At 73.6% G+C, this 55,744-nt stretch carries 55 protein-coding genes and 1 pseudogene (2 of these 56 running past the window's edge); 24 read left to right on the top strand and 32 right to left on the bottom strand.

The window, feature by feature from the left end; all coding sequences use genetic code 11:
* Together Sya03_RS10735 and Sya03_RS10730 are read left to right on the top strand one after the other, a co-directional pair.
* Nucleotides 1–434, top strand: the 3' end of a protein-coding gene (locus Sya03_RS10735) for a hypothetical protein (RefSeq protein WP_203938075.1). Its footprint begins 514 nt before the window's first position; the window shows 434 of its 948 coding nt (coding positions 515–948); its start codon lies beyond the left edge, outside the window; the stop codon is at nucleotides 432–434.
* A gap of 151 nt (nucleotides 435–585) precedes the next feature.
* Nucleotides 586–1,506, top strand: a complete 921-nt coding sequence (locus Sya03_RS10730; protein ID WP_203938074.1) for an SGNH/GDSL hydrolase family protein — start codon at nucleotides 586–588, stop codon at nucleotides 1,504–1,506.
* Here Sya03_RS10730 and Sya03_RS10725 read toward each other — a convergent pair whose 3' ends face one another.
* Nucleotides 1,507–3,132, bottom strand: a complete 1,626-nt coding sequence (locus Sya03_RS10725; protein WP_306890179.1) for a serine/threonine protein kinase — start codon at nucleotides 3,130–3,132, stop codon at nucleotides 1,507–1,509.
* Nucleotides 3,133–3,322: 190 nt separating this feature from the next.
* On the opposite strand from Sya03_RS10725, the gene Sya03_RS10720 reads away from it, so the two are divergent.
* From Sya03_RS10720 to Sya03_RS10710, 3 genes are all read left to right on the top strand, one after another.
* Nucleotides 3,323–4,762, top strand: a complete 1,440-nt coding sequence (locus tag Sya03_RS10720) for a cellulose binding domain-containing protein (protein WP_203938073.1) — start codon at nucleotides 3,323–3,325, stop codon at nucleotides 4,760–4,762.
* 114 nt (nucleotides 4,763–4,876) lie between these two features.
* Complete coding sequence (locus Sya03_RS10715) at nucleotides 4,877–5,176, top strand: hypothetical protein (RefSeq protein ID WP_239107312.1); 300 nt, start codon at nucleotides 4,877–4,879, stop codon at nucleotides 5,174–5,176.
* Between the two features lie 81 nt (nucleotides 5,177–5,257).
* On the top strand, nucleotides 5,258–5,728 hold the full coding sequence (locus Sya03_RS10710) for an SRPBCC family protein (protein ID WP_370871931.1): 471 nt from the start codon (nucleotides 5,258–5,260) through the stop codon (nucleotides 5,726–5,728).
* Between the two features lie 4 nt (nucleotides 5,729–5,732).
* Here Sya03_RS10710 and Sya03_RS10705 read toward each other — a convergent pair whose 3' ends face one another.
* Nucleotides 5,733–6,125, bottom strand: a complete 393-nt coding sequence (locus Sya03_RS10705) for a hypothetical protein (RefSeq protein WP_203938070.1) — start codon at nucleotides 6,123–6,125, stop codon at nucleotides 5,733–5,735.
* Nucleotides 6,126–6,167: 42 nt separating this feature from the next.
* Nucleotides 6,168–6,578 (bottom strand): PaaI family thioesterase, encoded by a 411-nt coding sequence (locus tag Sya03_RS10700; RefSeq protein WP_203938069.1) that lies wholly within the window; start codon nucleotides 6,576–6,578, stop codon nucleotides 6,168–6,170.
* 103 nt (nucleotides 6,579–6,681) lie between these two features.
* Between Sya03_RS10700 and Sya03_RS10695 the strand changes: the two genes are divergently transcribed.
* Together Sya03_RS10695 and Sya03_RS10690 are read left to right on the top strand one after the other, a co-directional pair.
* Nucleotides 6,682–7,335 carry a hypothetical protein gene (locus Sya03_RS10695; protein WP_203938068.1) on the top strand — a complete coding sequence of 218 codons (654 nt, stop codon included), beginning with the start codon at nucleotides 6,682–6,684 and terminating at the stop codon, nucleotides 7,333–7,335.
* An 85-nt stretch (nucleotides 7,336–7,420) separates the two neighbouring features.
* Nucleotides 7,421–7,669 (top strand): hypothetical protein, encoded by a 249-nt coding sequence (locus Sya03_RS10690; RefSeq protein ID WP_203938067.1) that lies wholly within the window; start codon nucleotides 7,421–7,423, stop codon nucleotides 7,667–7,669.
* Nucleotides 7,670–7,676: 7 nt separating this feature from the next.
* Here Sya03_RS10690 and Sya03_RS10685 read toward each other — a convergent pair whose 3' ends face one another.
* The 4 genes from Sya03_RS10685 to Sya03_RS10670 all read right to left on the bottom strand — a co-directional run bounded on the left by Sya03_RS10685 (nucleotide 7,677) and on the right by Sya03_RS10670 (nucleotide 11,032).
* Nucleotides 7,677–9,056 (bottom strand): PrsW family intramembrane metalloprotease, encoded by a 1,380-nt coding sequence (locus Sya03_RS10685; protein WP_239107310.1) that lies wholly within the window; start codon nucleotides 9,054–9,056, stop codon nucleotides 7,677–7,679.
* Nucleotides 9,053–9,610, bottom strand: a complete 558-nt coding sequence (locus Sya03_RS10680) for a hypothetical protein (protein WP_203938066.1) — start codon at nucleotides 9,608–9,610, stop codon at nucleotides 9,053–9,055. Before Sya03_RS10680 ends, Sya03_RS10685 begins: the two co-directional genes overlap by 4 nt.
* A 115-nt stretch (nucleotides 9,611–9,725) precedes the next feature.
* On the bottom strand, nucleotides 9,726–10,265 hold the full coding sequence (locus Sya03_RS10675; RefSeq protein ID WP_239107308.1) for an RNA 2'-phosphotransferase: 540 nt from the start codon (nucleotides 10,263–10,265) through the stop codon (nucleotides 9,726–9,728).
* Nucleotides 10,262–11,032, bottom strand: a complete 771-nt coding sequence (locus Sya03_RS10670; protein ID WP_203938065.1) for a class I SAM-dependent methyltransferase — start codon at nucleotides 11,030–11,032, stop codon at nucleotides 10,262–10,264. Before Sya03_RS10670 ends, Sya03_RS10675 begins: the two co-directional genes overlap by 4 nt.
* A 26-nt stretch (nucleotides 11,033–11,058) precedes the next feature.
* On the opposite strand from Sya03_RS10670, the gene Sya03_RS10665 reads away from it, so the two are divergent.
* Entirely contained in the window at nucleotides 11,059–11,448 is a 390-nt protein-coding gene (locus Sya03_RS10665; protein WP_203938064.1) for a PPOX class F420-dependent oxidoreductase, read from the top strand.
* Nucleotides 11,449–11,507: 59 nt separating this feature from the next.
* On the opposite strand, the gene Sya03_RS10660 is transcribed toward Sya03_RS10665, so the two are convergent.
* Both Sya03_RS10660 and Sya03_RS10655 read right to left on the bottom strand, forming a co-directional pair.
* Nucleotides 11,508–11,717: a BldC family transcriptional regulator gene (locus Sya03_RS10660; RefSeq protein WP_203938063.1), complete on the bottom strand. Its 210-nt coding sequence runs from the start codon at nucleotides 11,715–11,717 to the stop codon at nucleotides 11,508–11,510.
* A gap of 271 nt (nucleotides 11,718–11,988) precedes the next feature.
* Nucleotides 11,989–12,828 (bottom strand): DUF8083 family protein, encoded by an 840-nt coding sequence (locus tag Sya03_RS10655; protein ID WP_203938062.1) that lies wholly within the window; start codon nucleotides 12,826–12,828, stop codon nucleotides 11,989–11,991.
* A 140-nt stretch (nucleotides 12,829–12,968) separates the two neighbouring features.
* On the opposite strand from Sya03_RS10655, the gene Sya03_RS10650 reads away from it, so the two are divergent.
* Nucleotides 12,969–14,048 carry a Glu/Leu/Phe/Val family dehydrogenase gene (locus tag Sya03_RS10650; RefSeq protein ID WP_203938061.1) on the top strand — a complete coding sequence of 360 codons (1,080 nt, stop codon included), beginning with the start codon at nucleotides 12,969–12,971 and terminating at the stop codon, nucleotides 14,046–14,048.
* Between the two features lie 142 nt (nucleotides 14,049–14,190).
* The gene (locus tag Sya03_RS10645; protein WP_203938060.1) at nucleotides 14,191–14,403 is read left to right on the top strand and encodes a DUF3073 domain-containing protein; all 213 of its coding nucleotides are present in this window, start codon (nucleotides 14,191–14,193) and stop codon (nucleotides 14,401–14,403) included.
* Nucleotides 14,404–14,528: 125 nt separating this feature from the next.
* Here the strand turns inward: Sya03_RS10645 and amcA are convergent, their stop codons facing one another.
* The 5 genes from amcA to Sya03_RS30945 form a co-directional block, all read right to left on the bottom strand.
* A complete protein-coding gene (gene amcA / locus Sya03_RS10640) occupies nucleotides 14,529–14,762 on the bottom strand; it encodes a multiple cyclophane-containing RiPP AmcA (RefSeq protein ID WP_203938059.1) in 234 nt (77 codons plus the stop codon).
* Nucleotides 14,731–15,834: a cyclophane-forming radical SAM peptide maturase AmcB gene (amcB, locus tag Sya03_RS10635; RefSeq protein WP_203938101.1), complete on the bottom strand. Its 1,104-nt coding sequence runs from the start codon at nucleotides 15,832–15,834 to the stop codon at nucleotides 14,731–14,733. Before amcB ends, amcA begins: the two co-directional genes overlap by 32 nt.
* Nucleotides 15,835–16,058: 224 nt before the next feature.
* A complete protein-coding gene (gene purM / locus Sya03_RS10630) occupies nucleotides 16,059–17,210 on the bottom strand; it encodes a phosphoribosylformylglycinamidine cyclo-ligase (RefSeq protein ID WP_203938058.1) in 1,152 nt (383 codons plus the stop codon).
* Between the two features lie 66 nt (nucleotides 17,211–17,276).
* On the bottom strand, nucleotides 17,277–18,836 hold the full coding sequence (gene purF / locus Sya03_RS10625; protein ID WP_203938057.1) for an amidophosphoribosyltransferase: 1,560 nt from the start codon (nucleotides 18,834–18,836) through the stop codon (nucleotides 17,277–17,279).
* A gap of 168 nt (nucleotides 18,837–19,004) precedes the next feature.
* Nucleotides 19,005–19,334, bottom strand: a complete 330-nt coding sequence (locus Sya03_RS30945) for a sterol carrier family protein (protein WP_239107319.1) — start codon at nucleotides 19,332–19,334, stop codon at nucleotides 19,005–19,007.
* 210 nt (nucleotides 19,335–19,544) lie between these two features.
* On the opposite strand from Sya03_RS30945, the gene Sya03_RS31515 reads away from it, so the two are divergent.
* Complete coding sequence (locus tag Sya03_RS31515) at nucleotides 19,545–21,320, top strand: carboxypeptidase-like regulatory domain-containing protein (RefSeq protein WP_275411442.1); 1,776 nt, start codon at nucleotides 19,545–19,547, stop codon at nucleotides 21,318–21,320.
* 135 nt (nucleotides 21,321–21,455) lie between these two features.
* Here Sya03_RS31515 and purL read toward each other — a convergent pair whose 3' ends face one another.
* Genes purL through purS form a run of 3 tightly spaced genes read right to left on the bottom strand, consistent with a single transcriptional unit; the run spans nucleotide 21,456 to nucleotide 25,128 of the window.
* On the bottom strand, nucleotides 21,456–24,179 hold the full coding sequence (gene purL / locus Sya03_RS10610; RefSeq protein WP_203938054.1) for a phosphoribosylformylglycinamidine synthase subunit PurL: 2,724 nt from the start codon (nucleotides 24,177–24,179) through the stop codon (nucleotides 21,456–21,458).
* Complete coding sequence (gene purQ / locus Sya03_RS10605) at nucleotides 24,176–24,865, bottom strand: phosphoribosylformylglycinamidine synthase subunit PurQ (RefSeq protein WP_203938100.1); 690 nt, start codon at nucleotides 24,863–24,865, stop codon at nucleotides 24,176–24,178. The genes purL and purQ overlap by 4 nt, the downstream gene beginning before the upstream one ends.
* Nucleotides 24,862–25,128, bottom strand: coding sequence for a phosphoribosylformylglycinamidine synthase subunit PurS (gene purS / locus Sya03_RS10600; RefSeq protein WP_203938099.1), 267 nt, complete (start codon nucleotides 25,126–25,128; stop codon nucleotides 24,862–24,864). The genes purQ and purS overlap by 4 nt, the downstream gene beginning before the upstream one ends.
* A 398-nt stretch (nucleotides 25,129–25,526) precedes the next feature.
* Here purS and Sya03_RS10595 point away from each other — a divergent pair, with 398 nt between their 5' ends.
* Nucleotides 25,527–26,246 (top strand): S1 family peptidase, encoded by a 720-nt coding sequence (locus Sya03_RS10595; protein WP_203938053.1) that lies wholly within the window; start codon nucleotides 25,527–25,529, stop codon nucleotides 26,244–26,246.
* A gap of 32 nt (nucleotides 26,247–26,278) precedes the next feature.
* Here the strand turns inward: Sya03_RS10595 and purB are convergent, their stop codons facing one another.
* Nucleotides 26,279–27,706, bottom strand: coding sequence for an adenylosuccinate lyase (gene purB, locus Sya03_RS10590; RefSeq protein WP_203938052.1), 1,428 nt, complete (start codon nucleotides 27,704–27,706; stop codon nucleotides 26,279–26,281).
* 294 nt (nucleotides 27,707–28,000) lie between these two features.
* Between purB and Sya03_RS10585 the strand changes: the two genes are divergently transcribed.
* Nucleotides 28,001–28,453: an SCP2 sterol-binding domain-containing protein gene (locus tag Sya03_RS10585; RefSeq protein WP_203938051.1), complete on the top strand. Its 453-nt coding sequence runs from the start codon at nucleotides 28,001–28,003 to the stop codon at nucleotides 28,451–28,453.
* 185 nt (nucleotides 28,454–28,638) lie between these two features.
* Here Sya03_RS10585 and purD read toward each other — a convergent pair whose 3' ends face one another.
* The 3 genes from purD to Sya03_RS10570 all read right to left on the bottom strand — a co-directional run bounded on the left by purD (nucleotide 28,639) and on the right by Sya03_RS10570 (nucleotide 32,382).
* Complete coding sequence (gene purD, locus Sya03_RS10580; RefSeq protein ID WP_203938050.1) at nucleotides 28,639–29,880, bottom strand: phosphoribosylamine--glycine ligase; 1,242 nt, start codon at nucleotides 29,878–29,880, stop codon at nucleotides 28,639–28,641.
* 11 nt (nucleotides 29,881–29,891) lie between these two features.
* Complete coding sequence (locus Sya03_RS10575; protein ID WP_203938049.1) at nucleotides 29,892–31,013, bottom strand: endonuclease domain-containing protein; 1,122 nt, start codon at nucleotides 31,011–31,013, stop codon at nucleotides 29,892–29,894.
* 82 nt (nucleotides 31,014–31,095) lie between these two features.
* A complete protein-coding gene (locus tag Sya03_RS10570) occupies nucleotides 31,096–32,382 on the bottom strand; it encodes an adenylosuccinate synthase (protein ID WP_203938048.1) in 1,287 nt (428 codons plus the stop codon).
* Nucleotides 32,383–32,481: 99 nt separating this feature from the next.
* On the opposite strand from Sya03_RS10570, the gene Sya03_RS10565 reads away from it, so the two are divergent.
* Together Sya03_RS10565 and Sya03_RS31955 are read left to right on the top strand one after the other, a co-directional pair.
* A complete protein-coding gene (locus tag Sya03_RS10565; protein WP_203938047.1) occupies nucleotides 32,482–33,450 on the top strand; it encodes a hypothetical protein in 969 nt (322 codons plus the stop codon).
* Nucleotides 33,451–35,766: 2,316 nt separating this feature from the next.
* Nucleotides 35,767–36,687, top strand: a pseudogene (locus Sya03_RS31955) (MinD/ParA family ATP-binding protein); the annotation flags it as partial.
* A gap of 163 nt (nucleotides 36,688–36,850) precedes the next feature.
* Here the strand turns inward: Sya03_RS31955 and Sya03_RS10555 are convergent.
* Nucleotides 36,851–37,267 (bottom strand): DUF3151 domain-containing protein, encoded by a 417-nt coding sequence (locus Sya03_RS10555; protein ID WP_203938046.1) that lies wholly within the window; start codon nucleotides 37,265–37,267, stop codon nucleotides 36,851–36,853.
* 393 nt (nucleotides 37,268–37,660) lie between these two features.
* Between Sya03_RS10555 and Sya03_RS10550 the strand changes: the two genes are divergently transcribed.
* The gene (locus Sya03_RS10550; protein ID WP_203938045.1) at nucleotides 37,661–38,839 is read left to right on the top strand and encodes an LOG family protein; all 1,179 of its coding nucleotides are present in this window, start codon (nucleotides 37,661–37,663) and stop codon (nucleotides 38,837–38,839) included.
* Between the two features lie 119 nt (nucleotides 38,840–38,958).
* On the opposite strand, the gene Sya03_RS10545 is transcribed toward Sya03_RS10550, so the two are convergent.
* On the bottom strand, nucleotides 38,959–39,717 hold the full coding sequence (locus tag Sya03_RS10545; RefSeq protein ID WP_239107305.1) for an RNA ligase family protein: 759 nt from the start codon (nucleotides 39,715–39,717) through the stop codon (nucleotides 38,959–38,961).
* 91 nt (nucleotides 39,718–39,808) lie between these two features.
* Here Sya03_RS10545 and Sya03_RS10540 point away from each other — a divergent pair, with 91 nt between their 5' ends.
* Nucleotides 39,809–40,051: a hypothetical protein gene (locus tag Sya03_RS10540; protein ID WP_203938043.1), complete on the top strand. Its 243-nt coding sequence runs from the start codon at nucleotides 39,809–39,811 to the stop codon at nucleotides 40,049–40,051.
* Nucleotides 40,052–40,220: 169 nt separating this feature from the next.
* Here Sya03_RS10540 and Sya03_RS10535 read toward each other — a convergent pair whose 3' ends face one another.
* Nucleotides 40,221–40,745, bottom strand: coding sequence for a hypothetical protein (locus tag Sya03_RS10535; RefSeq protein ID WP_203938042.1), 525 nt, complete (start codon nucleotides 40,743–40,745; stop codon nucleotides 40,221–40,223).
* A 96-nt stretch (nucleotides 40,746–40,841) separates the two neighbouring features.
* Complete coding sequence (gene fbaA / locus Sya03_RS10530) at nucleotides 40,842–41,867, bottom strand: class II fructose-bisphosphate aldolase (protein WP_203938041.1); 1,026 nt, start codon at nucleotides 41,865–41,867, stop codon at nucleotides 40,842–40,844.
* Between the two features lie 204 nt (nucleotides 41,868–42,071).
* On the opposite strand from fbaA, the gene Sya03_RS10525 reads away from it, so the two are divergent.
* The 6 genes from Sya03_RS10525 (at nucleotide 42,072) to Sya03_RS10500 (ending at nucleotide 48,722) form a co-directional block, all read left to right on the top strand.
* Entirely contained in the window at nucleotides 42,072–42,269 is a 198-nt protein-coding gene (locus Sya03_RS10525; protein ID WP_203938040.1) for a hypothetical protein, read from the top strand.
* A 42-nt stretch (nucleotides 42,270–42,311) separates the two neighbouring features.
* Complete coding sequence (locus Sya03_RS10520) at nucleotides 42,312–43,694, top strand: 3' terminal RNA ribose 2'-O-methyltransferase Hen1 (protein WP_203938039.1); 1,383 nt, start codon at nucleotides 42,312–42,314, stop codon at nucleotides 43,692–43,694.
* Entirely contained in the window at nucleotides 43,691–46,192 is a 2,502-nt protein-coding gene (locus tag Sya03_RS10515) for a polynucleotide kinase-phosphatase (RefSeq protein WP_203938038.1), read from the top strand. The genes Sya03_RS10520 and Sya03_RS10515 overlap by 4 nt, the downstream gene beginning before the upstream one ends.
* 112 nt (nucleotides 46,193–46,304) lie before the next feature.
* Nucleotides 46,305–47,045 (top strand): DedA family protein, encoded by a 741-nt coding sequence (locus Sya03_RS10510; RefSeq protein WP_203938097.1) that lies wholly within the window; start codon nucleotides 46,305–46,307, stop codon nucleotides 47,043–47,045.
* A 142-nt stretch (nucleotides 47,046–47,187) separates the two neighbouring features.
* The gene (locus Sya03_RS10505) at nucleotides 47,188–47,595 is read left to right on the top strand and encodes a YciI family protein (protein WP_203938037.1); all 408 of its coding nucleotides are present in this window, start codon (nucleotides 47,188–47,190) and stop codon (nucleotides 47,593–47,595) included.
* The gene (locus Sya03_RS10500; protein WP_203938036.1) at nucleotides 47,592–48,722 is read left to right on the top strand and encodes an RNA polymerase sigma factor; all 1,131 of its coding nucleotides are present in this window, start codon (nucleotides 47,592–47,594) and stop codon (nucleotides 48,720–48,722) included. Before Sya03_RS10505 ends, Sya03_RS10500 begins: the two co-directional genes overlap by 4 nt.
* A gap of 6 nt (nucleotides 48,723–48,728) precedes the next feature.
* Here Sya03_RS10500 and Sya03_RS10495 read toward each other — a convergent pair whose 3' ends face one another.
* From Sya03_RS10495 to Sya03_RS10470, 6 genes are all read right to left on the bottom strand, one after another.
* On the bottom strand, nucleotides 48,729–49,385 hold the full coding sequence (locus Sya03_RS10495; RefSeq protein ID WP_203938035.1) for a class II aldolase/adducin family protein: 657 nt from the start codon (nucleotides 49,383–49,385) through the stop codon (nucleotides 48,729–48,731).
* Between the two features lie 67 nt (nucleotides 49,386–49,452).
* A complete protein-coding gene (locus Sya03_RS10490) occupies nucleotides 49,453–49,794 on the bottom strand; it encodes an ArsR/SmtB family transcription factor (RefSeq protein WP_203938034.1) in 342 nt (113 codons plus the stop codon).
* 96 nt (nucleotides 49,795–49,890) lie between these two features.
* Entirely contained in the window at nucleotides 49,891–50,430 is a 540-nt protein-coding gene (gene pyrE, locus Sya03_RS10485; RefSeq protein WP_203938033.1) for an orotate phosphoribosyltransferase, read from the bottom strand.
* 163 nt (nucleotides 50,431–50,593) lie between these two features.
* Nucleotides 50,594–51,388 (bottom strand): SDR family NAD(P)-dependent oxidoreductase, encoded by a 795-nt coding sequence (locus Sya03_RS10480; RefSeq protein ID WP_203938032.1) that lies wholly within the window; start codon nucleotides 51,386–51,388, stop codon nucleotides 50,594–50,596.
* A gap of 9 nt (nucleotides 51,389–51,397) precedes the next feature.
* The gene (locus Sya03_RS10475; RefSeq protein ID WP_203938031.1) at nucleotides 51,398–52,279 is read right to left on the bottom strand and encodes a hypothetical protein; all 882 of its coding nucleotides are present in this window, start codon (nucleotides 52,277–52,279) and stop codon (nucleotides 51,398–51,400) included.
* Between the two features lie 17 nt (nucleotides 52,280–52,296).
* A complete protein-coding gene (locus Sya03_RS10470) occupies nucleotides 52,297–53,190 on the bottom strand; it encodes a hypothetical protein (protein WP_203938030.1) in 894 nt (297 codons plus the stop codon).
* A 313-nt stretch (nucleotides 53,191–53,503) separates the two neighbouring features.
* Between Sya03_RS10470 and Sya03_RS10465 the strand changes: the two genes are divergently transcribed.
* Complete coding sequence (locus tag Sya03_RS10465; RefSeq protein ID WP_203938029.1) at nucleotides 53,504–53,692, top strand: hypothetical protein; 189 nt, start codon at nucleotides 53,504–53,506, stop codon at nucleotides 53,690–53,692.
* A 42-nt stretch (nucleotides 53,693–53,734) separates the two neighbouring features.
* Here the strand turns inward: Sya03_RS10465 and clpB are convergent, their stop codons facing one another.
* Nucleotides 53,735–55,744: the 3' portion of an ATP-dependent chaperone ClpB gene (gene clpB / locus Sya03_RS10460; RefSeq protein ID WP_203938028.1), read on the bottom strand. 576 nt of this gene lie beyond the right edge of the window; the window shows 2,010 of its 2,586 coding nt (coding positions 577–2,586); the start codon falls outside the window, past its right edge — the gene reads right to left on this strand; the stop codon is at nucleotides 53,735–53,737.

The raw sequence follows: 55,744 nt of genomic DNA, 5'->3' as shown, positions 1-55,744 counted from the left end.
TCGTCACCGGACAGAGCCACGCCGCGTGGCTGGAGCAGGAGGACGAGATGACCGAGGCCGAGCTGATCGCGGCCGTCGTGAAGGCGCTGCGCAGCACTGCCGGCCAGGCCGCCCTCGGCACGGGCGCCTGGAACCACCGGGAGAACGACCCGCAGACCATCTCGCCGGAGAACCCGCAGGGCACCCGCACGTTCCGGATGGGCGGCTGGGCGCGCACCCAGCCGACCCGGGCGGACCAGCGCACGGCGGCGGTGCTGGCGGCGGTGGCCGCCGCGCAGGACGACGCCGTGGACGAGCAGGCGCTGGCGGCGGCGCTGCTGCCGCTGCTGACGGGCGACCAGCTGGAACGGATCGTGCGGGCGAACCTGAGCGACGAGCAGCGCCGGGCGCTGGCCGCCCGGCTGGCCGTGGACGAGGTTCCACCTTCCGACTGATCTTCACGTTCCGGACCACCGGCATCCGTTAGCGTCGGCTGCACGACCGTTCCGGCAACCGGGAAACCCCCGCCCGGCACCCGACCGCCCTCACGCTCGTCGGGCCGCCCGCCGATGGGACGGCGACGGTGGCGCGGACGTGGGGGTACGGATGCTGAGGAAGCTCGTCGCGACGGCGGTGGCGGCCGCGCTGGCCGGCGCCTTCGGCGTGGCGACCCGCGGCGCCGACGGGGTCGCGCAGGCGGCGCCCGTGACCCCTGAGCCGGTGCGGATCATGCCGCTGGGCGACTCGGTGACGTACGGGCTGGGCTCGAAGACGCGCAGCTCCTACCGCACGGACCTGCAGCGGCAGCTGGCCGCGGCCGGCGTCGACGCCGACTTCGTGGGCTCCCAGCGGTCCGGCTCCGGGCCGGACACCGACAACGAGGGCCACGGCGGCTGGACGATCCGCCGCATCGCCGCCGAGCTGACCGGCTGGCTGGACACGTACCAGCCGGACGTGGTGCTGCTGCACCTCGGCACGAACGACATGGCGGTGCGCGACGACGTGGCCGCCGCCCCGCAGCGCCTGTCCGACCTCGTCGACCAGATCCGGGCAGCCCGCCCGACGGCGGAGATCTTCGTGCAGCGCATCGTGGGTTCGCGCAAGCCGTGGCTGCAGGCGCTCATCGACGACTACAACGCGCAGCTGCCCGCCGTCCTCGCCGGCAAGGACGCCCAGGTGCACCTCGTCGACCAGTCGGGGATCCGGGGCATCAACCTGTTCGACATGGTGCACCCCAACGAGTTCGGCTACGCCAAGATGGCGCACAACCTCTACTCCGCGATGTCGAAGGTGCTCGGGCCGTGGCCGGCGGTGACCAGTCCGTACACCTGGACGAAGGCGTGGATCTGCCGCTGGACGGCGGGCGTCACCGAGTGCCGCTGGTGGTACCACCGCGCCCTGGCGACCGGCGCCCGGGCGGTCCCGGCGACGGCGGCGAAGGCGTGGCAGACCCCGCGCGTGGTGGCCGTGGCGTACGGCAAGCACAAGCGCAAGATCCGCTACGTCACCCGCTGGTCGCTGACCTGATCAGGTGGCGGGCCGCCACTTCTGGTTCGCGGTGCCGCCGCACGCCCACAGCTGCACCCGGGCGCCCGGTTCGGTCGACCGGTCAACGATGTCGAGGCACTTGTCGGCCTCGGGGTTGACGATGTCCTGCCCGGCGGTGAACCGCCACTGCTGCCGCGCCGAGTCGTCGCAGGCCGACAGCCGCACGGGCGCGCCGTCGGACCCGGCGCCGCCGCCGACGGTCAGGCACCGGTCGAGCGAGCGCAGGGTGCCGTCGGCCGCCCACGTCCACTCCTGGTTCGCCCCTCCGTTGCAGTCCCACATCTGCACGGGCGTGCCGTCGGTGGTCTGCGAGTTGAAGACGTCGAGGCACAGGTCGCTGGTCGCGCTGCCGACGGGCCCGGGGGCGGGCCGGGCGGGCGCGGCGGCCGGGCGGGGCGACGGGGGCGCCGAGGGGGGCGCCGCCTGCTCGGCGCCCGCGCCGGCGTCGTGCCGCAGCGCGAGGCCGCCGCCGACCAGTCCGGCGACGAGCAGGGCCAGGGCCAGCGCCTGCACGAGCACGGTGCGCCGGCCGCCGCTGCCGCCGCGCCGCGGCGGGCGGTGCCGCGGCGGCGGGGCGACGCCCTGCCGGCCGCCGTCGGCGTACAGCGGGGCGGGCGCGGCCGCGGGTACCGCGAACGGCGGGACCGGCGGGGGGATCGCCAGCGCGGAGCGCTGCGCGCCCGTGTCGAGCAGCAGGTCCAGCAACTCGCGGGCCGTCGGCCGGTCCGCGGGGTGCTTCTCCAGCGCGTGCCGCACCAGCATCCCGAGCGGGGCGGGCAGCCCGGCCAGGTCCGGCGGCTCGGTGAGGATGCGGGTGGCCAGCACCGTCGGCGAGCCGCCCTCGAACGGGGTGCGGCCCGTCGCCGCGTACGTCACCACGGCGCCCCACGCGAACACGTCGGCGGCGGGGCTGACCGCCGCGCCCAGGCTGTCGTCGAAGCGCTCGGGCGCCATGTACGCGAGCGTGCCCACCATCTGCCCGGTGCGGGTGTACTGGCTGGCCCCCTCGAACGCGCGGGCGATGCCGAAGTCGATCACCTTGGGGCTGCCGGGGGCGAGCAGCACGTTGCGCGGCTTGAGGTCGCGGTGGATGACCCCGGCCCCGTGGATCGCGGTGAGCGCCGACGCCACCCCGATCGCCACGGCGTGCACGTTGGCGGGGGTGAGCGGGCCGCCGCGTTCGACGGCCTCGCCGAGGCTGGGCCCGTCGACGTACTCCACCACCAGGTACGGGGGCTCGTGGTCGGGGTCGGCGTCGAGGACCTCGGCGGTGCAGAACGGCGGCACCTGCCGGGCCCGCTGCACCTCCCCGCGGAACCGGCGGCGGAACTCGTCGTCCCCGGCGAGCACGGAATGCACCATCTTGACCGCGACGAGCGTGCCCGCCGGGTCGCGCGCGAGGTAGACGATCCCCATGCCGCCCGAGCCGAGGCGGCCGAGCAGACGGTAACCGCCGAGCTCGCGCGGATCGGCCCGGCGCAGCGGCGCGGCACGGTCGATGTCGTTGACGTTCATCAGGCCCCCCAGGAACGTGTACCGGCTGTAGTACGGCGGACACGGCCGCGCGGATGTGCGCTGGGCGATGTTCTGGCCGCTCAGAGGCACGATCGGGCACCCGGCACGGGAGGGTTCGGGCACCGGGCCGGTCACGGGGCGCAACCGACATGTCCGTCCCGCCGCGGCGAACCCGGCGCCGCCCGCCGGGCTTAAGGCAAACGTGAACGATCGGTAAGTGGTCACTAAGCGCGACCGAGCGACAGTTGCCACTCCGCATCCCCGAGCCCTGGAGCCGCGCATGTCCCGCCGTCGCCTTCGCCTGTCCGTCTACCTGGGCGCATTGCTGCTCGCCACGGGCGGCGGGGTGGCCGCCGCGGTGGCCGCGACGGGGCCGGACGCGCCCGCGCTGCGCGCCGCGTTCACGAAGGACGCCGAGTGGGCGGGCGGCTTCCAGGGCCGCTTCACGATCACCAACCCGGGCGGCGCGCCGGTCACCGGCTGGCAGGTGCGGTTCGGCCTCGGCGACGGCACGACGGTCGGCAACTTCTGGGACTCGCTGATCAGCACGTCGGGCGGCGTCGCCGTGGCCGACGACCGCGGCTACAACGCCACGGTCGCCCCGGGCGCGTCGGTCACGTTCGGCTTCCTCGCCACCGGCGACGGCGGCCTGACGACGTGCACGATCAACGGCGCCCCCTGCGCGCCCTCCACCACGGCCCCGACCACGGCCCCGACCACGGCCCCGACCACGGCCCCGACCACAACCCCGACCTCGGCACCCACGACGGTCCCGCCCACCACCGCGCCCGTCCCCACCACCCCGCCCGCCGACGACGACGGGCCCGGGCCGGGCCGCGACCTGCCCGTCGCCCCGTACATCGACATGGGCCTGCTCTCGAACCCCGGGTCGCCGACGCTCGCCCAGCTCGCCCGCGACACCGGCATCAACGGGTTCTCGCTCGCCTTCGTCACCGGCGCCGGCTGCCGGGCCAGCTGGTTCGGCGCGTTCGACCCGCGGCAGGCCCCGTTCCGCGACCAGATCGACGCGCTGCGCGCCGCCGGGGGCGACGTGAAGGTCTCGTTCGGCGGCGCGACCGGCGTCGAGTTGGCGACCGCCTGCACGAACGAGGCGGCCCTGGTGGCCGAGTACCAGGCGGTGGTCGACGCGTACGACCTGACCGCCATCGACCTCGACATCGAGGGCGCCGCCGTCGCCGACCGGGCCGGCATCGACCGCCGGTCGCGGGCGCTCGCCGCCCTGCAGCGGTCCAACCCGGGCCTGACGGTCTCGCTCACCCTGCCGGTGCTGCCCGAAGGCCTCACCGCCGACGGCGTGAACGTGCTGCGCTCGGCGAAGGACGCCGGCGTGGCCGTCGACCTGGTCAACATCATGGCGATGGACTACGGCCGGGCCGCCCAGGACTACGGCGACCTGGCCATCCAGGCCGTCGAGTCGACGAAGGACCAGATCCGCACCGTCTTCGGCGTCGGCGAGGCGCGGGCGTACGCGATGGTCGGCGTGACCCCGATGCTCGGCCGCAACGACGACCAGGGCACCTTCGGCCTCGACGACGCCCGCGACCTCGTCGCCTTCGCCCGCGGCAACGGCGTCGGCATGGTGTCGTTCTGGGAGCTCAACCGCGACCGCAACGCCTGCACCGGCGCCCTGTTCCAGTGCACGAACATCCCGCAGCAGCCGCTCGACTTCAGCAAGATCGTGGCCGGGTTCGCGCGCTGAGGACGGCTTTGCCGGTTTTCCCACCAGCCGTTATGGCTCGACGGCGACGCATCGGGTGCCGTATATCCCTCTGAGGGTCGACGCGGGAGGAACGGCGTGCCGAAGTTCAGGAGTGTGGAAGAGAAGGCGGCGTACACGCTGGCGGAGGAGTTGAGCGCCAAGGGCTTCGAGGCGATGAAGCTGGCCGAGGAGGCCGCCGAGGACTTCCGCAGCGGCAAGATGCTCACCCGCCGGCAGTTCAAGCAGCGCGGCCTCACCCAGGCCGACGCCGACATCCGCTGGGCCGGCACGACGCAGGCGAAGAAGGCGCTGTCGAACAACAACTGGTACATGTCCCAGGCCACGATGTACCAGGAGGCGGCCGCCGCCCAGTACGCCAAGGCGCTCTACCTCAACAGGGCCGAAACTGCCTGAACGGGCAGAGACCACGCTTCGCGGTCACGCCACCACGATCTTGTGATGCGGGGCGGCGAAACGCCCGGTATGGTCCGCTCTATGCGGGAGACCAACACCGATCTGTCGTTGCGCGTCTCCGTGTCGGTGGCGGCCGGGGCCGCGGAGGCCTTCACCGGGTTCACCGAGCGCCTCGACTCCTGGTGGGTGCGGGAGTTCACCTGGTCCGGGCCCGGCGGGCTGCAGACCATCGGCATCGAGCCCGAGCTCGGCGGCAAGGCGTACGAGATCGGCCCGCACGGCTTCCGCCTCGACTGGGGCCGGGTGCTCGTGTGGGAGCCCCCGGGCCGGCTCGTGTTCAGCTGGCAGATCGACCCCGACCGCGTCCCGCAGCCCGACCCGGCGCGGGCCAGCGAGGTCGAGGTGCACTTCCACGAGGGCCCGCACGGCACCACCGTCGTCGACCTGGAGCACCGGCACTTCCACCGGCACGGGCCGGACGGCGCCGGCTACTGGCGGGCCATGACCGACGGCTGGCAGGAGCTGCTGGACCGCTACGCGCGGCTGTTCTGAGGCGCTACGCCGCCCGGTGGCGCAGCGTGGCCACCGTCGAGCCGACGAGCGCGAGCAGGCAGTCGGGCAGCTGACCGTCGGCCAGCGCCGCCCCGAACAGCGCCTCGCCCGTGGGCACGTCCGCGTTCACGTACGCGCTGACGAACCGGGCCACCCAGCGCTTGTCGTACCGGGCGTCGTCGATGCCGGGGAAGTCGAGCGTCCAGCCGCCGCCGCGCGGCAGGTTCTCCCCCACCATCGTGGCGGCCAGGCACCACGCGACGTCCCACGCGCCGACCACGCCGGCCCGGTCGACGACCTCGTCGAGGCTGCCGACCACGGCGTCGCTGTCGCCGGAGAGCGCGCACCGCAGAACGTGCGCCGCGTCCTCGAACGCGTGCTGCGGAACGTCGGTCACGTCAGAAAAGGTACGTCCAACCGTCAAGGAGCGCTCGCCGGACTACGCCTCGCGCAGCAGGCAGGTGAGCCGCGCGGTGCACACCCGGCGCCCGGCGTCGTCGCTGATCACGATCTCGTAGGTCGCGGCCGTGCGGCCCCGGTGCACCGGCGTCGCGACGCCCGTGACGGTGCCTTCGCGCAGGCCACGGTGGTGGGTGGCGTTGATGTCGACGCCCACCGCGGCCGGCTTGCCGACGGTGCCGCCGTGCAGCGCGGCGCCCACCGAGCCGAGCGTCTCGGCCAGCACGCAGGACGCGCCGCCGTGCAGCAGCCCGTACGGCTGTGTGTTGCCCGCCACGGGCATCGTGCCGACCACCCGGTCGGGCGACGCCTCGGTCAGGGTGATGCCCATCCGCTCGGCGAGGGCGCCCGGCCCGCCGAAGGACGCCGCGAGGTGTTCGACCGCGTTCATCCGCGCCACGCTACCGGTCCCGGCGGTGGCACGTTTCCGTGATTCGCGGGCGCCCGGCCGCCCCTAGCGTGGTCCGCATCACCGCTTCCGACCGGAGGACACCATGAGCGAGGTTCTGTTCGACGACATGCCGCCCGCCTCGGACGAGGGCTTCGGCGAGCACTGCCCCGCCCCGGAGAACCTGGACGACCACGGCAGCGGCTGGCACGGGATGCCGATCGACAACCCCGACGAGCCCGACCGGGGCGACGACCCGTTCGCCGTGCTCGACGGGCTGCACCGCCCCGAGGAGCACGTCATCCGCCTCGATGACGGCTCGGTCGAGACGTTCCACGACCTGGACGGCGACGGCGACGCGGAGCTGGTCGAGTACGACAGCGACGGCGACGGCCGCCCCGAGGGCACCGAGATCGACTCCGACGGCGACGGCGTCTTCGACCGCGCCGTGTGGGACGCCGACCACGACGGCCACCCGGACCAGGTCACCGCCGACACGAACGGCGACGGCCGGGTCGACGTGTTCGCCCAGGACACCGACGGCGACGGCACCCTGGAGTCGGTCAGCATGGACGCCGACTTCGACGGCGCCACCGACACCTGGCTGCGCGACACCGACGACGACGGCCGCATGGACCACCTGCGCTCCGACCTGGACGGCGACGGCACGATCGACGTGACCGCGGCCGACCGCGACCACGACGGCCGCTACGACGTCACCTCGCTGGACACCGCCCACGACCCGTACGTGGCGGCCTGACCGGTCACCGGCCCGGGCCGCAGGAGGGGGTGGCCCGGGCCGGTGGTGGGTATGGTGAGGCCCGCACACCCTGGGGAGGGACCGGATGACCGACTCGCAGGACACCGTCGAGACCCGCGGCGACGACCGCGTCGACCTGCTCGCCGCCGACACCAACGGCGACGGCAAGCCCGATGTCTGGGTCGCCGACACCGACGGCGACGGCAAGGCCGACCTGTTCCAGTTCGACACCGACGGCGACGGCATCGTCGACATGACGATGGTCGACAGCAACCAGGACGGCACGCCCGACCAGGTCGTCGACGGCGACGGCGGCGTCCCGCCGGTCATCTGAGCCCCGCTCAGGCGCCGCCGAGGGCGCTGACCGCCGCCCACACCACCGCGACCGCCAGCACGACCAGCCCGATCCGCCCGCCGGTACGCCGCCACGGGCCGGGCTGGTCGGCCGGCGCGTACGCCTCGGGGTGGCCGAGCCGGCGCAGCACCGCCCGCTGGCGCAGCACCTCGGCCCGGTGCCGGCGCACCGCCCCGCGCAGGTGCGCGGCGCCCGGCGCGGCCGACACGGCGCCCAACTGCGCCCGGCTGACCGCCACCGCCAGCTGCGCCTGGGCGCGCTGGAGCCGCCGTACCGCCAGATAGGCCTGGTGGCCGGCGCGGGACCGGGCGTGCCAGCGCGCGCCGGCCCGGCGCGAGCCCGCGGCGAGGGCGCGCAGCTCCCGGGGCGTCACGACCTCGGGGTCGTTCAGGTCGACGAGTTGGCTGACGTAGTAGTCGGCCTCCCGGTCGTGCGCCGAGCGGATGAGCAGCAGCACCAGCAGCAGCGGCGGCAGCCCCTTGAGCAGCAGCACGACGAGCACGGCCACCGCGCCGTTGCCGAAGCCGTCGCCGAGGATCGGGGCGTTCCACAGGAAGTGGCTGAGCCAGGCGCCCAGGACGGCCATCACGGCGACCCCGACGCGCGTCCGCAGCCGCCGGTCGGTGCGCACCACGAGGTAGCCGATGCCCGCCCCGGCGAGCGCGCCGAACAGGGTGTGGCTCCACAGCCCGGCGAGGAAGCCGCGCAGCAGGAACGTGGTGACGACCGGCCCGATCGCGTCGCCCTGGCCGGACGCGGCGACCGCGCCCATCGCGAAGACGACGTTCTCGACGATCTGGAAGCCCAGCCCGACGAGGGCGCCGTAGACGACGCCGTCGAGGACGCTGTTGACCTGGCCGCGGGCGATGAGCACGATCGCGACCACGCCGAGCGTCTTGGTGATCTCCTCCAGCGCCGGCCCGGCCGTGGCGGGCCCCCAGGTCGCGGCGAGCGCCGGCGAGCCCAGCTTGGCGATGATGTCCTGCACGGCGGTGTTGCCGGCGATGGCCACGGAGGTGGCCACCAGCCCGCCCCAGGCGAACGCGACGGCCTGCAGCAGCGGCGGCTCCCGCTCCAGGTAGTCCAGCTCGGAGACGAACAACCAGAACGGCACCGCGTACAGGGCGAACAGCACCGCGGCGACGATGAACGCCGCCGGGTACGTGGTGAGGAACTCCCAGCCGACGCCGCCCATCGTCACCGCCCCGGCGGCGATGAGGGCGACGACCACCCAGAACGCGGGCAGCTGGGCGAGCGTGAGCCGGGTGTCGGCGCCGCTGGGCCGCACCGGCGACGTGCGGGTGGCGCGGCGGCGCCCGGGCGCGGCGGTCCCGGCCCGCTGCGGGGCGCCGGCGACGGCGGTCACGACGCGTCCCCGCGGCGGATCGAGCCGGTGGCGGCCTCGATGCGGGGCAGGGCGTCGGCGAGCTCCAGGTCGGTGCCGCTGACGGTGACCTCGACGGCCACCTCGTCGGCGAGGAAGACGGCGTACCGGCCGGCCCGGCCGGGCGCGGTGTAGCCGCCCTGGATGCCGGTGACGCCGCCGGCGGTGGCGACGGTGCTCTCGGCGCCGGTCACCTGGTAGCCGGCGGTGGCGGTGATCCGCGCGCGCAGCCGGTCGGCGGCGGCGGTCAGCCCGCCGTCGAACGGGGCGACGGTGACGGCGTACCGGACGGCGCCGAGCAGGAAGACGGCGGTGCCGCGGTCGGCGGCGGGGCGGGTCCGGGTCAGGTCGACCAGGGCACCGGCGGGCGGGACGAGCGTGACGCCGCCGCCGACGTCGTACGGCCGGCCGGCGGGCACGGGCTCGCTGCTCGGCAGGGCCCGGTCGATGGCCGGCAGCCCGTACGCGATGAGCCCGAGAACCGCTGCCAGGACGAGCCCGGCGAGCAGACTCGCCAGCTGCCGACGCCGCACCATGCTTCGACGCTAACGGCCGCATCGGGTCGAAGTGGGCGGTTCCGGCCAGCCCTGGCACAGCGTGCGCGGCGACGCGTGACCGGTGGTGCGGGCCGGGCCGGTGGGACAGAATGGATCAGCGCAGGTACGCCGCCGGCACGGCCGCCGTGAGCCACACGCCGTTCGCGCTGCGGTGGAAGACGTGCCCGGCCGCGGCCAGGTCGCCGGCCCGCACGGTCAGCACCGCCACGTCGCCGCTGCGCCGCCCGCCGACCCGCCGGGCGGTGGCCTCGTCCGCCGACAGGTGCACGTGCTGCCGCCGGCCCGGCACCAGCCCCGCGGCGCGGATCGACGGCAGGTTGACGGCCGGGGTGCCGTGCAACAGCACCGCGGGCGGGGTGGCGGGGGCCAGCCCGAGGTCGATGCCGACCCGCGCGGAGTGGCCCTGGCTGGCCCGGATGCGGTCGGCGCCGCCGGGCCCGGGCTCGACGGCGAAGCGCTGCGTGTCGTTGCCGGCCACCACCGCGTCGAGCCGGTCGCGGCTGATCCGCAGGGCGGCGAGCAGGTCGGCGACGGGCACCCAGCCCTGCGGGTCGAGGGTGAGGCCGGCGCTCTCGGGGGCGTGCCGGAGCACGCGGGAGATCCGCTTGCTGAGCCGGATCTGGTCTGGTGTCACGGTAGTTCCAATGTCGCGAGGTAGTAGGGACGGTCGGCGTCGTCGACGTCGGCGAGGCGCCAGGGCGTGCCGGCGACGAGCGTGCGCAACTCCGCCACCGAGCACACCAGGTAGTCGAACCAGTCGGTAGCGATTTCCCGGTACCGCAGGCGTAGTCGCAGCTGCCCGCCGAGCCGCCCGCGCTCGCGGTTGCGCCGGTGGTAGGCGACGTGCACCGGGTCGGTGGTGCCGTACGGGTCGGTGCCGTGGGCGATGATCTGCGCGCCCGGCCGGGCGATGGCGGCGAGGGCGGCCAGCAGGCGCGGGGCCCGTTCCCGGCTCTCGAACAGCCCGAGGTTGTTGCCGAGGAAGAGGAACGTGTCGTACTCGGCGCCGCGGTGCTCGTCGACGGTGCCGAGGAACGTCTGCTCCAGGCCGCGGTGCCGGGCGACGGCGATCGCGCCGGGCGAGATGTCCAGGCCGGTGACGTCGTACCCGCGGCGTTGCAGGTCGAGGGCGATGCGCCCGGCGCCGGCGCCCACGTCGAGGATGCGGCCGCGGACCCGGGCCAGCGCCCGGTGGTCGTGCGGCTGCCACGCCTCGGGCGGGTCGAGGTAGTGCGCGGCGGGCGCGCCGTTGATGAGGCCGTCGTCGCGCTCGATGATCTCGATGACCGGGCGGGGCAGCCGCCCGCCCGCGAGCGGCCGCGGGCCGATGCCGGTGTGCACGGCGTACGCGTCGCGCACGACCTCCCCGAAGACGTCCCCGACGCGCGGTTCTTCGACCATGGTCACGACGCTAGTAGTCTGCGGTCGTGAGCGCCCTCGACGAACTCTCGGCAAGCCGGTACGTGTCGCTGACGACCTTCAAGAAGGACGGCACGGGACGCCCGACGCCGGTGTGGGTGCTGCGCGACGGCGACCGCCTGCTGGTGTGGTCCGCGGCCGACGCGTGGAAGGTCAGGCGGGTGCGGCGCGACCCTCGGGTGCTGGTGGCGCCGTGCGACGTGCGCGGCCGCGTCGCCGGCCCGCCCGTCGAGGGCACCGCGCGCGTGACGTCCCGCGAGGAGATGCCGCGCGTGCTGCGGCTGCTCGTCGCCAAGTACGGCTTCCAGGCGCGGATGACGCTGCTCGGCGGCCGGCTGCGCCGCCGCTTCCGCAGCCCGCTGGACACGACCGTGGGCATTTACATCACCCTGGCGTGACAGGGCGAGGCCGCGGTCGCCCGCGGCCTCGCCCTTGTGTCTGCTGCCCTGGTACGGCGTCAGTCGCCGGTCCGCTGCGAGGGAATCTGCCCCTGCAGCAGCGCCCGAACCTCCGACTCCCGGTAGCGACGGTGGCCACCCAGCGTTCGGATGGCGCTGAGCTTGCCCGCCTTGGCCCACCGGGTCACGGTCTTCGGGTCGACGCGGAACATCGACGCGACCTCGGCCGGCGTCAACAGCGGCTCTGGATCGTGGGTACGCGATGCCATCGGTCACTCCTCCACAGGTACCTAAAGACATCGGCCGGGGTCCCGCCGGCCGGTGCGTCTCTCATGCTCCGGTGAGTCCCTGATGTCCGACATGGCCCGAACGGACGAAGGTCCCTAGTCGGATGGACGAAGCATGTCCGGTTATGCCATATATTCTACGCCGGAAAGCGTACCTTTTAGAACCAAAATCACGCTCTGGAGGAGCGTGATTACGAAGAGTGTTCGTTTTGTCTGCGCCCAGTAACGACCTGTCCGTGCCGAGCTGTCCGAATCAGTTGCAGCGCTCCAGCAACTGCACCGCGCGCCACCGGGCGACCAGCTTCTCGTACGCCTCGGTCGCCGCGTCGCCGTCGCCGCGCGACAGCGCGCCGATGCCCGCGAGCACCAGACCCGGCGAGTCGTCGTCCTTCAGGTCCGCGTCCGGCAGCAGGTTGACCAGACCGCCGTAGTCCAGCTCCACCACCGAGCGCGGGTGGAACTCCTCGAGCCACCGGGCGCCCTCCTCGACCGCCTCCGTGATCGGGGCGTCGCCCAGCGACTTGCGCAGCACCGACACCGCCCGGTGCGCCCGCCGGCGGGCCTTCGAGATGTCCGTGCGGTACCGAAGCGTGCGGTCGCTGTCGGTGAGGATCAGCTCCCGCTCCTCCAGCCCGACGAACGCGAACCAGCGCAGCGGCACGCCCCACGTCGCGACCTGCTCGTGCACCCGCGGCACCCCGTGCTCCAGCACGTTCGCCCCCGAGCGCCAGTCCTCCACGATGGCCTTGGCCTGGCCCGCCAGCACCGGCGGCACGAACGCGTCGGCCAGCACCGACGGCACCCCGTCGCGGGCGTTCAGGGCGGCCTCCGCCACCCGCAGGCGCAGGTTCCACGGGCACACCAGCAGCGTGTCCTCGTCCTGCAGCACGTACGCCTCGTCGGGCAGGTCGGGCAGCCGGGTCCAGCCCGCGCCCAGCGCCTCGAGGACGGCCGTGCGCTGGCGCAGGGGTCCCTCCACCGGGCCGGCGGCGCGTCCCTCCCGGGCGTACGCACGCCAGAACGTCTGGCGCTCCCGGTCGAACGCGGTCAACGGCTCGTAGACCCGCAGGTACGAAGCGAACAGCGACGGCACGCCGCCGATCCTTTCACGCGCCGGGCCGCACTGACGAACGCCGACGCGCACTAGGCTCGGGGACGTGCCGGCACCACCCCCGCCGGACGATCTTCCGCGAGGCGCGCCCCACGAGGGCCACACAGGATCAGGGAGCAGTCATGAGTGTCTTCGTCGACGACGGGCCCGACGCCGCCGGGCACGAGCAGGTCGTGTTCTGCCAGGACCGGCACACCGGGCTCAAGGCGATCATCGGCATCTACTCCACCGCGCTCGGGCCCGCCCTCGGCGGCACCCGCTTCTACCCGTACGCGACGGAGGAGGACGCGCTCCGCGACGTCCTGCACCTGTCGCGCGCGATGGCGTACAAGAACGCCCTGGCCGGCCTCGACCTGGGCGGCGGCAAGGCGGTCATCTGGGGCGACCCGGCGCAGCTCAAGAGCGAGGCGCTGCTGCGCGCGTACGGCCGGTTCGTGCAGTCGCTGGGCGGCCGCTACTACACCGCCTGCGACGTCGGCACCTACGTCCCCGACATGGATGTGATCGCCCGCGAGACCCGGTTCGTCACCGGCCGCAGCGTCGAGCACGGCGGCGCCGGCGACTCCTCGATCCTCACCGCCTGGGGCGTCTTCCAGGGCATGCGGGCCGCCGCCGAACACGTGTGGGGCAGCCCCACGCTGGCCGGGCGCCGCGTCGGCATCGCCGGCCTCGGCAAGGTCGGCAAGTACCTCGCCGGTCACCTGCTGTCCGACGGCGCCTCGGTCGTGGCCACTGACGTCAGCGAGGCCGCGCTGGAGTGGGCCCGCATCACGCACCCCCAGATCGACCTGGTGGCCGACACGACCGCGCTGATCACCTCCGACATCGACGTGTACGCGCCGTGCGCGCTGGGCGGGGCGCTCGACGACGACACGGTCGCGGCCCTGCGGGCCCGGGTCGTCACGGGCGGCGCCAACAACCAGCTCGCCCACCCCGGCATCGAGAAGTCGCTGGTCGAGCGGGGCATCCTCTACACCCCGGACTACCTGGTCAACGCGGGCGGCGTCATCCAGGTCGCCGACGAGATCGAGGGCTTCGACTTCGACCGGGCGAAGCTGCGCGCCACCCGGATCTTCGACACGACCCGCACCATCCTCCAGCTGGCCGACGCCGACGGCGTGCCGCCCGCGGTGGCCGCCGACCGGCTCGCCGAGCGGCGCATGGTGGAGGTGGGACGCCTCCGATCGATCCACCTGGGGTGACCGCGACGCGCAGTGTGCGACGCGGATAACCCGAGGTGTCGAAGGGGGCATGCGGCATGTACCGTAAGACCCACGAGAGATGCCTGACGTCATCGGGGCCCGCCTTCGGGCTGCCCCGAATTCTGTGCGAGGGGGTCGAGCCATGGGGCGCGGCCGTGCTAAGGCCAAGCAGACGAAGGTGGCACGGGAGTTGAAATATCACACCCCGAACACCGACCTCACCGCCTTGCAGCGCGAGTTGGCGGGTTCGTCCGGAAAATCGGACCGTGACTTCGACGACGACTACAAAGACCCTGTAGACGACGACGAGGACACAGACGACGAGGACACCTGGGTCCCTCCACGGGCCTACTGATCCTGCTGCTCATCGAGCACGCGGCCACACACCGCGTGCTCGATCGTGTGCGGGCTTCCCGTTCCGTCAGCACCACGACTGAGCCCGCGCGGCCTACGCCGCGCGGGCACCGTTCGTGCCGCGCCTCAGCGCGGGCGGTTGTTCCAGTTGTAGAACGTGGGGATGTTCTCGAAGTGGTTCCACGCGCAGACGGCCGAGTCGGCGGTCCGCGCGTCGGCCTCCTCGCGCGCCTGACGGGCGTCGTCCGCCTCGGCCAGCAACGCCGTCAACCCGGCCCGGGCCCCGCGCACCCGCGCTAACAGCCCCTCCGGGCGCTCCGCCGTGCGCTCAGACGTGTGTGGGCTGGTGGTCTCGGGCATGATCGAGGACTCCCTCCAGGAGCCGCATCTTGCTGTTGCGGCAGTGATCGGTGACCGTGGTGTCGAACCGGCCGTGCTCGAAGTAGCGGTTGGCGGCGTGCGCGCCGCCGCAGAAGCCGAAGTACGGGCAGGTCGCCCGGCAGGCCTCCACGCCGGTCAGGAACTCGGCGATCCACGGGGTGCCGGCCGCGCCCGCCAGGATGTCCCCCAACGGGGTGGTCAGCACGTTGCCGCTGGCGAAGTCGCCGTAGCGGGGGTCGGTGAACCCGGCCAGCTCCGGTGACAGCAGGACGACCGAGCCGTCGTGCGCGACCGTCGGGATCGGGTCCAGCCGGCTCGGCAGCAGGCCCGCGTCCGTGCCGTCCAGCACCGCCGCCGCGTACCGCAGCGACCACTCGACCTCGCGCAGGTGGATGCGCGGGTCGCGGCGCCACGCCGCCACCAGCTCCGACCAGAAGCCGGTGACCAGCTCCGCCGGATGGCCGTTGGCGCGGGTGTTGACGCCCTCCTGCTCCTCGATGTTCAGCCCGAGGACCTCGCAGCCCAGCTCCAGGAAGTAGGCGTACAGCTCGGTGGCCAGCCCCGGCTCCGGGCGGCCCACCACGCACAGCGCCGAGAACGGGATGCCGTGCGCGCGCAGCCGCTCGACGCCGCGGGCGATCCGGTCGTACGCCGGGCAGCCCGCCAGGTTGACGCGTTCGCCGTTGCGCTCGCGCGGGCCGTCGACGCTGATGCTGACCCGGACGCCGCGCTCGGCGAAGAACGCGCACCAGGCGTCGTCGATCAGGGTCGCGTTGGTCTGGATGTGGTGCTCCACGGCCGGGTCGAACGGCGCCATCAGGGCCGCCAGGTGCTCCCGGCCGGCCGTCATCGGCTCGCCGCCGTGCCACACCACCGAGAACCGGCCGCCGGCCGCCCACCGGTTGGCGGCCTCCGCCACCCGGCGCGCCACGGCCACCGGCATCCGCTGGTCGACCTTGCGGAACGGCAGGTAGCAGTACGTGCAGTCGAGGTTGCAGAGGGTCGTGGGCTGCATGACCACGTACGTGGGGACCGCCGCGATCCCGCGCATGCCGAGCGGGGCGTTCACGGGCCCCTCCGGCTGTTGCGACACGCGTTCGTACCCTCCCCGCCGTGGACACCCCAGCGTGCCCCGCCGACCACCGCTGGGCCCGGTGGTCACCGCCCCAGGCTAGGCGGACACGGCCGGTCCCGGCCACCACCTGGGCACACGACAATGATCCGCGTACGCCAGACATCGACGTACGCGGATCATTTCACACAGTGACGGGAATATCAGCCGCGGGTGTGCTGGCCGATCATCTGCACCTGGCCGGTGCCCTCGATGACCTCGCCCACCTGCCACGCCTCGATGCCGCGACCGGTCAGGTACGCCATCGCGCGGTCGGCGTCGTTGGCCGAGACGATCGCGAACATGCCCACGCCCATGTTGAACGTGGCCTCCATCTCGACGTCCTCGATGCGGCCCTTCGCCTGGATCAGGTCGAAGATGCTCTGCGGGCGCCACGTCGAGCGGTTGACGATCGCGTCCACGTGGTCCGGCAGGATGCGGACCAGGTTGCCCGGGATGCCGCCGCCGGTCACGTGGGCCAGGGCGCGCAGCTCGGTCTCCTCCATGAGCCCGAGGCAGTCCTTGGCGTAGATCTTGGTCGGGGTCAGCAGCTCCTCGCCGAGGGTGCGCTGCCGGCCCAGGTCGTCGACGACCGTGTCCAGGCGCATCCGGCCCGCGCCCAGCAGCACGTGCCGGACCAGCGAGTAGCCGTTCGAGTGCAGGCCCGACGAGCGCATCGCGATGACCACGTCGCCGACCTCGACCCGGTCACGGCCCAGGATCTCGGACTCCTCGACCACGCCGACGCCCGTCGCCGACACGTCGTACTCGTCCGGGCGCAGCACGCCCGGGTGCTCCGCCGTCTCGCCGCCCAGCAGCGCGCAGCCCGCGTACCGGCAGCCGTCGGCGATGCCCGCGCCGATCTCGGCGACCTTGTCCGGCACGACCTCGCCGCAGGCGATGTAGTCGAGCAGGAACAGCGGCTCGGCGCCGCACGCCACCAGGTCGTCGACGACCATCGCGACCAGGTCGATGCCCACCGTGTCGTGGATGTCGAGCTGCTGCGCGATCACCAGCTTGGTGCCCACGCCGTCCGTCGACGCCGAGAGGATCGGGTTCTTGTACTTCGTCATGTCGAGCTTGAAGAGGCCGGCGAAGCCACCCAGGTCGCCCATCACCTCGGGCCGGGTCGTCTTCTTCACCTTCGACTTCAGCAGCTCCACCGCGCGCTCACCCGCGTGGATGGAGACGCCCGCGTCGGCGTACGTGACGGTGCGCTTGCGGCCCGCCCGGCCGATCCCGGCCGACCAGGGCAGCTTGTCCCCGCCGTCGGCGCCACTCGACCCGGCGCTGCCGCGCTCGGACACATGCGTCACGGTTCTCCCCTTTGTATCCACGCTCCCGGCCGTCGCCGGGCTGTATGTCGCCGTACGACTGTACGGCTAGGGCCGATGGAGCGCGTCGCCCCCGCCGGGACTCCCGACGAGGTGCTCCGCACCGGTGCGGTCGGAGACCTGCTCCGCCACCGTGGGCTCGGGGAGCTCGGCGCGCCGGCCGACCCCCTCGAGGACGTGCTTGCCGATCAGGTTGCCCGCGGGCAGCTCGATCGGGTAGTTGCCGTCGAAGCAGGCCATGCAGAGCCGGGTGCGCGGCTGCTCGGTGGCCGAGACGAGGCCGTCGAGCGACACATAGCCCAGCGAGTCGGCGCCGATCGAGCGCCGGATGCCGTCCGAGTCGAGCCCGTTCGCGATCAGCTCGGCCCGGGTGGCGAAGTCGATGCCGTAGAAGCACGGCCACTGCACCGGCGGCGACGAGATGCGCACGTGCACCTCCAGCGCCCCCGCCTCGCGCAGCATGCGGATCTGCGCGCGCTGGGTGTTGCCGCGCACGATCGAGTCGTCGATGACGACGATGCGCTTGCCGCGCACCACCTCGCGCAGCGGGTTCAGCTTCAGCCGGATGCCGAGCTGCCGGATCGTCTGCGACGGCTGGATGAACGTGCGGCCCACGTACGCGTTCTTCATGAAGCCCGCGCTGTACGGGATGCCCGACGCCTCGGCGTAGCCGATCGCGGCCGGGATGCCCGACTCGGGCACGCCGATCACCAGGTCGGCCTCGACCGGGTGCTCCTTGGCGAGCTTGCGGCCCACCTCGACCCGCGCCGAGTAGATGTTGCGGCCCGCGATGGTGGTGTCGGGGCGGGCCAGGTACACGTACTCGAACAGGCAGCCCTTCGGCTCCGGCGCGGCGAACCGCGTCGAGCGCAGGCCGTGCTCGTCGATCGCGATGATCTCGCCCGGCTCCACCTCGCGGACGAAGCTGGCGCCGGTGATGTCCAGCGCGGCCGTCTCGCTGGCCACCGCCCAGCCGCGCTCCATGCGGCCCAGCACCAGCGGGCGCACGCCCTGGGCGTCGCGGGCCGCGTACAGGGTCGTCTCGTCCATGAACACGAAGCTGAACGCGCCGCGCAGCGTCGGCAGCACCTCGAGCGCCGCCGCCTCGACCGACAGGTCGGGGCGGCTCGCGAGCAGCGCCGTGACCAGCGCGGTGTCGTTCGTGGCCATGCGGTCGGTCATGCCGCGGTCCGCGACCTCGCGGGCCAGCTCGGCCGTGTTGACCAGGTTGCCGTTGTGGGCCAGCGCGATCGTCGTGCCGGCGGCGGTGGCGCGGATCGTCGGCTGCGCGTTCTCCCAGTTGGAGCCGCCGGTCGTCGAGTAGCGGGTGTGCCCGATCGCGAGGTGGCCGCGCAGGCTGGCGAGCGTGGGCTCGTCGAAGACCTGGGCGACCAGGCCGATGTCCTTGTAGACCACCACGCCGGAACCGTCGCTGACCGCGATGCCGGCGGCCTCCTGGCCGCGGTGCTGCAGGGCGTACAGGCCGAAGTAGGTGAGCTTCGCGACCTCCTCGCCCGGTGCCCAGACACCGAAGACGCCGCAGGCGTCCTGGGGTCCGCGCTCGTGTGGGTCGAGATCGTCGGTCAGACGGCCGTCGCCTCGGGGCACGTGTCAGCTCCTTGTGCTGTGGTGTGTGCTCGGGTCTGTCTCAAGACTCGGCGCTTCGCTGCCACCGGATCCGCACTCAGCGGCCCAGTGTACGCGAATCACGAGTCCCCGCCTCCGGTCGCCGACCCTCCGATCAGCGCTTTCGCGCCCGCCGATCGGCCCGTTGGCTCACTGTTCAACAGGTAGGTACGCAGCGAGGTCGGTGCGTATTCCACTCGCCCGGATCCTCCCGCTCGCGACCGCCTCGGACCATCCCTGTCGCCCGGTCGCGACTGTCACCCAAGTGAGTGGGTCCGTTTCGACCACGTTCGGGGGAGTTCCACGGGTATGTCGCGGTCCGGCGACACATTGGACAGCCCCGAACGGCGGCACCCGCACCTCCACCGACCGCCCCGGCGCGGCCCGCGCCAGAGCCGTCAGCAACTCCCGGGTGGCGTCGCGCAGCGCGGGGCGCTGCGGTTCCTCGCCGGCGTCGAGCGCCGCCAGAACGGCCTCGATCGCGGCGGACTTACTGTGCGGAGAGGACACGCCGGGACGATACGACCTCGCGCCGACAAAATAAGGAACCGCCCCTGGGTCGCGCGGGACCGGTGTGACAAGGCATAGTGGCCGACGGTGTAGTGGCGTGGGTCCTCGGTGCGCTCGAAACGGCCAGGTGACCACGCGACCGAGAGGCGGTGGACGTTGACAAGGCACCCTCGAGCCCGGGTGTTCGGCGCCGGGGTGTTCCTGGCTGTCGTCGGCGGCTCCCTGCTGCTCGCTCCGGGCGCGGCCCATGCCGCCGTCGACCCGGTCGTGACGATCACCAGCGCGAACGGCAGCCTGCGCGCCGGCGAGACGACCAAGCTGGCGTTCCAGGTCACCAACAAGGACCCCCAGACCCAGTCGATCGACATCGTCGTGTCCGGCGACGGCGTGACCTGCGCGGGCAGCCAGTGCGACTTCACCGAAAGCTTCGACGGCAACCAGACGAAGCCGTACGTCGTCGACCTGGTCGCCGGCGACGTCAAGCCCGGTGATCAGAAGAACGGCTCCGTGCAGATCGTCGCCGCGATCGGCGGCGACGACGGCAAGGCGTCGCGCCGCATCACCGTCCGCGGGCCCGACGCCGTGCAGCGCATCGACGGCATCAAGGGCCGCGTGCGCGACCAGTTCAACGCCGCCGTCCCCGGCGCCACCGTCGCCTACAGCGACTCCGCCGGCCACCGCGGCGAGACGACGTCGGACGGCGACGGCAACTACTCGTTCCCGTCGACCGACCAGAACCCCATCTCGCCCGGCCGCATCGAGATCGGCGCGCGCAAGGACGGCTTCTCGGTCTTCACCACGTCGGTCAACGGCCAGGCCGGCCGCAGCGTCACCGCGAACCTCACCCTGGCGGGTGCCGCCGCGACGCCCACCGCCACCCCGACCGCCACCCCCTCGGCGACCCTGGAGCCGTCCGAGGAGGTCGTCGAAGAGGTCGTGCCCGAGGCCACCACGGGCGCCCCGGCGCTGCAGGCCGCGAGCGACGACGAGGGCTCGTCGTCGCTGGTCTTCATCATCGCGGGCGCGCTGCTGGTGGCCGTCGGCATCGGCGCGATCATCCTGGTGTTCGTGCGCCGCAAGGAGAAGGACGGCGACGACGACGACCCGGGCCTGACCCCGGCCGGCGTACCCGCCGCCGCCCCCGCGCAGCGGTACGGCGCCGCCGACGCCACCCGCGTCGCCGCCCGCACCGGCGGTCTCCCGCCGCCCGACGCGACGATGGTCACCAGCGGCGCGGCCATCCCGCCGGCGCTGGCCAACGCGCAGACCATGCTGCACCAGGCCGTCCCGGCCGACGACGAGTTCCCCGACCCGTACGGCGCCCCGGCCCGCCCGGTGTCCGGCGCGCACCCGCAGACGTGGAACCAGCCGCCCGCCGGCCCGTACGGCGCCGCCCCGGCCGCCCCCACCTACGGCACGCCCGCCGCGCCGCCGCAGCGCTACGAGGAGCCGACCGGCATGTACCAGCCGGACCGCGGCGGCGCCTACCCGCAGCAGGGCGGCACGTACGGCGGCGGCGTCCGCCCGGACGAGCCGTACCGCTCCGGCGGCTACGGCGGCGGCTACGAGCAGCCCCCGGCCCCGCAGGGCGGCGGCTACGGCGCCGGCATCGACGCGGGCGGCGGCTACGGCGGCGCGCGCGGCACCGGCTCCTACGGCGGCGGCGCCCCGCAGGCCGGCGGCTACGACGAGCCCACCACGTACGGCCGCCCCCCGCAGGGCAGCGGCGCGTACGGCGGCGGCTACGAGCCCCCGCAGCCCCCGCCGCAGCAGCCCGGCCCCTACGGCGCCCCGCGCGGCGGCTACGACGAGCAGACCGGCTACTACGGCGGCGGCGCCCCCGACCCGCAGCAGCCGCAGCAGCCGGGCCCCCGCGGCGGCTACGACCGCGAGGACTACGACCGTCCGCCGCCGCAGGGCGGCCAGCGCCGCTCCCTCGACTGGCTCGACGACTGACAGCACGGCACGGCAGAAGGCTCGTCACCGCTCCGGTGGCGGGCCTTCGTCGTTCGTCACGGGTGCGGCGTCTCGGCACGACGGAGGCCCGCCACCGTGACGGTGACGGGCCTCCGTTCGTGCGTCGCTGTTGCCTTACTGCTCCTTGCGGTCCTGCTCCTGCTCGGAGGCGGCCACCGCGTCCGCCGCGTCGATCGCCTCGCCGCCGGCGGTCGCCGCCGGGTCGGCCTGCTCGGCCGGCTCGGCCGGCTCGTCGGTGGCGGGCTCGTCGGCCGGGGCGTCCGCCTCGACCGGCTCGTCGGCCGCCGTCGGGACGTCGGGCGCGTCCGCCGCAGGTGCGTCGTCCTGCGCTTCCGCCACCTCGGCGGCCGTGGCCGCCACCGTCGACGCCGCGGCGCCGGGGAGCGTGGCGTCCGCGTCCTCCGCGGTGGTGCCGCCGGCGATCGACGGAGCCGCGCTCAGGGTGCCCACGGCGCCGTCCGCCGGGATGGCCGCGCCGGCGCCGAACAGGTTCGGCAGGGTGGCCGTCCAGGCCTCGCGGAGTTCGTCGAGGCTGATGGCGAACAGGTGCTCGATGTCGAGGACCGGGTTTCCCGTGGTGGTGCCGAGGAGCGCGACCGGCACGTTCTGCTCGGAGCACAGGGCCAGAAACGCCTTCTCGTGGCCGCGCGGCACCGAGACGAGCGCCCGCGCCGCGGACTCGCTGAACAGGTTGACGAACTCGGTCTGGCCGTCGGGCAGGTGGACCGAGGCGCCCACGTTGCGGCGCAGGCACGACTCGACGAGGGCCTGGGCGAGGCCGCCGTCCGACAGGTCGTGCGCGGAGCTGACCAGGCCGGTGGCGCCGGCGCGGGCCATGACGAGGCCGAGCGCGCGCTCCTTCTCCAGGTCGACCGCGGGCGGGCGGCCGCCGAGGTGGCCGTGGGTGACCCACGCCCACTCGGAGCCGGACAGCTCGCACTGCGTCTCGCCGAGCAGGTAGAGCAGGTCGCCGTCGCCGGTGGCGGGGCGGAAGCCCATCGGCACGCGGGCCGACACGTCGTCGAGGACGCCGAGGACGCCCACGACCGGGGTCGGGTGGATCGCGGCGGCGCCCGTCTGGTTGTAGAAGGAGACGTTGCCGCCGGTCACCGGGATGCCGAGCTGCTGGCAGCCGTCCGCCAGGCCGCGGACGGCCTCGGCGAACTGCCACATGACGGCCGGGTCCTCCGGCGAGCCGAAGTTGAGGCAGTCGGTGACGGCGACCGGGGTGGCGCCGGTGACGGCGACGTTGCGGTACGCCTCGGCGAGGGCGAGCCGGGCGCCGGTGTACGGGTCGAGCCGCGCGTAGCGGCCGTTGCCGTCGACGGCCAGCGCGACGCCGAGCCCGGTGCGCTCGTCGATGCGCAGGATGCCCGCGTCCTCCGGCTGGGCGAGGATCGTGTTGCCGAGCACGTACCGGTCGTACTGCTCGGTGACCCACGTCTTGTTGCACAGGTTCGGCGAGGCGATCATGCGCAGCAGGGTCTCGCGGATCTCGTCCGGGGTGGACGGACGCGGGAGCGTCTCGGCGCGGTCGGCCTGGAGCAGGATGAGGTCGGCGGGCTCGCGCAGCGGGCGGGCGTACACCGGGCCGTCGTCGGCCAGGGAGCCCGGCGGGACGTCGACGACGGTGTGGCCGTTCCAGGTGATGACGAGGCGGCCGGGCGTGCCGTCGGGCTCGCGGGCGGTGACCTCGCCGATGGCGGTGGCCCACACGCCCCACTTGTCGGCGACGCGCAGCACCTCGTCGAGCTTCTCCGGCGCGACGATGAGCAGCATGCGCTCCTGCGACTCGCTGGCCAGGATCTCGGTGGGGCTCATGGACGCCTCGCGCAGCGGGACGCGCTCCAGCCACACCCGCATGCCGGTGCCGGCGGCGGCCGCGGTCTCGGTCAGGGCGCAGGTGAGGCCGGCGCCGCCGAGGTCCTGGATGCCGACGACGAGGCCGGCGTCGTACAGCTCGAGGCAGCTCTCGATGAGCAGCTTCTCCATGAACGGGTCGCCGACCTGCACCGACGGGCGGCGCCCCTCGGCGCCCTCGTCGAACGTGGCGGACGCGAGCACGGACACGCCGCCGATGCCGTCGCGGCCGGTGCGGGCGCCGAGCAGCACGACGACGTTGCCGGTGCCGGCGGCCGCCTTGTTCTGCAGGCGCTCGACCGGCAGCAGGCCGATGCTCAGCGCGTTGACCAGCGGGTTGCCCTGGTAGCAGGGGTCGAAGACGATCTCGCCGCCGATGTTGGGCAGGCCGAGGCAGTTGCCGTAGCCGCCGATGCCGGCGACGACGCCGGGCAGCACGCGCGCGGTGTCGGGGTGGTCCGCGGCGCCGAAGCGCAGCGGGTCCATGACCGCGATCGGGCGGGCGCCCATGGCGAGGATGTCGCGGACGATGCCGCCCACACCGGTGGCCGCGCCCTGGTACGGCTCGACGAAGCTCGGGTGGTTGTGCGACTCGACCTTGAACGTGACGGCGAGCGAGTCGGAGATCTGCACGACGCCCGCGTTCTCGCCGATGCCGGCCAGCATGCGGGTGTTCTGCGGGACCTTCTCGCCGAACTGGCGCAGGTGCACCTTGCTCGACTTGTAGGAGCAGTGCTCGCTCCACATGATCGAGTACATCGCCAGCTCGGACTGGGTGGGGCGGCGGCCGAGGATCTGGCGGATGCGGTCGTACTCGTCGTCCTTGAGCCCCAGCTCGGCGAACGGCTGCAGCTCGTCGCCGGTGGAGGCGGCCCGCTCGACGGTGTCGGGGCCGCCGTCGTAGGACGTCACGAGGACGTCGGTGGCGGCGAAACCGGACTTGGCCTCGGCCGGCGCGGTGTCCGACTGGGTCGTCATCGTGCAAGCTCCCTGTCGCCCAGGTGACGCAGGACCGAGGTGAAGAAGCCGAGGCCGTCCAGCGACGGCCCGGTCAGCGCCTCGACGGCGTGCTCGGGGTGCGGCATGATGCCGACGACGTTGCCGGCCTCGTTGGTGATCGCGGCGATGTCGCGCTGCGAGCCGTTCGGGTTGCCCCGCACGTAGCGCGCGACGATGCGGCCCTCGGCCTCCAGCTCGTCGAGGGTGCGCTCGTCGGCGACGTAGCAGCCCTCACCGTTCTTGACCGGGATGAGGATCTCCTGGCCGGCGGTGAACTCGCCGGTCCACGCCGTGCCGGCCGTGTCGACGCGCAGCCACTGGTCGCGGTTGCGGAAGTGCAGGTGCTGGTTGCGGGTGAGCGCACCCGGCAGCAGGTGGGCCTCGCAGAGGACCTGGAAGCCGTTGCAGATGCCGAGGACGGGCATGCCGCCGCGGGCCGCGTCGATGATCGACTCCATGACCGGCGCGAACCGGGCGATGGCGCCGCACCGCAGGTAGTCGCCGTAGGAGAAGCCGCCGGGCAGGATCACGGCGTCGACGCCGTGCAGCTCGGGGTCGCCGTGCCAGAGGCGGACGGCCTCGGCGCCGGCGAGCCGGGCGGCGCGGGCGGCGTCCCCGTCGTCGAGCGAGCCGGGGAACGTGACAACACCGATGCGCATGGTCAGGCGCTCTCGGTGGCGGGGACGGCCGCGGCGTCGTCGACGCGGATGGTGAAGTCCTCGATGACGGGGTTCGCGAGCAGCTTGTCTGCAATCTCGCGAGCCCGGTCGAGGTCCGGGTCTCCGGCGAACTCGATCTCGATGCGGCGACCGATGCGGACGGACGCGACATCGCTGACGCCGAGCCGTGGCAGCGCGTTCGCGACCGCCTGGCCCTGCGGATCGAGGATCTCCGGCTTGAGCATGACGTCGACGACGACGCGAGCCACGGGCACTCCCTGAACTGTGGTGTACGCAGTTGGGCGCACCCCGAAGGGGCGAGCCGTTGCAGCCTACCCTGTGAATTTCGGGCCCGACTCGGGGGCCGGTGTCGCGCACCCGACTCCACCACCCCTGAGCAGGCAATCTCGGCGGGTGACCATGAACACCCCCGACCGGCGGCGCCGCCGGGGCGGTCACGGACCGTAGCGGCGATCCGGTTCGCGAGGCGATTCGCCGCGAAGCGATTTGAATGCGCGTTACCGCAGGTCAACGACCCTGCGAGCACCGCCGCCCGGCCCAGTTGGTCTTGAAACGCATGGATGTTCATCTTAGTTTCGGGCTACGGATGGCTGATCGCTCCCTCCCCCGAACGGCCGCCTCGCCTCCCTCCTGGAAGGAGCCCTGCGTGCGTATCCGGACCACCGCGACGCTGGCCACCGCCCTCGTTCTCGCCGCCGCCTCGTCGACCACCGCCTGGGCGGTGACGAATGACCCGGACGGCGCCACCCCCAGGATCATCGGCGGTGACGTCGCGTCCGGCGCCCCCTGGGCCGCCGCGGTCGGCGGCGACGCCCACGACGGCTACGGCGACTTCTTCCGCTGCACCGGCACGGTGATCGCGCCCACGTGGGTGCTGACCGCCGCACACTGCGACGTCGGCACGATGAACGTGCGCACCGGCAGCCTGGACCGCACGTCCGGCGGCACGGTCACCCCGGTCGTGGAGACCGTCAAGCAGTACGACCTGGCGCTGATGCGCCTCGCCATCCCGGTCACCGTCACCCCCGTGCGGCTCGCCGACGCCGACCCGCCCGTCGCCGCCACCAGCAGCCTGTTCGGCTGGGGCGCCACCTGCTTCTCCGGCTGCGGCTCCTCGGAGGTCCTGAAGACCGCGTCGGTGGAGATCACCGACGTCGGCGACCCGGCGAAGACCGACTACCTGGGCGGCCCCGCCATCGAGAGCGAGGCCATCACCGGCAACGCCTGGTCCGGCGACTCCGGCGGCCCGCAGTTCTACGCCGGGACGCAGGTGGGCGTCGCGTCCACAGCGGACGGCGAGAGCAAGCAGTACTACGGCAGCGTGGCCGCCAACCGGGCGTGGATCAGGAGCGTCGCCGGGGTCTGATCCTCACCTGTGTCTCCGGGGGCCCCGGGACGTCAGAGTATCGGGGCCGGGGCGTACCCCTGGGCCTGCGGGTTGTCGCCGACCACGGCGGCGACCCGCGCGGCCACGGCCTGCACCTGCGCGGGCGCCGCGCCCACGAAGGCCGACCGGTCCGCGACGAGCGCGTCGATCTCGGCGCGCGACAACCCCAGGCGGCCGTCGGCGGCGAGCCGGTCGAACAGGTCGTTGTCGGCGGCGCCCTTCTCCCGCATCGCCAGCGCGACCCCGACCGCGTGCTCCTTGATGACCTCGTGCGCGACCTCGCGCCCCACCCCGCGGCGCACGGCCGCGACGAGGATCTTGGTGGTCGCGAGGAACGGCAGGAACCGGTCGAGCTCGCGCTCGATCACGGCCGGGTACGCGCCGAACTCGTCGAGCACGGTCAGGAACGTCTGGAACAGCCCGTCCGCGGCGAAGAACGCGTCCGGCAGCGCCACCCGGCGCACCACGGAACACGACACGTCGCCCTCGTTCCACTGGTCGCCGGCCAGCTCCCCGACCATCGACAGGTACCCGCGCACGATCACGGCGAGCCCGTTGACGCGCTCACTGGACCGGGTGTTCATCTTGTGCGGCATCGCCGACGACCCCACCTGGCCCGGCTTGAAGCCCTCGGTGGCCAGCTCCTGCCCCACCATCAGCCGGATCGTCGTCGCCAGGCTGCTCGGCGCCGCCACCGTCTGCGCCAGCGCGCTCAGCACGTCGAAATCGAGGCTGCGCGGGTACACCTGCCCGACACTGGTCAGCACCCGCTCGAACCCGAGGTGCGCGGCCACCTTCCGCTCCAGCTCGGCGGCCTTCTCCGCGTCCCCGTCGAACAGGTCCAGCTGATCCGCGGCCGTCCCGACCGGCCCCTTGATCCCCCGCAACGGATACCGCCGCAACAGATCATCGATCCGCTCGTACGCGATGAGCAGCTCCTCCGCCGCACTCGCGAACCGCTTCCCCAGCGTCGTGGCCTGCGCGGCGACGTTGTGACTGCGCCCCGTCATGACGGTGCCGTCATACTCGATCGCGCGCTGCGCCAGCTTCGCCAGCGTCGCCACCACCCGGTCGCGGATCAGCTCCAGGCTCGCCTTGATCTGCAGCTGCTCGACGTTCTCGGTCAGGTCCCGCGAGGTCATGCCCTTGTGGATGTGCTCGTGACCGGCGAGCTCGCTGAACTCCTCGATCCGCGCCTTCACGTCATGCCGGGTGACCCGCTCCCGCCGCGCGATGCTGTCGAGATCGACGTTGTCGACGACCGCCTCGTACGCCTCGACCACCCCGTCCGGCAACGCCACGCCGAGGTCCCGCTGCGCCTTGAGGACGGCGATCCACAGGCGGCGCTCCATGCGGACCTTCTCCTCGGGCGACCAGAGGGCGGTGAGATCCGTGGAGGCGTAGCGGGAGGCGAGGACGTTGGGGATGGTCGAAGTCACGGCGCGATTGTTCCATGGGGGGTGGATGGGCTGGTGGGGGGCGTGACGGGGCTCTCGTCGCCTGGTCTGGGCGGGTCATGCTCGGTGGACCGGCGGGGCGTTTCCGTCGGCTGGCAGCGACCCGGCGGCGCCCGGCGGCACCCGGCTGTGGTCGCCGGTGGTGCCCGGCGGTGCCTGGCGCGGCGGGTGCCAGCAAACTGGGCGGCGTGATCGGTGTCGACAACTGCGCGCTACGCCGGTCATCGCTAAAGTTACGCGCGAGTAGGTATCTGCGATCGTGTCGAAAGGTCCATAATGACTGAATTCAGCCCCGAGTCGCTCGCCTCCATCGGGCCCAAGGAGTTCGCCCAGCTGGTGAAGTCCACTCCGGACTCGAAGATCGCCGAGGTCATGCAGTCCCCCTCGCGGACCACGATCCTCGACGAGGTTTTCAACCGGATGCCGACGCTGTTCCGCGCCGACAAGGCCGGCGACACCAGGACGGTCATCCACTGGAACCTGACGGACAAGCCGGGCGGCGGCGCCGACACCTACGAGACGGTCATCGAGGACGGCACCTGCACCGTCAACAAAGAGCCGGTCCGCGAGCCGAAGCTGGCCCTGTCGCTGTCGTCGGTCGACTTCCTGAAGGTCGTCTCCGGCGACGGCAACCCGATGATGATGTTCATGACCGGCAAGGTGAAGGCGAAGGGCGACCTCGGCCTGGCCGCCAACATCGCCAAGCTGTTCGACATCCCGAAGGCCTGACGACCTGACGCCTGTCACGGCGGAGCCGGCCTGGCCGGCTCCGCCACGGGCGGAACCTCTCGCGCGCAGCCGCCGGGCGTGGCACGCCGCGCCACGCTGCCGCCGGGCGCGGCACGCCGCGCCACGCGGCCGACGCCGCTCAGCTCACCGCTCGTGGGTCCGTCGGTCTCGGCGAGCCGCGCGGATCAGAGCTTGATGCGGCCTTCCGCCGCCGCCAGCGCGATGTCCGTCCGGTGGTGCGAGCCGTCCAGCTGCACGCCCGCCACCAGCGCGTACGCCGCAGCCCGCGCCGCCGCCAGGTCGGCGCCGGTGCCGGTCACGGACAGCACCCGGCCGCCCGCCGACACCAGTGCCCCGTCCGCCCGCCGCGCGGTGCCCGCGTGCAGCACACCGGGCCGCTCGGCGCCGGTGATGACGTCGCCGGTGCGCGGGGTGCCGGGGTAGTTGTGGCTCGCCACCACGACCGTGACGGCGCTGCCGTCGCGCCACCGCAGCGGCGGGTGCGCGGCCAGGGTGCCCGTCGCGGCCGCGCGCAGCAGCTCGCCGAGCGGGCTCTCCAGCAGCGCGAGCACGACCTGGGTCTCGGGGTCGCCGAACCGCGCGTTGAACTCGATCACCTTCGGCCCGCCGGCGGTGATGGCGAGACCCACGTACAGCAGGCCGGAGAACGGCGTCCCGCGCTCGCGCATCTGCGCCAGCGTCGGCTCGACGGTCTCGGCCATGACCTGCTCGACGAGCCCGTCCGGCGCCCAGGGCAGCGGCGCGTAGGCGCCCATGCCGCCGGTGTTCGGGCCCGCGTCGCCGTCGCCGACCCGCTTGAAGTCCTGCGCCGGGAGCAGCGGCACCGCCGCCGTCCCATCGGTGACGACGAACAGGGAGACCTCGGGGCCGGCGAGGTACTCCTCGATGACGACCCGCCCGCAGTCGGCGGCGTGCGCCAGCGCGGCCGCGCGGTCCTCGGTCACCACGACGCCCTTGCCGGCGGCGAGGCCGTCGTTCTTCACCACGTACGGCCCGCCGAACGCGTCCAGCGCCCGCTCAGCCTCCTCGGGCGTGGTGCAGGTGAAGCTGCGCGCGGTCGGCACGCCGGCGGCCGTCATGACGTCCTTCGCGAACGTCTTCGAGCCCTCCAGCTGCGCGGCCGCCGCGGACGGGCCGAACACCGCGATGCCCTTGGCGCGCACGGCGTCGCCGACGCCCGCGACCAGCGGCACCTCCGGGCCGATCACCACCAGGTCGGCGGCCAGCTCGACGGCGAGCGCCGCGACGGCGGCCGGGTCGGCGACGGCGACGTCACGCAGCTCGGCGACCTGGGCGATGCCGGGGTTGCCGGGAGCCGCGACGAGCAGCTCGACGGAGGGGTCGGCGGCGAGGCCGACAGCGAGGGCGTGTTCCCGCCCGCCGGAACCGATCAGAAGTACGCGCACGACCGGCGATCCTACCGACCGGCCGCGGTGATCGGCCCGACGGGACAGCTCAGCGCCGCCCGTACCTGGGACGGGATGTAGTCGGCACGCAACGTGTCCGTCCAGGTGAACCGCAGCACCCGCCAACCGGCGTTGGCCAGCGAGTTCTGCCGCCACCGGTCGCTGTACACGGCGTCGGGCCCCTCGTGCGGGCCGATGCCGTCGGCCTCGGCGAGCACGCCGGCACGCAGCCAGGCGAGGTCGGCGACGGCGAGAATGTGCCCGTCCGGTTCACGGACGACGTGCTGGAGCTCGTCCGGCACGAGGCCGCCGTCGGCGCACCGCAGCCGCACGCGGGTCTCGAGCGGCGACTGCGCCCGCCCGTCCGCCTCGGCGATGTGCCGCCGCGCGGCGGGCGCCCCGGTCCGTCCGGTGATCATCGCCGGGACGCCCGCGAGCGCCTCGGCGGTGAGGAGACCGCGGTGCAGCCCGTCGTCGAGCATCGCGACCGCCGGGTAGCGCGGCAGGCGCAGCAGCAGGTCGGCGGCGGTGCGCACCGGGCTGGTGACGGCGATCCCGGCGACGGCGTGCACCTCGTGCGGCGCGATCGGCCCGCGCATGACCTGCAACCGGGCGCCGCCGACGGCCGGCGCGAGCACCCGGCTGGCAGGACCGGGCCGGTGCGGGCGAGGAGACGTCCCGCCATTGCGGGTCGCGGGCCGGAGCCCTGCCGGATCGGCGGACCTCGGCCCCGGTGGCCCGGCGTGCGGCGCCGGCGCGGCCGCGTGACCGCCCATGGGCAGGCGGCCGGGAGGCATACCCCGCCGGCCCCGGCTGCCGGTCGCGGACCGGACGGCTACGTAGATCGTGTCGGTGACCTGCGGGCCCGCCATGCCGTGCAGCTCGGCCGCCGTCTCGAGGACTGCGACAGCCCCCGGCCCGAGCGACAGCACCGCCGCCCGGACACGGGCCCGGCGCGACACCACGACGGAGCGGTCGACCGAGTAGACCAGCTCGGCGAGCGGCACCCAGCGCCCGGTCAGGCAGAGGGTGCCGATCTCGTGCTCGGGCACGCCGGCGGCGAGCGCCTGACCGTGGGTGACGACGCCGTCCTGGCGGTGGGCGACGCTCCGGAGGAACGTGTGGGTGTCCATGCCGGAGACTCTGGCCCACCGCCGCAGACCGGCGACAGCCCTGTGGACAAGCCTGTGGATAACCCGGACCTGTGGATAACTCTCAGAGCAGCGGGTGCCGGATGACATTCTCGTCGCGGCCGGGACCCACCCCGACCACCGAGACCCGCGTACCGACGAGCTCCTCGATCCGCGCGATGTACTTGCGCGCGTTCTCCGGCAGCTCGGCCTCGGTGCGGGCCTTGGAGATGTCCTCCCACCAGCCGTCCAGGTACTCGTAGATCGGAGTCGCGTGATGGAACGACGTCTGCGTCATCGGCATGTCGTCGTGCCGTTCGCCGTCGATCTCGTACCCGACGCAGATCGGCACCTTCTCCAGGCCCGACAGGATGTCGAGCTTGGTGACCACCAGGTCGGTGATGCCGTTGAGCCGCACCGCGTAGCGCGCGATGACCGCGTCGAACCATCCGCAGCGGCGCGGCCGCCCGGTCGTGGTGCCGTACTCGCCGCCCGTCTTGCGCAGGTGCTCGCCCGCCTCGTCGTGCAGTTCCGTCGGGAACGGCCCCGAGCCCACCCGGGTGGTGTAGGCCTTGGAGACGCCGATGACCTGGTTGATGGCGGTCGGCGGCACGCCCGCGCCGACGCAGGCGCCGGCCGCGGTCGGGTTGGAGGACGTCACGAACGGATAGGTGCCGTGGTCCATGTCGAGCATGGTGGCCTGGGCGCCCTCCATGAGGACGATCTTGCCCGCGTCGAGCGCGTCCCAGAGCATCGCGCGCGTCTCGGCGATGTAGGGCCGCAGCCGCTCGGCGTAGGCGAGGTACTCGTCCGTGACCGCGGAGACGTCGAACGCCTTGCGGTTGTAGACCTTGGCCAGCACCTGGTTGCGGTCGCGCAGCACCAGCTCGATCTTCTTGCGCAGGATGCCCGGGTCGAGCAGGTCCTGCACGCGGATGCCGGTGCGCGCCACCTTGTCGCCGTACGCGGGACCGATGCCCCGGCCCGTCGTGCCGATCTTCTGCTTGCCGAGGTAGCGCTCGACGACCACGTCGGAGCTGCGGTGGTACGGCATGATCAGGTGCGCGTCGCCCGAGATCCGCAGGCGGGAGACGTCCACGCCCCGCTCGGTGAGCCCGTCGATCTCGCTGAGCAGAACCTTCGGGTCGATGACCACGCCGTTGCCGATGACGATCATCGCCGACGGCGACAGCGCCCCGGACGGCATCAGGTGCAGCGCGTACTTCTGCCCGTCCGGTGTCACCACCGTGTGGCCGGCGTTGTTCCCGCCCGAGTAGCGCACGACGTAGTCGACCCGCTCGCCCAGCAGGTCGGTAACCTTGCCCTTGCCCTCGTCACCCCACTGAGCGCCGATGAGCACGATCCCTGGCATCTTGTTCGTAACCGCCTGTCCGGGGCCCGGGCGCCAGGTGGCGACCAGATGGCGAGCCCGATGCCACAGGCTAACAAGACCAAGAGGAGAGCCGCCGCCGTGTTCGACGTGGTGATCGTGTCGCTGCGGGAGGGCCCCGCGCCCGACGCGTGCGGCACCGGTGGAGGCTGCGGCGGATGCGGCGGTGACGAAGCCCCCGAGGCAGTCGACTGCAAACCCCGCGTACCCGTCCTGACCTGCGCGGATGCGCTCGTCGCCGCCGGCGCGCGGGTCGAGACCGTCACCGCCGGCTCGGACGCCGACATCGACGCGGCCCTCGCCCGGTTCGACGGCCCGGCCCGGTCCGACGGCCTGACCTGGCCCGACCCGGACAGCAAGGCCCGGCTCATCGTGGCCGCCGCCACCGACGGCCAGCTCCGCGCCGTCGTGCGCCGGCTGGTCCGTCGGTACGCCCCGGCGCCCTCGAAGCGCCCCGCCGACCTGGCCGAGAACCGCACCGTCCCCGACCTGCCCCCACTGGCCGTGCTACCGCTCGACCCGGCGGGCACTCCCCTGGTACGCCAGCTCGGCCTGCCCACCGCACCGGCCGCCGTCGCCGCGGCGGTGCTCACCGGCACGGTGCGGCGCCTCGACCTGCTGCGCAACGACGGCGGCTCGGTGACCCTCGACGGCGCCCTGCTCGGGGGCAGCGACGACGCCGGCCGGGCGGTACCGTGGCGCGGGCGCGTCGAGGTGGACGATGCCGTCCTGTCCGACGGCGCCGACCCGCTGCTCGCGTGCGTGGTCGGCAACGCCGGCGGCTACGCCACGTTCGACGGGCTGCCGCTGCTCACCGACGGCGACCCGACCGACGGCAAAGTCGAGGTCGCGGTGGCGGTCCCGGTGGTCGTCAACCGGCTCTTCCGCAAGCCCCGGGTCCGCGTCGAGGTGCGCCGCGCCCGTGGCCGCGCCGCGGCGGTGCTCCCCCGCGACGGTGAGCTGCAGTTCCTCGACGACGGGGTCGCGGGCACCACCACCCGCAAACGATCATGGTGGACGGAACCCGGCGCTTGGGCGGTGTACGCCTGACGACCGGCTGTGTCAGGCTTCAGCGGACGGTATGGGGCGTCGATGGAGGTGGGGAACGTGACGGACGAGTACGGGGACCGGGTCTACGTCCCGCACAACCAGCCACCGGCACAGCCCACCCGCGACGTGGAGCCGTTCTGGCCGCCGGAGGAGCTCGAGGCCCCCAGCCCGCAGCGCGCCCGCCCCAACCCGAACGCCTGGATGCCGCCCGGCCAGCGCACCGACCAGTCTCGCCCGGACGGTCCGCCGCTCGTCGCGCCCCCACCGTCGGTGGTGCCGACCATGCCGACGCCCGCGCCGCAGATCCCGCACCAGTACGCGCCTCCGGCCACGCACGGTCCACAGCCGAGCGTCACGCCGCCGCAGCCGGCCCCGCCGGGGCCGCCACCGGGCCCGCAGCCGCCTGTGCCGCAGTGGCAGTCCCCGCCGGTCCAGCAGCCGGGCCCGCCGTGGGCCACGCCGCACCAGATCGCACCCCACCAAGCCGGTCCCCAGCAATGGACCCCGCCGCATCAGACGCAGCCGGCGCCGGGACCGCAGTACGGCCCGCCTGCGCCGCCGCACCAGCAGGGTCCGCAGTCGTTCGGACCGCCCGGCCCGGCGGTCGGTCCGCAACCACCCGGGCCGTATCCGCCCCCGCCGCCGGTGGCGCACCCGGCGCCGCCAGGGCCTCTGACCCCTGTGGACCCGGTCGCGATGCCGCCGCGCAGCGACACCGCCGCGGACGCGCTCAGGGCGAGCATCGACCCGCCGACGGTCGCCTGGCCCAACCTGACCGCCGCCCGCCCCGACAGCGCCCCCGCGAAAGCCGACGCAGTCCCCACCGGCCCGGCGGCACCCGACGTGGCGCGCGCTTCGGCGGCGGCGAGCGCTGACGACGCCACCCCGGCCCAGCGCGGCCCGGCACCGCTCAACGGCGCAAGTCCCGACGCCGGCGGTCTGGGTGCATGGGCGGCGGAGTCGCCGTCGGACCGCGCCGATGCACAGGGATCGGCGGGACGCGGCCGGCACCACGCCGATGATGCCCAGCCCGCCGCCACCGACGCCGAGAAGGGCGACGGAGCGGACTCACCGCCCGACGGAAATCTCGCCGTGGCGCCGAAGTCGCCGTGGGCTATGCCGCCGCGGCCCGCCCGCGAGACGGACTCCGGCGATCGGGCGCCCGATGTCGACAAGCCGGTCTCGCCGGCGCTGCGGCCCGAGCCCATCCTCGGCGAACCGCTGACGTACTACCCCACGGTCACGCCGCGCCGCGCTGGCGACGGCGCCACCTCGGGCAACGCCGCCACCGGCCAGTCGGCCCCGATCGGCCGCGACGGGACGACGGAGGGTCAGGTGTTCCGCCCCGGCCCACGCGGTCCTCTGCCCGACGCCGCCGACGTGCCGCCGCTGTCCCGTCGACCCGGCGGGCCGGACGCCGACCAGCCGGATCCGCCCCGGACCACCGCACCGAGCCCGACGCCGGGGCCGATCCCTGGCCCGGCGCCCGAGTCCCGCCCCGCGGCCGGTGCTCACCTGCCGCCGGGGCCGAGCCCTGCGCTCGCACCAGGCCTGCCGCATGGGCCTGGACCCGGTCCGTCCGCGGCCGCCGACGGCGCTCGCGGACCGCGGCCGTCGCTCGGTGGCGAACCGGTGTCAGGGCCGGGCCCGAACGAGGTTCCGGCGCAGGGGGCTGAGGGCCCTCGTCAGGGTCCCGGAAACGGCCAGCCCCTGCCGCCGGTCCCCATTTCAGGTGCGAACTCCGGCCCGGGACCGATGCCCGGGCCCGACGCGGTGCCTACGTTCCCGGGGCAAGGCTCCGGCCCCGGACAGTGGGCCGGCCCTCTGACACCGCCTGGTCCGGAATTGCACCAGTCCCCACCACCCGGCCCGGGACCGCACCAGCCCACACCTCCCGGCCCGGGGGCGCAGCAGCCCACGCCACCGCCGCACCAGGCCACACCACCCGGGCCGTATCCGCCTCAGCCGTACCAGCACGGCCCACAGCCGCCGGCACCCCAGCAGCAGCCGATGCCGCCGCAGCCGAACATGCCGCCGCAGCTCAACCTGCCGCCGCAGCCTCTGCCACCGCAGCCCAACCTGCCGCCGCATCTGGACGGCGGCCTCCCGCAGTCGCAGCAGCAACCGCAGTGGCAGCAGATCCCGCCGGGCCCGTACCCGCCCCAGCCGGGACCCCAGCCGGGCCCGATGCCCGGGCCCGGACCGGACTACGGCCCTGCGTACCCGTCGCTGTCCGAGACCGGTCCGGACGGTGACCCGAACCGGTCGCCGGAGCCGTTCGACCTGCAGCAACCCGTGTGGACGGACCGCGAGGCGCCGACCGCCGACGAGTTCCTGCGGCGGCGGCTCGTCAAGCCCGCGGACCCGGTGGCGCAGGAGGGCGCGCGGGCCGCGTTCAACAAGATCCCGCTCATGCCCAAGCTGCCGCCGAGCCGGCGGGAGATGGAGCACAAGCGCGACATCGACAAGGTGCGCCGGAACTTCGGCGGGCTGCGGCAGGTCACGGTGGTCAACCCCAAGGGTGGCGCCGGCAAGACGGTGGCCGTGCTGCTGCTGGCGATGACCTTCGGGCAGAACCGCGGCGGGTACGTGCTGGCCTGGGACAACAACGAAACTCAGGGCACGCTCGGCATGCGGGCGCAGCAGGACTTCCACTCGCGCACGGTGCGGGACCTGATGCGGGACATGCACGTGTTCCGGTCGCACGGGCGCATCGGTGAGGTGTCGCAGTACGTGCGGGCGCAGGGCGAGGGCATGTTCGACGTGCTCGCGTCCGACGAGTCGGCGACCGCGGGCGAGATGCTGACGGCGAACGCGTTCGGGGAGATTCGCGAGGTCGTGAGCCGGTTCTACAAGTTGATCTTCGTGGACACCGGCAACAACGTGCGGGCACAGAACTGGCAGGCCGCCATGGACGCGACCGACCAGCTGGTGGTCAGCATGTCGGCGCGGAACGACTCCGCGGAGACGGCCGCCCGGATGCTCGACCATCTGGAGCAGAGCGGCCGTCAGCGGCTCGTGCGGCAGGCGATCAGCGTGGTGTCGATGCCGTCGACGAACAAGGGCATCGACCTGCCGGCGATCCAGCGCCACTTCGCGGCGCGGACCCGCGGGGTGCTCCTGGCGCCCTACGAGAAGCTGCTCGACTCCGGCGAACCGCTGCGCTACGGGCAGCTCTCGTCGGCGACGAAGGACGCCTGGCTCAAGATCGCCGCCGCGGTCGCCGAGGGCCTGTAGGCCGCCGTCGCGGCCCGCATCGCAGGAAGCGGGCCGCCGACGGCCGGACGAGTTGGCTCGGGCTGACGAGGCGGTCGGGGGAAGGCCGCCCAGCGCGGGGAAGGCCGCCCAGCGCGGGGAAGGCCGCCCAGCGCGGGCAAGGCCGCCCAGCGCGGGGCGGTGGTCAGAGGGCGTCGGCGGCCGCCGGGTCGCAGTCGCGGAGGAACTGGGCGCAGCGCGCCGCCTCGTCCGACTCGCCGATCTGGGCCGCCGCCAACGACAACGCGTGCAGCGCCGTCAGGAAGCCGCGGTTCGGCTCGTGCGACCACGGGACCGGGCCGTGGCCCTTCCAGCCACTGCGGCGCAGCTGGTCGAGGCCGCGGTGGTAGCCGGTGCGGGCGTACGCGTAGGCGGTGACCGGTGCGCCCGCGGCCAGCGCGCGGCGGGCCAGGGCGCCCCAGGCGGCGCTGGAGGTGGGGTGCTGCCCGGCGACGGCGGCGTACGCCTCGTCGGTGTCGGCCTTGGCCGCGTCGGCCAGGGCGTCCGCGGCGGGATCGGCGGGCAGGTGGGTGGCCGGCGGCTCAGGCAACAGGTTCTGCATGGTCATATCCAACCACCGGGGCCGGCGGTTCTAGTCCCAGGCCGCCCCGGCGGCGGGCCGGGAGTAAGGGTCCAGGAGCACGCCCGGGCTGGATAGGGCCCGAAACGGACCGGGGGCCGGGAGGAGCCCGGAGAAGGGGAAGACCCAGCGAGGGCAGCGGCGAAGGCCCGGCGGGAAAAGGCCGGCAAGGCCCCCGGCAACGGCCAAGAAATCCCAAGGTGAGACCGAGGAAAGCCCAGGCAGGGCCGAGAAGGGCTGAGGGCGGGCCCGAAAAAGACTCGATGCAGGGCCGAGGAAAGCACAGGGTGCAGCCAACGAAGCACCAGGGCAGGGCCAAGGAAGGGCCGGCAACGGCCCGGCAGGACCCCGCTGCCCGTTGCCGGACGCGCCACAATGGGGCTCGTGTCAGCTTCCCATGATCCGCTCCGGCCCCTCTACGACCCCGACGCCGGGGACAGCACCCCCACGGAGGTCGAGTCCCACGACGAGCTCGCCGTGCATCTCAAGAACCGGTCGCTGGCCGGGCTCACCGTGCAGGGCATCGACATCTTCGAGGATCTGGGCGGGGTCGACCTGACGGAGACGTTGTTCGTCGGGTGCCGGTTCGGGTCGGCGGACGCCGAGGCGGAGGTGGTGCGGCGGGGGGCGCACGTCGTGCCGCCGTTCGACGAGTTGCCGTATCCGACGCATCCGGCGCATCTGTACACGCCGGAGGAGTTGAGTGCCGGGTTCGACCGGCACGGCTTCGCCGGGATGTACGACACCGTGGTGTTCGACCATTTCGTGCGGCACGGGGGTGCGGCGCCCGACCTGCGGGAGGCGCTCGCGCAACGGTTGCACGACGCCGGCATCGACAACGCCCTCGCGGGCGATCTGACCTCGTGGGTACGGGCGCACGGGCCGGCCGGGGCGGTCGGGATCATGGGTGGGCATGCGGAGCCGCGGGGCAGTGTGGCGTACCGGATGGCGGCGACGCTGGCGTGGCGGTTGGCGCGGGCCGGGCGGCTGATCGTCACCGGGGGTGGGCCCGGGGTGATGGAGGCGGCGAACCTCGGCGGGTACTTCAGCGACCGGGGCGCGGACGAGCTGGACGCCGCCATCGACGCGCTGGCGCTGGCGCCGCACTTCGCCGACCACGAGCCTTTCACCCGGGCGGCGCTCGACGTGCGGCGGGCGTACCCGGCGGGCAGTGATCTGGCGCACGGCGGCCTGGCGTTGCCGACGTGGCTGTACGGGCACGAGCCGGCGAATCTGTTCGCCGGGCGCATCGGGAAGTATTTCTCGAACGCGGTGCGCGAGGATTCCATCCTGCGGCTGTCGCGGGGCGGCATCGTGTTCGCGCCGGGGCGGGCGGGCACGGTGCAGGAGGTGTTCCAGGCGGCGACGAAGACGTTCTACGCCACGGACGGGCCGTCGGGGCCGTTCGTGTTCCTCGGGGTGGAGCACTGGGCGGCGTTGCCGGTGGCGGCGCTGCTGCGGCCGCTGCTGGCGACGTCGCCGCACGGCGACCAGTCCGGCCTGGTGGTCGTCACCGACTCCCTCGACGAGGCCGTCGACGTGCTGACACATTGACGACGTGACGGTGGTAGCGGTGCTGCTGGGCTACGGCACGACGCCCGCACCGGAAGTCGTCGCCGAGCAGGGTGGCACCCGGCGCGACGACGGCCCCCAGGGCACCGCCTGACCGGTCGTCAGCGGCGGCGCTTCAGCGTGCGGTCGTAGTCGGCGAACCGGGCCTTCGCGATGACCGAGCGGTCCGGCGTGCGCAGCACCACGCCCTCCGACCGGCCCGCCGGGGCGCCGCCGAGCGCGACCCGGGTGGCGGGCAGCAGGTCGCCGAGCAGCGCCCGCGTCTTGTCGACGGACGTGGGCAGGTCGGCGGCGTCCATCGTGGCCAGTCGCGGCGTCAGGGTGAGGCCGGCGTCCGCGCCGAGCGCCGTCAGGGCGTCCTCCGGCAGGTAGGGCTGGCCGCCGGCGTCGCGCCACGCGGAGATCTGCTGCGGCGTCCGGTCCAGGGCGGGCGTTGCCGTCTCGAACGCGTCGAACAGCCGCCACCCGAAGCGGGCCGGGTCGGCGGTGTACTGCCGGGCCGCGCCGCCGATCTTGCCGCCGTACAGCTCCAGGAACCACACCCGCAGCGCCGCTGCCGGCGGCAGCGCCTCGGCGACGGGGCGCAGCGCGTCGACGATGCCCTGCGACGGGTTGTGGATGAGGTCGCCGCGGGCGTGCAGCAGCTCCTCGCGCGAGCCGATGAGCCAGTCGCCGCCGGGCAGCTGCACGATGCGGGCGTTGGTGCCGTCGACCTTCTCGGTGAGGACCACCGGGCCGGTGAACGCGACGGTCTCGTCCAGCAGCCCGCCGGTGCGCGGGTCGAGCGCGTGGTACGTCGGGATGGACGGGTACTTCGTCAGCGAGTTCAGCGCCGCCAGGTCGAGCGCACGGAGATCCATGCCGATCATTGAAGCGACGCCTCGCCACCGCCGGCAAAGCCTTTTGCGCGCATGCCCCACACTGCGGCCACGGGAGAGGGAGGTGGTCGCGATGGAGATGGCGATCTTCGGGGCGTTCGTGGTCGTCGTGCTGGTGGTGGCGGTCGCCAGCGCGCGGCGGAACAGCAGCCGGGGCAGCAGCCGGGACGGGCGGCGCGGGCACCACTGGTACACCGGCTCGCACGGCGGCGGCGACGGCAACTGGGGCAGCGACAGCGGATGGGGCGGCGACAGCGGCGGCGGCAGCAGCTGCGGCGGTGGCAGCAGCTGCGGCGGCGGGGGCGGCGGCAACTGAGCCGGTGGCGGGGGTGCCCCACACTGCGCCCAGGGAGGTGGTCGGCATGGAGTTCTGGATCGTGGTCGCCGGCATCGTCGCCGTCTTCGCGCTCCTCATGCGTACCGGCGCCGGACGTTCGACAGGCCGCGAACCGGGCGCGTGGGGCGACGGGGACGGGGACTGACGGTCAGGCGACCCGGACCCGGCGCCACGACGTGACGGGCAGGTCGGCCTCGGGCAGCGCGTCGAGGCCGTTCTCGTCCATCGCGTTGTAGACGGCCAGCCGGGCGCCCTCGAAGAGGAACTCGACGGCGTGCAGCATGCGCGGCCGCCACTCGGCCGGGGTGATGCGCTCGACGACGTTGACCTGGCGCAGCACCCTGCCCCGGGCCCCGCGCAGCGCCGCGTGGGGGTCGGCGCGCCAGTCGAGCTGGATGCCGGTGCCGTACCAGTCGATGGGGGCGCTCATGTCGACCTGGTCCCAGGTGATGGCGCACTCGTCGAACTTGCGGTGGGTGATCTCGACGTTGGTGTCGCCGAAGCCGAGCACCACCGGGCCGTCCGCGAACCAGCCGCGCTCGCTGACGTCCCACATCAGCCAGCCGGCCAGCAGCTCGCGGCCGATAATGCGGGAGAAGCGGTGGCGGTGGGCGGCCGCGAGCACGTCGGCGTCGTGATGCCACTGAGGGTCGTACCCCTCGATGCCGAGCACGGCCCACCTCCCAACCGGACGATCGTAGCGACCGCGGCCAGGCGGGTACGAACACGGCCGGTCACCGCGATGGGTGACCGGCCGTGACGAAGGGTCTTACTTGGAGAGCGAGGTGCCCGTCGAGCGCAGGTGCTCGCACGCCTCGACGACGCGCTTCGCCAGGCCGTTCTCGGCCAGCTTGCCCCAGGCGCGCGGGTCGTACGCCTTCTTGTTGCCGACCTCGCCGTCGATCTTCAGCACGCCGTCGTAGTTCTTCATGACGTGGTCGACGACCGGGCGGGTGAACGCGTACTGCGTGTCGGTGTCGATGTTCATCTTCACCACGCCGTAGTCCAGGGCGCCGTGGATCTCCGACAGCAGCGAGCCCGAACCGCCGTGGAAGACCAGGTCGAACGGCTTGTCCTTGCCGACCTTGGCGCCGACGGCCTCCTGGATCTCCTTGAGGATCTCGGGGCGCAGCTTGACGTTGCCCGGCTTGTAGACGCCGTGCACGTTGCCGAAGGTCAGGGCCGTCATGTAGCGGCCCTTCTCGCCGGTGCCCAGGGCGGCGGCGGTGGCCAGGCCGTCCTCGACGGTCGAGTACAGCTTGTCGTCGATGGCGGCGGAGACGCCGTCCTCCTCGCCGCCGACCACGCCGACCTCGATCTCGAGGATGATGTGCGCGGCCGAGGTGAGGGCGAGCAGCTCCTCGGCGATCTGCAGGTTCTCGTCCAGCGGCACGGCCGAGCCGTCCCACATGTGCGACTGGAACAGCGGCGCCTGGCCGTTCTTCACCCGGTCGGCCGAGATGGCCAGCAGCGGGCGGACGAAGCCGTCGAGCTTGTTCTTCGGGCAGTGGTCGGTGTGCAGCGCCACGTTGATCGGGTAGTTCTTCGCCACCTCGTGCGCGAACGTGGCGAGCGCGACCGAGCCGCTGACCATGTTCTTCACGGTCGGGCCGGACACGTACTCGGCGCCGCCGGTGGAGATCTGGATGATGCCGTCGCTGCCCGCCTCCGCGAAGCCCTGCAGGGCCGCGTTCAGGGTCTGCGAGGACGTCACGTTGATCGCCGGGTACGCGAACGCGCCGTTCTTGGCGCGGTCCAGCATCTCGGCGTAGACCTCAGGGGATGCGATGGGCATCGAAAATGCTCCTTGCTCGAGCTGTGGGACGGGACCGCGCTGTCTCCAAGCAGGCAGTATTCCGCAGTCCCCCGGTCCGCCGGAAATCGGTCCGGCTGTTTGGGCACGGTCGCGGGCGGATAACCCGGGCCAGAGCGTACGACCCCGGGAACGCCCGCGGGGGCCGTACGGTGGAAGGGCCCACTACGCGCGAGGGAGTCGACGATGACCCAGCCCGAGGATCTCGACCTGACCATCCCGGACGAGCGTGATCTGGAGGCGCCCGACGCCGACGCCGCCGAGCAGCGCGTGCCGGCCGACCCCAGCTGGGACGACGCGGTGGTCTCGCAGGACATGGAGGCGCCCGAGTGGGACGCCGCCGAGCAGTCCCGCGTGGTGCAGCTGGAGGACGAGTACCGGTAAAACCGGTCCCCCTGATCGGGGCCGGGCTGGGATCATGCTGCGGTGCTGCTCACCGTCACGACCACCCACGGCCCGGCCACGGACCTGGGATACCTGCTGGTCAAACACCCCGGCCGGGCCCACGCGTTCGACGTGTCCACGGGCACGGCGCACGTGGTGTTCCCCGAGGCGGACGAGCAGCGCTGCACCGCGGCGCTCCTGCTGGACGTCGACCCGCTGCGGCTGAAGGGCCGCCCGGACGCGTTCGTGCTGGGCCGCTACGTCAACGACCGCCCGTACGCGGCGTCGAGCCTGCTCGCCGCCGCGCTGTCGCGGGTGTTCCGCACCGCGCTGCGCGGTGACTCGCGGGACCGCCCCGAGCTGGCCGGCACGCCGATCCCGCTGGAGATCCGGGTGCCGGTGGTGCGCTGCCGCGGCGGCGCGGCGCTGGCCGACGCCCTGTTCGCGCCGCTGGGCTGGCAGGTGTCGGCGGTGGTGCTGCCGCTCGACCCGGACCCGGCGTCGCCGCTGGCCGGGGACAGCAACTACGTCGACCTGACGCTGACCGGCACGCTGCGCCTCGCCGACGCCCTCAACCACCTGTACGTGCTGCTGCCCGTCCTCGACGACGCGAAGCACTACTGGGTGGCGCCCGACGAGATCGAGAAGCTGCTGCGCGCGGGCGAGGGCTGGCTGGCCGACCACCCGGAGCGGCACCTCATCATCCGGCGCTACCTGGCGCACCGCCGCGCCCTGGCCGACTCGGCGCTGGCGCGGCTGCCGGTGGACGAGGCCGCGGAGCCGGACAGCGTCGACGACGGGCCCGCGGAGCCCAAGCGGCCGCTGAACGCGCTGCGCCGCGAGGCGGTGCTGGCCGCGCTGGCGCAGACGGGCGCGTCCCGCGTGCTCGACCTGGGCTGCGGCCAGGGCGCGCTGCTCGGCGACCTGATGCGGGACCGCCGGTACACCGAGATCGTCGGCACCGACGTGTCGTCGCGGGCCCTGGCGACGGCCGAGCGCCGGCTGCGCCTGGACCGGCTGCCCGAGCGGCAGCGCGACCGGGTGCAGATGTGGCAGTCGGCGCTGACGTACCGCGACGACCGGCTGCGCGGCTTCGACGCGGCCGTGCTGATGGAGGTGATCGAGCACCTCGACCCGGAGCGGCTGCCCGCGCTGGAGGCCGCCGTGTTCGGCCACGCCCGCCCGGGCGCGGTCGTCGTCACCACGCCGAACGTCGAGTTCAACGCCCGGTACGAGGGCCTGACCGGCATGCGCCACCCGGACCACCGGTTCGAGTGGACCCGCGCGCAGTTCCAGGACTGGGCGCACCGGGTCGCCGCCGCGCACGGCTACGCGGTGGAGTTCCGCGGCGTCGGCGAGGACGACCCCGCCCTCGGCGCCCCCACCCAGCTCGCCCTGTTCACGACCCGGAAGGAGTCGGCATGACCGCCATCGCCATCCCCGAGCTGGCCCTCGTGGCGCTCGTCGGCGTCTCCGGGTCGGGCAAGTCCACGTTCGCGCGCCGGCACTTCGCACCGACCCAGGTGCTGTCGAGCGACTTCTTCCGCGGCATGGTCGCCGACGACGAGAACGACCAGTCCGCGTCGGCCGCCGCCTTCGACGTGCTGCACTACGTCGCGGGCAAGCGGCTGGCCGCGGGCCGGTTGACCGTCGTCGACGCCACCAACCTGCAGCCGCACGCCCGCGCCGGCCTCGTCAAGGTGGCCCGCGAGCACGACGTGCTGCCCGTCGCCATCGTGCTGGACGTGCCCGAGTCGGTGGCCTGGGAGCGCACCGAGGCGCGCCCGGACCGCACGTTCGGCCGCCAGGTGCTGACCCGGATGAGCCGCGACCTGCGCCGCTCGCTGGGCCGGCTCGGCCGCGAGGGCTTCCGCACGGTGCACGTGCTGCGCGGCGCGGACATCGACGACGCCACGATCACCTACGAGAAGCTGTTCAACGACAAGCGGGACGTCACCGGCCCGTTCGACATCATCGGCGACGTGCACGGCTGCCGCGCCGAGCTGGAGCTGCTGCTGGAGCGGCTCGGCTACGAGCTGGCCCGCGACGGCGCGGGGCGGCTCGTCGACGCCGTGCACCCCGAGGGGCGCACCGCGGTGTTCGTGGGCGACCTGGTCGACCGCGGGCCCGACTCGCCGGGCGTGCTGCGCCTGGTCATGGGCATGGTGGCGGCCGGGCACGCCATCTGCGTGCCGGGCAACCACGAGAACAAGCTGCTGCGCAAGCTGCGCGGCCGCGACGTGCAGCTCACCCACGGCCTGCCGGAGACGCTGGAGCAGCTGGGCCGCGAGGACGAGGCGTTCACCTCCGAGGTGGCGGCGTTCATCGACGGCCTGGTCTCGCACTACGTGCTCGACGGCGGCCGCCTGGTGGTCGCCCACGCCGGCCTCAAGGAGGCGTACCACGGCCGGGCGTCCGGTCGGGTGCGCTCCTTCGCCCTGTACGGCGAGACGACGGGCGAGACCGACGAGTACGGGCTGCCGGTGCGCTACCCGTGGGCGCGGGACTACCGCGGTAGTGCCACGGTCGTGTACGGCCACGTGCCCACCCCGAAGCCGGAGTGGGTCAACAACACCATCTGCATCGACACCGGCTGCGTGTTCGGCGGCGCCCTGACCGCCCTGCGCTACCCGTCGAAGGAGCTGGTGAGCGTCCCGGCGCAGCGCGAGTGGTACGCCCCGGCCCGCCCGCTGGTGCCCGAGGCCGCGCCGCGCCCGGCCGACGGCCTGGACCTGGCCGACGTCACCGGCCGCCGGTTCCTCGACTACGGCTACGGCAGGGCCACGATCGCCGCGGAGAACTCGGCCGCCGCCCTGGAGGTGATGAGCCGGTTCGCGATCGACCCGGAGCTGCTGGTGTGGCTGCCGCCGACCATGGCCCCGTGCTCGACCTCGACGCTGGACGGCTACCTGGAGCACCCGGCGTCGGCGTTCGCGGACCTGCGTGCGGCGGGCGCCGGCACGGTCGTGTGCGAGGAGAAGCACATGGGCTCGCGCGCGGTGGTGCTGGTCGGCCGGGACCCGGCGCGCTCGGCGATCTGGACCCGCACGGGCCGGCCGTTCTTCGCCGACCCGGCCCTGAACGCGGCGCTGCTCGACCGGGTGCGCGCCGCCGCCGCCGGCCTGTTCACCGAGCTGGGCGTCGACCGGCTGCTCATCGACGCCGAGCTGCTGCCGTGGTCGGCCAAGGCGGGCCAGCTGATCCGCGACCAGTACGCGGGCGTCGGGGCGGCGGCCCGCGCGGCGCTGCCCGCGGCGCTGTCGGTGCTGGACGCGGCGGCGGGGCGCGGCCTCGACGTGGGCGCGCTGCGCGACCGCTTCGCCGCCCGCGCCGCCGACGTCGCCGCCTACACGGCCGCGTACCAGGCGTACGTGCGCCCCACGACCGGGCTGGACGGCGTCACGCTGGCCCCGTTCGCGATCCTCGCCGGCGACGGCGTCAGCTTCGCGGGCCGCGACCACGGCTGGCACCTGGAGCGCGCCGACGCCCTGGTGGCGGCCGACCCGCAGCTGTTCACGCCGACCCGGCGGATGGTCGTGGACCTGGCCGACCCGGACGCCGAGCGGGCCGCCACGGACTGGTGGCTGGAGCTGACCGGGGCCGGCGGCGAGGGCATGGTGGTCAAGCCGTACGCCGGCCTGGCCGCGACCGACGCGAAGGGCCGCCTCATCCAGCCCGGGGTGAAGTGCCGCGGCCGCGAGTACCTGCGGATCATCTACGGCCCCGAGTACACCCGCCCCGATCAGCTGGCCGCGCTGCGCGACCGCAACCTGGGCCGCAAGCGGTCGCTGGCGCTGCGCGAGCACGGCCTCGGCCTGGCCGCGCTGGACCGGTGGGCGGCGGGCGAGGCGACGTGGCGCGTCCACGAGCTGGTGTTCGCGGTCCTCGCCTGCGAGTCCGAGCCGGTCGACCCGCGCCTGTGAGCAGGGCCGTGGCCACCTCAGCGAGGCCACGGCCCCACCACAGACCGGGCCGGTACCCTGTCTCGTCGTGGACACGAAGCAGGCCATCACCGACCAGCTCGCCCTGAACCCCATGGACCCGAAGGAGCTGATCCAGACGGTCGGGCTCTACGGCATCTGGGCGATCCTCTTCGCGGAAACCGGCCTTCTGGTCGGTTTCTTCTTTCCCGGGGACTCGCTGCTGTTCCTCGCCGGCGTCGCCGCGTCGCCGGTGGCGGAGGCGCTGATCGGCGCCACCCTGTCGCTGCCCGGCCTGCTGATCGGCGCGCCGATCTGCGCCATCGTCGGCGCCCAGCTCGGCCACTGGCTGGGCGCGCGCTACGGCCGCAAGATGTTCGAGAAGCCGAACTCCCGGCTGTTCAAGAAGGAGTACGTCGAGAAGGCCGAGTACTACTTCGAGAAGTTCGGCCCGGCCAAGGCCGTCGTGCTGGCGCGCTTCATCCCGATCGTGCGCACATTCCTCAACCCGGTCGCGGGCGTGCTCGGCATGGACGCGAAGAAGTTCCTGCTCTGGAACGTCGTCGGCGCGATCCTGTGGACCGACGGCATCATCCTCGTCGGCTACTTCCTCGCCGAGCGCATCGCTGCCGCCGTCGGCGACAAGATCGACCGCTACATCCTGCCGGTGGTCGTGCTCATCGTCTTCGTCTCGGTGCTGCCGATCCTCATCGAGATGTACCGCGAGCGGAAGAAGAAGCGCAGCGAGCGGCTGACCACCGCGGTCGGCGTGGTCGCGGCCGCCACGGTCGCCGGCATGGCCGAGGCCGCCGCCGAGACCTTCGAGGACGAGCCGGCGGACCAGCACCGCTCTTGACCGCCGTCCACACGACAGGCCCCGCCGCCGGCGGGGCCTGTTTTTTCTTTCCGCGGCGATGTCGAGAACCCGCGGCCGGCTCCGTCCCCGGGGCGAACGGCGGCCAGAATGGGTCGTCGCCCCTGCACCGAGGAGAACGACGATGGCCAAGTACCTGCTGCTCAAGCACTACCGCGGCGCCCCGGCGGCGGTCAACGACGTGCCGATGGACCACTGGACGCCCGAGGAGGTCTCGGCGCACATGCGGTACATGAGCGACTTCGCCGACCGCCTGGAGAAGACCGGCGAGTTCGTCGACGGCCAGGCGCTGGCCCCGGAGGGCACCTGGGTCCGCTACGACGGCGAGGGACGCCCGCCGGTCACCGACGGCCCGTTCGCCGAGACCAAGGACCTCATCGCCGGCTGGATGGTGATCGACGTCGACAGCTACGACCGCGCCGTCGAGCTGGCCGGGGAGCTGTCGGCGGCCCCCGGGGCGGGCGGGAAGCCGCTGCACGAGTGGCTGGAGCTGCGCCCCTTCCTCAGCCTGCCGCCCACCGTCACGGAATGAACCTCCGGGAGCTCACGCCCCAGGTGATCGGGGTCCTCGTCCGCCGCGGAGCCGACTTCGCGGCGGCCGAGGACGCCGTCCAGGACGCGCTGGTCGAGGCGGTGCGGTCGTGGCCGGACGACCCGCCGCGCGATGCGAAGGGCTGGCTGGTCACGGTGGCGTGGCGCAAGTTCCTCGACGCCGCCCGGGCGGAGACGGCCCGGCGCCGGCGGGAGGAGTCCGCCGAGCCGCCGCCCGGGCCGGTGTCCGGCACCGACGACACCCTGCAGCTGTACTTCCTGTGCGCGCACCCGTCGCTGACGCCGGCCTCGGCGGTGGCGCTCACGCTGCGCGCCGTGGGCGGCCTGACCACCCGGCAGATCGCCCAGGCGTACCTGGTGCCCGAGGCCACCATGGCGCAGCGCATCAGCCGGGCCAAGCGCACCGTCGCCGGCGTCCGGTTCGACCAGCCCGGCGACGTGGCGACCGTGCTGCGCGTCCTCTACCTGGTGTTCAACGAGGGCTACAGCGGCGAGGTCGACCTGGCGGCCGAGGCGATCCGGCTCACCCGGCAGCTCGCGGCCGCGATCGACCACCCGGAGGTGGCGGGGCTGCTGGCGCTCATGCTGCTGCACCACGCGCGGCGCGCCGCCCGCACCGCGCCCGACGGCAGCCTCGTGCCGCTCGCCGAGCAGGACCGCGGCCGGTGGGACACGGCGCTGATCGCCGAGGGCGTCGGCATCCTGCAGACGGCGCTCGCCCGCGACCGGCTGGGCGAGTTCCAGGCCCAGGCCGCCATCGCGGCCCTGCACGCCGACGCGCCCACCGCCGCGGAGACCGACTGGGTGCAGATCGTCGAGTGGTACGACGAACTGGCGCGCCTGACCGACAGCCCGGTCGTCCGGCTCAACCGGGCGGTGGCGGTCGGCGAGGCCGACGGGCCGCGCGCCGGGCTGGCCGCGCTCGCCGGGCTGGACGCCGCGCTGCCCCGGTACGCCGCGGTGGCGGCGTACCTGCACGAACGCGACGGCGATGTGCAGACGGCGGCGCGGCTGTACGCCGAGGCGGCGCGGAAGGCGGCCAACCTGGCCGAGCGCGACCACCTGACCCGGCAGGCCGCCCGGCTGAACTCCCGGCCCGGCCGGTGACGGAGGTCAGACGGTGGTCAGGCCGTCGAGGAAGTCGTCCGGCAGGTCGGTCAGCGACCGGCCCGCGACCAGCGCCGCGTACGTGAGGCGGGCGGCCTCCTCCAGGTTGCGCACCCGCTTGTGGGCCAGCTCGACCGAGTCGGCGGTGACGCAGATGCCGTGCCGGCTGAGCACCACGCAGTCGGTGCCGTCGGCGACGGCACCCGCCGCCAGGCCGGCCAGCTCGATGCTGCCGGGCGGCCGGAACGGCACGGTCGCGACCCGGCGCAGGTAGAACGCGTGGTCGGTGGTGACCAGGCGGATGCGTTCGCCGAGCGCGTCGAGCAGCAGGACGGTCTGCGGGTGCAGGTGCACGACCGCGTTGACGTCCGGCCGCGCCCGGTAGACGGCCAGGTGCAGCGCCAGCTCGGAGGTGGGCCGGGTGAACCGGGCGCCGTAGGGCTCCGGGACCGGCACCGGCTCGCCGTCGGCGACCCCGACGGACACGAAACCCGACCGGCTGAGCCGGTCGAGCCAGGTGCCGGCGGCCGTCACCCAGCAGGTGTCGGCGTCGGGCTCGCGGGCGGACAGGTTGCCGCCCGAGCCGACCGCGAGGCCGGACTGCACCACGTCGTAGCCGACGTGGGCGAGCTGGTCCCGCAGGTCACCGGGGACGTAGTTCATGCGCGTACCCCCGCTGATCGGCTCGGCGTCCCGCCCCATGCGGGAACGCCGAGCTGATCGGCTGAACTCAGCGGGCCTTCTTGGTGGCGCGCTTGCGCGGCGGGGTGAGCAGGTCCGCGATCGTGGCGATCGCGGTCGGCACCAGCCGGTAGTAGGCCCACACGCCGCGCTTCTCGCGCTCGAGCAGGCCGGCCTCCGTCAGGATCCGGAGGTGGTGGCTGACCGTGGGCTGCGACAGCCCGAGCGGCGCCGTGAGGTCGCACACGCACGCCTCACCCTCCGGAGCGGACTGGATGAGGCTCAGCAGCCGCAGCCGCGCCGGGTCCGCGAGTGCCTTGAGCACCCCGGCCAGACGCTCGGCGTCGGCACGTTCGATTGGCTCGCCGGCCAGCGGCGAGATCTGAGGCATTGTCATTTCCGCCAACGCAGTTCCCACGATCGATCTCCATCCTTCACGTACAGCATCGATTGTCCTGCATATGCGCAGGGACGAACCGGCGAACTTTCAGGCCGTAAGGCCGAGATCGGCCAGCGTGAAGGCCGATCGGTAGGGCAGGCCGGCGGCCCGCACCGCCTCACCCGCACCGCGATCAACGATCACCGCGACGCCGACGACCTCAGCCCCCGCCTCCTGCAACGCTTCGACGGCTGTCAGGACACTGCCACCGGTGGTGGAGGTGTCCTCGACGGCCAGGACGCGGCGGCCCGCCACGTCCGGACCCTCGATGCGGCGCTGCAGCCCGTGGGCCTTGCCGGCCTTGCGGACGACGAACGCGTCCAGCCGGCGGTCCGTGGAGGATGCAGCGTGCAACATCGACAGCGCGATCGGGTCTGCGCCGAGGGTGAGACCACCCACCGCGTCGAACTCCCAGTCGGCCACCAGGTCGAGCATCACCCGCCCCACCAGGGGGGCGGCCGCGTGCTGGAGGGTGACGCGGCGCAGGTCCACGTACCAGTCCGCCTCACGCCCTGATGAAAGCACGACACGGCCGTGCACGACGGCCAATTCAGTGATGAATTTACGCAGGTCGTCGCGGTCAGTCATGGCGTGAAGCGTACTGCGGAAAGAAAAGCGCCAATGTGACACCCCGCTGTCGATGCCTCCGGAAACTCATAGACCTGCGCCGTTACCCGGGCGCTCGGCGCGCAAACGTGCACGACCGGTCGATGGCCGGTCAGCCCTTCGGGTGACGTGTCGTCTGCCCAGGTCACTGGGGCGGCGGGCTGACCCGGTGCCGGGTACCGCCCGCGGCCCGGTAGAGCAGTGGGCGGGGCAGATGCCGGATGGCGAAAACGGCGGTCTTGTACTTCCAGTCCGGAACGGACACCAGCCGGCCGCGAGCCAGATCACGCAACGCGACATTCACCACATCGTCAGCTTTCAGCCACATCCAATCGGGTGACCCCGACGTGTCGATACCGGCGCGCTCCTGGAATTCCGTTCGGGTGAATCCCGGGCACAGCGCCATCACCCGGACGCCGTACCGGCGCGCCTGCTGCCCGACGGACTCGCTGAAGTTCGTCACCCACGCCTTCGTCGCCGAGTAGGTGGAGCCGGGCTGCACCGGCCCGAACCCGGCCACCGAGGACACGTTGACGATCGCCCCGTGCCGCCGCTGCGTCATCGCGGGCAGGGCGGCGTGCGTGAGACGCATCACAGCCTCGACGTTGAGGCGCAGCTGCCGGGCCTCCTCGGCGCCGTCGCTGCGCAGGAACGTCTGCCGCACCCCGACGCCCGCGTTGTTGACGAGCAGGTCGGGCGGGTTCGCCAGGTGCTTGCCGACCGCCTCGGCGCCCGCGTCCGTGGCGAGGTCGGCCGGCAGCACGTCGACGGTCACCCCGTGCGCGGCGGTCAGCTCGGCCGCGGCCTGCGCCAGCCGGGCCTCGTCGCGCGCCACCAGCGTGAGGTCGTAGCCGTCCGCGGCGAGCCGCCGGGCGAAGGCGTTGCCGATCCCGGCGGAGGCGCCGGTGATCAGGGCGGTGGGGCGGCGGTCGGTCGGCACAGGGGTCTCCTAGCGGTCCGGCGAGGGTTCCGGCGCGGCGGGCGCCTCCGGGGTCGGCGGCGGGTCGGCCGGGCGGGCCCAGTCCAGGGCGTCCGGCGGCAGCGGCGGCGGGCCGGACGGCGCCGGCGGCGCGGGTTGGCCGTTGGCGATGCCCGGATAGCCCACGAACGGGTGTGGGGCGGGCGGCGGCGGGCCGGCGGGTCCGGGCGGGGTCCACGCGGGCGGGGGCCAGGTCGCGACGCCCGGTGGGGCCCACCCGGCGGGCGCCGGCGGGGCGCACACCGGCCGGCCCGCGCCCCAGGTCGGCGCGCCGGGCCGCCACCGGTCGAACCAGGTGCCCGAGCCCGTGGCCAGCAGCAACGCCACCAGCGCGTACCCGAGGATCTGGAGCAGGGCCAGGGCGATGTTGAGGCCGACCCAGCCGGCCGGGTAGGCCGCGGTCAGCGCCGGGCCCAGGCCCTCGCCGGGCAGGTCGGTGCCGAGGCCGCGCTGAACCGCGACGGCGACCGCGGACCCGCCGCCGCCCGCCAGCCCGAGGCCGCAGACCACGTACGTCGCGGTGCGGGCGCCGCGGCGGCCCCGGCGCAGGCCCACCGAGGCGGCCGCCAGGACCGCGGCCAGCACGACGGCGAGCAGCAAACCCACCCAGCTCACCGCGGTCAGCAGGGTGACGAACCCGTCGGCGTCGGCGGCGCCGGAGCCCGTGCGGGCGGCGACCCGGCGGAACCGGTCCACCACCGCGGGCGTGATGGCGAGCATCGCCACGGCGTACACGAGCCCCGCCGCGCCCATCGCGGCGAGAAGGGCCGACGCGGCGGTGACGGCGGCCGGGCGGCGCGTGGGCGCCGGTGGGCCGGGCGACGGCGTCGTCGCCGGCACCGCGTACGTCATCGGGTCCCCTGGCCTGATCAGCCGGCGGCCGGGGGCGGCGGGTCGGTGGGCCGCCTGTCGTCACCGGCGGGTGGGGGCGAGCCGGGCTCCGCGGGCGGCGGCGCCTGGCCGGGGTACTGCTCCCCCGCCGGGTAGTGCGCCGTGCCGGGCTGCTGCTGCTGGCCGGGGTACTGCGGCGGGCCCGGCTGGTGCGCCGCCTCCGGCGGCTGGCCGGGGTGCGGGGCCTGGCCGGGGTACTGCGACCCGGTGGGGTACTGCGCGATGCCCGGCTGCTGCTCCTGGCCCGGGTACTGCGGCTGGGCCGGGTACGGGTACGCCGGCATGCCGGGCTCCCAGCCGCCCGCGGCGGCGGCCGGCTTGCGGAAGAACGCGTTGGACGCGGGCAGCGCCAGCAGCACCAGCGCGACGACCAGCGCGAGCAGCTGCAGGATGCCCAGCACCAGCGACACGGGCGTCACCCAGCCGGGCAGGGCGTCTTCGAGGCGGCGCTGCACCTCGGCGGCGTCGGGCATGCCGGGCTGGGTGGGCAGCGTGATCGCCGACGTGGCCGCCTGGCCGACCAGGCCGACGCCCGAGCAGCACACGGTGAGGCCGCCGACGACCCAGGTGACGATGCGGGCGGCGTTCTTGCCCCGGTTGTTGAGCAGCGCCAGCACGACCAGACCGGCCGCCACCAGCAGGTTGAGCACCACGCCGACGACGCTGCCGGCCACCAGCAGGCCCTCGGTGCCCTCGGCCTCGGTGCCCCGGTAGACGTCCCGGTAGACCTCGGTCGTGGTGCCCACGGTGGCGAGCGAGACGATGCCGACGATGAGGATGAGCGCTGCGGTGAGGTAGAGCAGGTAGCTCGAGACGGTGACGGTGGACGGTCGTACCCGGGCGGGGACACCGGGCTGCAGCGGATCCGACACGACACTCCTCTTCCTAGATCCACTTACGGTATCCATCCGCCGCAGCGGATGCGAGCGGACGTCGGACTTCGATCCCCCGGAAACCACCCGGGCGGGCGACGAGTCCCGCGCAGGGCAGACACGGACGCCGGATCACCACTATGCTCCGCCGAGAGGTACGCCGCCGAGGACTGTTCGGCGCCAGAGCTGCGCCCGCCCGCGCGTACCGGCAGATTCGCCGCCCCCACCTTGACCCGGGCGTCCATCCTGACCTCAGACAGCGGCCGCGTGACGATGCCGCGGCCCTTCACCCAGAGAACCGGTGAAAACAGCCATGCAGCACGCCGACACCCTGACCGTCCTGCACCACGACGACACCCGCACCCACTACACCGACGTCCACTACACGCTGCACCGCGACGGCGTCCGCGTCCACACGCCCGACGGCGAGGTGGTGTGGACGGAGATCCTCAACGTGCAGGCGTTCCGCCAGCGCCGGTCCCGGCCCGCCAGAGCGGCCTGAGCAGCGGAAAGGGGCCCGGCGACGGGCCCCTTTCCCGTCGGGTCAGCCGGCGGTGACGGACAGCCCGTCCTTGGTGTCGGTGACGTCGACCACGACCCGGTCGCCGTCGCGGATGCCGCCGGCCAGCAGCGCCTTGGCCAGCGCGTCGCCGATGGCGGACTGCACGAGCCGGCGCAGCGGCCGGGCCCCGTAGATGGGGTCGTAGCCGTGCTCGCCGAGCCAGTGCACGGCCGCGTCGGTGACGTCCAGCGTGAGCCGGCGGTCCGCCAGGCGGCGGCGCAGCCGGTCGAGCTGGATGTCGACGATGGCCGACAGGTCCTTCGCGGTCAGCGCGTGGAACACGACGATGTCGTCGAGCCGGTTGAGGAACTCCGGCTTGAAGTGGCTGCGGACGGTCGCCATGACCTCCTCGCGGCGCTGCTCCTCGGTGAGCGTGAAGTCGCTGATGACCGACGAGCCGAGGTTCGACGTGAGCACCAGGATCGCGTTGCGGAAGTCGACGGTGCGGCCCTGGCCGTCGGTGAGCCGGCCGTCGTCGAGCACCTGCAGCAGCGTGTCGAACACGTCCGGGTGCGCCTTCTCCACCTCGTCGAGCAGCACCACCGAGTACGGGCGGCGCCGCACGGCCTCGGTGAGCTGGCCGCCCTCCTCGTAGCCGACGTAGCCGGGCGGGGCGCCGAGCAGCCGGGCGACGGAGTGCTTCTCGCCGTACTCGCTCATGTCGATGCGGACCATGGCCCGCTCGTCGTCGAACAGGAACCCGGCGAGCGCCTTGGCCAGCTCGGTCTTGCCGACACCGGTGGGGCCGAGGAACAGAAAGCTGCCGGTGGGCCGGTCGGGGTCGGCGACGCCGGCCCGGGCCCGGCGCACCGCGCCGGCGACCGCGGCGACGGCCTCGGGCTGGCCGACGACCTTGGCCTGCAGCGACTCCTCCATGCGCAGCAGCTTGGCGGTCTCGCCCTCGAGCAGCCGGCCGGCGGGGATGCCGGTCCAGGCGGCGATGACCTCGGCGATGTCGTCCGCGCCGACGTCCTCCTTGACCATGGGCGGCTCGGTGGACTCGGGCGCGTTGGACAGCTCGGCCAGCTCCCGCTCCAGCGCCGGGATCTCCTCGTACTGCAGGCGGCCGGCGCGCTCCCAGTCGGTCTCGCGCTGGGCCCGCTCGAACTCGACCTGCAGCTCGTCGATGCGCTGCTTCAGCTCGCCGACCCGGTTCAGGCCGCCGCGCTCGCGCTCCCACCGGCTGTTGAGGACGGCCAGCTCCTCCTGCTTGTCGGCGAGGTCGCGGCGCAGCCGCTCCAGCCGCTCCTGCGAGGCGGGGTCGGTCTCCTTGGCGAGCACCAGCTCGTCCATGCGCAGCCGGTCGACCGCGCGCTGGAGCTGGTCGAGCTCGACGGGCCGGGAGTCGATCTCCATGCGCAGCCGGGACGCCGCCTCGTCGATGAGGTCGATGGCCTTGTCGGGCAGGAACCGGTCGGCGATGTACCGGTCGGACAGCGTCGCCGCCGCGACCAGGGCCGCATCGGTGATCTGGACGCGGTGGTGCGCCTCGTAGCGGCCCTTGAGGCCGCGCAGGATGCCGATGGTGTCCTCGACGGTCGGCTCGCCGACCAGCACCGGCTGGAAGCGGCGCTCCAGCGCGGGGTCCTTCTCGATGTGCTCGCGGTACTCGTCGAGGGTGGTCGCGCCGACCATCCGCAGCTCGCCGCGGGCCAGCATCGGCTTGAGCATGTTGCCGGCGTCCATCGAGCCCTCGCCCTTGCCGGCGCCGACGACGGTGTGCAGCTCGTCGAGGAACGTGATGACCTGGCCGTCGGAGTTGCGGATCTCCTCCAGGACGGACTTCAGCCGCTCCTCGAACTGGCCGCGGTACTGCGCCCCGGCGACCATCGCGGCGAGGTCGAGCGAGACGAGCTTCTTGTCGCGCAACGACTCGGGCACGTCGCCCGCGACGATGCGCTGCGCCAGGCCCTCGACGATGGCGGTCTTGCCGACGCCGGGCTCGCCGATCAGCACCGGGTTGTTCTTGGTGCGCCGCGACAGCACCTGCAC

Source organism: Spirilliplanes yamanashiensis, assembly GCF_016863475.1.
Classification (GTDB): domain Bacteria; phylum Actinomycetota; class Actinomycetes; order Mycobacteriales; family Micromonosporaceae; genus Spirilliplanes; species Spirilliplanes yamanashiensis.
The sequence above is the reverse complement of the archived record's forward strand: the minus strand, read 5'-3'. Positions and strand labels throughout refer to the sequence as shown.

Coding starts and splice junctions, on each gene's coding strand:
- Sya03_RS10730 (WP_203938074.1), top strand. CDS start 586: ATGCTGAGGAAGCTCGTCGCGACGGCGGTGGCGGCCGCGCTGGCCGGC.
- Sya03_RS10720 (WP_203938073.1), top strand. CDS start 3,323: ATGTCCCGCCGTCGCCTTCGCCTGTCCGTCTACCTGGGCGCATTGCTG.
- Sya03_RS10710 (WP_370871931.1), top strand. CDS start 5,258: ATGCGGGAGACCAACACCGATCTGTCGTTGCGCGTCTCCGTGTCGGTG.
- Sya03_RS10700 (WP_203938069.1), bottom strand. CDS start 6,578: ATGAACGCGGTCGAACACCTCGCGGCGTCCTTCGGCGGGCCGGGCGCC.
- Sya03_RS10695 (WP_203938068.1), top strand. CDS start 6,682: ATGAGCGAGGTTCTGTTCGACGACATGCCGCCCGCCTCGGACGAGGGC.
- Sya03_RS10690 (WP_203938067.1), top strand. CDS start 7,421: ATGACCGACTCGCAGGACACCGTCGAGACCCGCGGCGACGACCGCGTC.
- Sya03_RS10680 (WP_203938066.1), bottom strand. CDS start 9,610: ATGGTGCGGCGTCGGCAGCTGGCGAGTCTGCTCGCCGGGCTCGTCCTG.
- Sya03_RS10670 (WP_203938065.1), bottom strand. CDS start 11,032: ATGGTCGAAGAACCGCGCGTCGGGGACGTCTTCGGGGAGGTCGTGCGC.
- Sya03_RS10660 (WP_203938063.1), bottom strand. CDS start 11,717: ATGGCATCGCGTACCCACGATCCAGAGCCGCTGTTGACGCCGGCCGAG.
- Sya03_RS10650 (WP_203938061.1), top strand. CDS start 12,969: ATGAGTGTCTTCGTCGACGACGGGCCCGACGCCGCCGGGCACGAGCAG.
- Sya03_RS10645 (WP_203938060.1), top strand. CDS start 14,191: ATGGGGCGCGGCCGTGCTAAGGCCAAGCAGACGAAGGTGGCACGGGAG.
- amcA (WP_203938059.1), bottom strand. CDS start 14,762: ATGCCCGAGACCACCAGCCCACACACGTCTGAGCGCACGGCGGAGCGC.
- amcB (WP_203938101.1), bottom strand. CDS start 15,834: ATGCGCGGGATCGCGGCGGTCCCCACGTACGTGGTCATGCAGCCCACG.
- purL (WP_203938054.1), bottom strand. CDS start 24,179: ATGACGACCCAGTCGGACACCGCGCCGGCCGAGGCCAAGTCCGGTTTC.
- Sya03_RS10585 (WP_203938051.1), top strand. CDS start 28,001: ATGACTGAATTCAGCCCCGAGTCGCTCGCCTCCATCGGGCCCAAGGAG.
- Sya03_RS10575 (WP_203938049.1), bottom strand. CDS start 31,013: ATGGACACCCACACGTTCCTCCGGAGCGTCGCCCACCGCCAGGACGGC.
- Sya03_RS10570 (WP_203938048.1), bottom strand. CDS start 32,382: ATGCCAGGGATCGTGCTCATCGGCGCTCAGTGGGGTGACGAGGGCAAG.
- Sya03_RS10555 (WP_203938046.1), bottom strand. CDS start 37,267: ATGCAGAACCTGTTGCCTGAGCCGCCGGCCACCCACCTGCCCGCCGAT.
- Sya03_RS10550 (WP_203938045.1), top strand. CDS start 37,661: ATGGGGCTCGTGTCAGCTTCCCATGATCCGCTCCGGCCCCTCTACGAC.
- Sya03_RS10545 (WP_239107305.1), bottom strand. CDS start 39,717: ATGGATCTCCGTGCGCTCGACCTGGCGGCGCTGAACTCGCTGACGAAG.
- Sya03_RS10540 (WP_203938043.1), top strand. CDS start 39,809: ATGGAGATGGCGATCTTCGGGGCGTTCGTGGTCGTCGTGCTGGTGGTG.
- fbaA (WP_203938041.1), bottom strand. CDS start 41,867: ATGCCCATCGCATCCCCTGAGGTCTACGCCGAGATGCTGGACCGCGCC.
- Sya03_RS10525 (WP_203938040.1), top strand. CDS start 42,072: ATGACCCAGCCCGAGGATCTCGACCTGACCATCCCGGACGAGCGTGAT.
- Sya03_RS10515 (WP_203938038.1), top strand. CDS start 43,691: ATGACCGCCATCGCCATCCCCGAGCTGGCCCTCGTGGCGCTCGTCGGC.
- Sya03_RS10510 (WP_203938097.1), top strand. CDS start 46,305: ATGGACCCGAAGGAGCTGATCCAGACGGTCGGGCTCTACGGCATCTGG.
- Sya03_RS10505 (WP_203938037.1), top strand. CDS start 47,188: ATGGCCAAGTACCTGCTGCTCAAGCACTACCGCGGCGCCCCGGCGGCG.
- Sya03_RS10500 (WP_203938036.1), top strand. CDS start 47,592: ATGAACCTCCGGGAGCTCACGCCCCAGGTGATCGGGGTCCTCGTCCGC.
- Sya03_RS10495 (WP_203938035.1), bottom strand. CDS start 49,385: ATGAACTACGTCCCCGGTGACCTGCGGGACCAGCTCGCCCACGTCGGC.
- Sya03_RS10490 (WP_203938034.1), bottom strand. CDS start 49,794: ATGCCTCAGATCTCGCCGCTGGCCGGCGAGCCAATCGAACGTGCCGAC.
- pyrE (WP_203938033.1), bottom strand. CDS start 50,430: ATGACTGACCGCGACGACCTGCGTAAATTCATCACTGAATTGGCCGTC.
- Sya03_RS10475 (WP_203938031.1), bottom strand. CDS start 52,279: ATGACGTACGCGGTGCCGGCGACGACGCCGTCGCCCGGCCCACCGGCG.
- Sya03_RS10465 (WP_203938029.1), top strand. CDS start 53,504: ATGCAGCACGCCGACACCCTGACCGTCCTGCACCACGACGACACCCGC.